Raw genomic sequence first — 57,538 nt, 5'->3', positions numbered from 1 at the left:
GGTCGGCGCCGTGACCGCGCTCGTGCAGTGCCTGGTCACCGCGATGTCCGACCGGCTCGACGCCGGCGAGACCCTGCCGACGATGCAGCCGTGGTTCATCCGTGAGAACAAGTGGCGCGCCGCCCGCTACGGCATGGAGGCTGAGATCATCACGAACGCCGCCGGCGACGAGCGGCTCGTGACCGACGAGGTGCACGACCTGGTGCAGCGGCTCGACCCGGTGGCCGAGCGGCTCGGCTGCCAGCAGGAACTGCACCACCTCGACACGATGATCGCGAACGGCGCGTCGTACCAGCGGCAGCTCCGGGTCGCGCAGGAGCACGGCGGTGACCTGCGCGAGGTCGTCCGCCACTTGGTCACGGAGTTCCGCGAGTCGCTGTGACCCCGGGCCGTTCCGCGTAGCTGGTCAAATCGGGCGTACCGGGTCGTTTTTTCCGACCGGGTACGCCCGATTCCGCTTTCCATCGCGGCTGCTCTGGGAAGGAGCGCCACGAGCCCGCCCCGCGCCTCCAGTCCGCGCCCACTCACCCGGTCGCTCCGGGCATGCCTGGTCGATCCGGGCGTACCGGGTCGTTTCTTCCGACCAGGTACGCCCGATTCCGCTTTCCATCGCGCCCGTTCTGGGAAGGAGCGCCGCGACGTGCGCGCAGACGGACGGGAGGCCCGGTGCCAGCTGGCACCGGGCCTCCCGTCCGTCAGGGGGTCGCGACTAGCGACCCAGGAACTTCTGCAGGCTCGCGAGCTCTTCCTCGGTCGGCGCCTTGCCGCCCTTGGCGGCACCGCCGAGGCCGAGGCCGGAGCCCTTCGGCGCCTGCTGCGGAGCGGCAGCCGTACCGGCGGCGATCGCCGCACGCTTGGCCGGGTTGCCGACCTTCGACTTCTTCTTGCCGCCCTGCTGCTGCTTCTTGCCGCCGTGCATGCCCGGGATCGGCCCCATGCCCGGCATCTGCGGCACGCCACCGCGGGCGACCGTCTTCATCATCTTCGCAGCCTGCTCGAACCGGTTGACGAGGGCGTTGACCTCGGTGACCGTGGAGCCGGCACCCTTGGCGATGCGGAGTCGGCGCGAGCCGTTGAGGAGCTTCGGGAGTTCGCGCTCCTTGGGCGTCATCGACTGGATGATCGCCTCGGTGCGCACGATCTCGCGCTCGTCGAAGTTGTCGAGTGCCTCGCGCATGCCCTTGGCGCCCGGGAGCATGCCGAGCATGCCCTTGATCGAGCCAGCCTTGCGGAGCTGCTGCATCTGCTGCAGGAAGTCGTTCAGCGTGAACGAGTCGGACGCGATCTTCTCGGCGACCGCGCGGGCTTCGTCCTCGTCGAAGGCCGACTGGGCCTGCTCGATGAGCGACATGATGTCGCCGAGGTCGAGGATGCGGCTCGCCATGCGGTCCGGGTGGAACGGCTCGAAGTCGTCGAGGCCCTCACCCGTGGAGGCGAACATGATCGGGCGGCCGGTGACGCTGGCCACCGAGAGTGCCGCACCACCACGGGCGTCGCCGTCGAGCTTCGACAGCACGACTCCGGTGAAGTCGACGCCCTCTTGGAAGGCACGGGCGGTGACGACGGCGTCCTGACCGATCATCGCGTCGATGACGAACAGGACCTCGTCGGGGTCGACTGCCTTGCGGATGTTCGCGGCCTGCTTCATCAGCTCGGCGTCCACACCGAGGCGACCGGCGGTGTCCACGATGACGGTGTCGTACTGCTGGTCGACCGCGGCCTTGATGGCGTTCTTGGCCACCTTGACCGGGTCACCGACGCCGTTGCCGGGCTCCGGAGCGAAGACGTGCACGCCGGCCTGCTCGCCGACGACCTGCAGCTGCTGCACGGCGTTCGGACGCTGGAGGTCCGCCGCGACGAGCATCGGGGTGTGGCCGTCCTTCTTGAGCCACTTGCCGAGCTTGCCGGCGAGGGTGGTCTTACCGGCACCCTGCAGACCCGCGAGCATGATGACCGTCGGCGGCTTCTTCGCGAACTCGAGGCGACGCTGCTGCCCGCCCAGGATGCCGACGAGTTCCTCGTTGACGATCTGGACGACCTGCTGCGCCGGGTTCAGCGCGCGGTTGACCTCGTCGGAGAGGGCACGCTCGCGCACTGCTGCGGTGAACGCCTTGACGACCTCGAGCGCGACGTCGGCGTCGAGGAGCGCCCGCCGGATCTCGCGGACGGTGCCGTCGACGTCGGACGGAGTCAGCCGACCCTTGCTCCGCAGATTGCGGAAGGTCTCGGTCAGCCGATCGGAGAGTGAACCGAATTGCGCCATGATCCGTCGATTCTACAAGGCTCGGAGCTCGGGTCCCGGTCGGTCAGCGGAGCAGCACGCCGGGCGTGAGCTCGACCGGGGTGTCCAGCCCGACGTCGAGGACCACCGGCGCGGTCGACGGCAGGCGGTCAGCGGTCGGGAACCAGCGCCGCTCCGGCGACACCAGGATGACGAGACCGTCGACGTCGCCGACCGCGGCGAAGCCCTCGCCTGCTGGGTTGGCGTAGGGCTCGAGTCCGGCGCGGCGCAGTGTCCCGACGGCCCCGAGGACGTCGGGCACGACGATGCCGACCTCGCTGACGGACAGGAGCGGAACAGCGGACGCGGGTGCGGCCGCGGCGAGGTCCCGCCGCTCGATCAGCTCGAGCAGCTGCTGGTCCGGACCGTCGAAGTACACCGATCGCGAGTTCCAGTTCGGCGGGCCCTCGAACTCGTCACGGCCGTCGGCGTCGACCAGCACCGTCGCGATGCCGGCGATCCACTCGGCAGCCGCGGCGAACGTGCCCGTCGGGATCGTGATCGCGAGGTGCAGCGCACCGGTCATCCCCGGCAGCTCCCGGAACAGGAGCCGCGTCGACCCCACCACGACCTCGACCACTCCGTCGACGCGGTCGACCGGGCAGCCGAGCCGTTCCCAGAACCGGGCGGTGTCGTCGAGCGAGCGGGTGGCGAGCTGTGCCTGGCGGATGTCCATGTCCGCCATCCGAAGCCCTCAACCACGGTTCAGGTCAAGGTCGTCCGCGTTGTTGTACTCCGTCCAGAAACCGTCGTAGGCTCGCCAGCATGCCGGAACTCGAGATCGTGCGGCCTGCCGGGCTGCTCGACTACGCCGAGGGACTCGCGCTGCAGCGGGACCTCCACGCCGACGTCGTCGCCGGCCGCTCCCCCGGGGTTCTCGTGCTGTGCGAGCACCCGTCCGTGTACACCGCTGGCCGCCGCACAGAGCCGTCCGACCTGCCGACGAACGGCGCGCCGGTGGTCGAGGTCGACCGCGGCGGACGCATCACCTGGCACGGCCCCGGGCAGCTCGTGGCCTACCCGATCGTCCGACTGGCCGTTCCGATCGACGTCGTGGCGTGGGTGCGTGACCTCGAGCAGGTCATCATCGACGCGGCGGCGACCGTCGGGGTGGAAGCGCGGCGCATCGACGGCCGGAGCGGCGCGTGGACGTCCGGGTCGGCGCCGACGACCACGGCCGTACCGACGCCCGGGTCCGCGCCGACGACCGGCACGCCGCCCGCCAAGGTCGGCGCCATCGGGCTGCACGTCGCCGAGGGCGTGACGACCCACGGCATCGCGATCAACTGTGCCAACGCACTCGACGCCTACGCCGCGATCGTGCCGTGTGGCATCGCCGACGCCGGGGTGACGACGCTGAGCGCCGCCGCCGGGCGTCCCGTCACGGTCGCCGACCTCGCCGACGTCGTGGTCGACCGCATCCGTGCCGCCGAGCACGGCATGCGGACCGGCCAGCGGATCGGCAGCGCCGCCCAGAGCACCACGACGGCCCGCATCACGACCGCCGACACCACGTCCCCCAGCACCGCGCCCGCACGACAGGAGACCCTCGTATGACCCTCGCCCCCGAAGGCCGCCGGATGCTCCGCGTCGAGGCCCGCAACGCCGAGACCCCGATCGAGACGAAGCCCGGGTGGATCAAGACCCGTGCCACCCAGGGCCCGGAGTTCCGCGAGCTGTCCGCCCTGGTCAAGGACAAGCAGCTGCACACCGTCTGCCAGGAGGCCGGCTGCCCGAACATCTTCGAGTGCTGGGAGGACCGCGAGGCCACGTTCCTGATCGGCGGCTCGCAGTGCACCCGCCGGTGCGACTTCTGCCAGATCGACACCGGCAAGCCCGAGCCGCTCGACCGCGACGAGCCCCGCCGGGTCGCCGACTCGGTCGTGTCCATGGGACTCAAGTACGCCACCGTGACCGGCGTCGCCCGCGACGACCTGCCCGACGGCGGCTCCTGGCTCTACGCCGAGACCATCCGCCAGATCCACGAGCACTCCCCCGGCACCGGCGTCGAGATCCTGGTGCCGGACTTCAACGGCCGCCCGGACCAGCTCGGCCAGGTGTTCGACGCCCGCCCCGAGGTCTTCGCCCACAACGTCGAGACCGTGCCGCGGATCTTCAAGCGGATCCGACCGGCGTTCACGTTCGAGCGCTCCCTCGACGTCATCACGCAGGGCCGCGACGCCGGGCTCGTCACGAAGTCGAACCTGATCCTCGGCATGGGCGAGGAGCGCATCGAGATCGAGGACGCCCTGCAACGCCTGTTCGACGCCGGCACGGACATCATCACGTTGACGCAGTACCTCCGCCCGTCGCCGCGGCACCTGCCGGTGGCGCGCTGGGTCAAGCCGGAGGAGTTCGTCGCGCTGCGTGAGGTCGCCGAGGAGATGGGCTTCGCCGGGGTCCTCGCCGGCCCGCTCGTCCGGTCGTCGTACCGCGCCGGACGCCTGTGGGCACGCGCCACGGTCGCGCGCGGCGGCTCGGTTCCCGAGCACCTCTCGCACCTGCTCGACGCGGCGCCGGGTCGCCAGGCGGTCTGAAGCCGTCCACCGGTCCGCGAAAGCGACAGATCTCCGCCGACAGTTCGCGGCAGTCTGTCGCTTTGGCGGCACTGGTCGCGACCACGGACAGACGGGAGGCGCGGTGCCAGCTGGCACCGTGCCTCCCGTTCGTCCATCCGCCCGTTCAGGGCGACGCGAGCGCTATGCGCGACCGCGGATGCTCCTGAGGAGCCAGCCGATGACGGCCAGGATGATGAGGACGATCCCGACCCACAGCAGGAACTTCAGCGCACCGACGAAGATGCCGCTGAAGAGCAGGACGAGGCCGACGATGATCGCGATGATCAGGAGTGCTGGCATTGAAAGGGCTCCTTCCGGTGTACCTGGACGATCCCTGTACTGCGGAGACAGTACCCGGAATCAGCCGACGAGGTTCTGCACGAACACGTGCGGGGTGAAACCGGTCAGGTCGTTGATGCCCTCGCCCTGCCCGATGAGCTTGATCGGGATGCCCGTCTTCTCCTGCACGCTGAGCACGAACCCGGCCTTCGCGGAGCCGTCGAGCTTGGTGATGACGAGGCCGGTGACCCCGGCGCCCTCGATGAACGCCTGCGCCTGGGCCAGGCCGTTCTGCCCGGTGGTGGCGTCGAGGACGAGCAGCACCTCGCTGATCTCGGTCTGCTTCTCGACGACGCGCTTGATCTTCGTCAGCTCGTCCATCAGGCCTGCCTTGGTGTGCAGGCGGCCGGCGGTGTCGATGACCACGATCTCGGTGTTGTCGCGGATCGCCTTCTCGACGGTCTGGTACGCCACCGAGGCCGGGTCTTGCCCGGGCTGCGAGGGGCGGACGACGTCGACGCCGGCGCGCTCGGCCCAGGTCGCGACCTGCTCGACCGCGGCAGCACGGAAGGTGTCGGCCGCACCGACGAGGACCGTGCGGTCGTAGGTCTTCAGGAACTTGGCGAACTTGCCGATCGTCGTGGTCTTGCCGACGCCGTTCACCCCGACGACGAGCACGACGGCGGGCCGCGCGCTGAGCTTGAGCGTGGTGTCGAGCTTCGACAGCCGTTCCTCGAGCACCTCGCGCAGCATGCGCTGCAGGTCGGCCGGGTCGGTCGTGCCGTAGCGGTCGACGCGCGCGTGCAGGTCCTCGATGATCGCCTCGGAGATGTCCGGACCGAAGTCGGCGCCGATCAGCGCGGTCTCGAGGTCCTCCCACGTGGTCTCGTCGATCGTCTTGCGCTGGAAGAGGCCGCGCAGCCGTGAGGACAGTGACCAGGAACTCGCCATGCTCCCAGCTTAGAGCGCGGCGCATGTCCGCTGTGCCCGGTATGCTCGGTCTCACGAAGGGGAGTATTCCCTCTCGGTGACCCCGTCAGTACGGCCCGGAACGATCCGGACCCGGGGCGCCGGTCGTGGTCGGTTGCAGCAGATCGCGGCGGAAGAGACCTTCAGGCCTCGGCGTACCCACGTGTCGTCACACGACATGCACTCGTACGTCGCCTACCTGAAGGAAACCGTGGACGTCCCACTCTTCGTCTGGCTCCTCACCATCGCAGGCATCCTCGCCCTGCTGGTGTTCGACTTCTACTCGCACGTGCGCACCCCGCACGTGCCACACATCCGCGAATCCGCGTTCTGGTCCGTGTTCTACATCGGACTCGCGATCCTGTTCGGCTTCGGCATCCTGGTCTTCGGCGGCGGACAAGCCGGCGGTGAGTACTTCGCCGGGTGGCTCACCGAGAAGGCGTTGTCGGTCGACAACCTGTTCGTCTTCCTCATCATCATGACGAGCTTCGCCGTGCCGAAGGAGTTCCAGCAGAAGGTCCTGCTGGTCGGCGTCGCGATCGCCCTCGTCGCCCGAGGCATCTTCATCGCGCTCGGCGTCACGATCATCGAGAACTTCTCGTGGGTGTTCTACCTGTTCGGTGCGCTGCTGTTCTGGCTCGCGTGGTCGCAGGCCCGCAGCGGCAACGACCACGGTGGCGACGAGGGCGACTCCCGCCTGATCCGCATCCTGAAGCGCATCATCCCGACCTCGGACCACTACGACGGCGACCGCCTGACCACCAAGGTCGACGGCAAGCGCCTGTTCACCCCGATGCTGCTCGTCATGGTCGCGATCGGTCTGACCGACGTGCTGTTCGCGCTCGACTCGATCCCCGCGATCTTCGGGCTGACCCAGGACGCCTTCATCGTGTTCACCGCGAACGCGTTCTCGCTGCTCGGCCTGCGGCAGCTGTACTTCCTGATCGCCGGACTGCTCGAGCGCCTGATCTACCTCGGCCAGGGCCTCGCGGTCATCCTCGGCTTCATCGGTGTGAAGCTCGTCTTCCACGCCATGCACGTCAACGAGCTGCCGTTCATCAACGGTGGCGAGCACATCGAGTGGGCGCCCGAGATCCCGATCTGGTTCTCGCTGGGCTTCATCCTGCTGACCATCGCGGTCGCGACGACCGCCTCGCTGGTCGTCTCGAAGAAGCGCCAGGAGCGCGGGCTCACCCCGACGGGCGAGCCGAAGGAGTCGGTCGCGGCCGACGCGGAGTAAGCGTCACGCCCTGGACGGGCGGCAACACAGACGGGAGGCACGGTGCCAGCTGGCACCGTGCCTCCCGTCTGTCCGTGGTCGCGACCAGAGCCGCGAAAGCGACAGATCTCGTCGCGGGCCCACGATCCTCTCCATGAAAGCGACAGATTGCCACGAACTGTTGGCGGAGATCTGTCGCTTTCGCGGCGCGCGACTGCGACCAGCGCGGCTACGCGACCGCGTCGGCGGGCTCGCGCTTCTGCACCCGCTGCCCGACGACGGCGGACACGCCGTCCTGGCGCATCGACACCCCGTACAGGGCGTCGGCGATCTCCATCGTGCGCTTCTGGTGCGTGATGACGATGAGCTGCGACGACTCGCGGAGCCGCTCGAACACCGTCAGCAGGCGACCGAGGTTGGCGTCGTCGAGGGCGGCCTCGACCTCGTCCATGATGTAGAACGGCGACGGCCTGGCGGTGAAGATCGCGACGAGCAGCGCCACTGCGGCCAGGGACCGCTCGCCACCGGACAGCAGCGTCAGGCGGTCGATCTTCTTGCCGGCGGGCTTCACCTGCACGTCGATCCCGGTGCCGAGCAGGTCGGTCGGGTCGGTGAGGTTGATCGAGCCGGAGCCGCCCGGGAACAGGATCGGGAAGATGACGTCGAAGGCGTCCTTCGTGTCGTTGAACGCGGACTCGAAGATCGTCTGCATCTTCGTGTCGAGCTCGTCGATGATCGTCATCAGGTCGGTGCGGGTCTTCTGCAGGTCCTCGAGCTGCTCGGCGAGGAACGCGTGCCGCTGCTCCAGCGCCTGGAACTCCTCGAGCGCGAGCGGGTTCACCTTGCCGAGCCGGCCGAGGTCGCGTTCGGCGGCCTGCAGGCGGCGTTCCTGCTCGGCGCGGACGTACGGCACGGTCTCGACGTCGGCGGGGTCGACCTCGTCGGTGACGTCGAACTCGGGCAGGGCGGGGCCGCCGGGCAGGGTCGATTCGGCGTCGACGAGCGCCACCGTGTCGTAGCCGGGGCTGGTGTCGAGGTCCGCCGTGCCGTCGTCGGGGGCGATGTCGGTGTCGGCATCGTCGACCGGCACCGTATCGCTGTCGACCGGCACCGTGTCGCCGTCCGCCGGCACCGTGTCGCCGTCCGCCGGCTCGTCGAGGCCCGCCGCGGCAGCCGCCGCGCGCTCGGCGTCGCGGTGCTTCCGCGCGAGCACCCGCGGGTCCACCAGCACGTCGACCGGCACCGGCACGGTCGGCCCGTACTCGGTGACGAGCACGGCTTCGGTCAACCCGAGGTCGCTCAGCGCCCGGTCGAGCACGCCCGACACGTGCAGTTTCTTCTCGTAGATCTCCATCTCGAGCGAGTGCACGCCGTCGGTGATGGTCTGCAGCCGGTCGCGGAGCTCGCGCTCCTCGTTCCGGATCGCCTGCAGTTCGGTGTTGCGCTTCGACCGTTCGGACTCCTCGGTCGCGAGCTGCACGCGTGCCTCGGCCAGCGACCGGTCGACGGCGCCCAGCACGGCCGGCAGGTCGGCGAGGACGGCTTCGGCGGTCTCGATCTGCCCGCGGCGGATCACCGCGCGACGCGCTGCTTCCTCTGCCGCCGCGCGCTCGGCCTCGAGCTGCCGTTCGAGCTGGTCGGCGCGGTGCCGTTCGGCGCGGACACGCTCGCGCACGGTCTGCACCTGGATGCGCTGCTCGACCTCGGCGGCGCGTGCGGCCTCGAGTGCGTCCTGCAGGCCCGGACGCTCGGAGGCATCGACGACGGGACGTTCCTGCTCGGTGAACGCGCGGTGCGCCGTCTCGGCCTCTGCCAGGGCGGCGTCGACGACCTCGACGGCGCCGTCGGTCTCGGCGAGGGCGGCACGCAAGCGCTCCACCTCGGCCGCTGCGTTCTCGGCCTTCGCCCGCGTCGAGGCGCTGGCCCGGTCGTACTCGGCCGTCGCCTTCGCGTGCGCGCGGGATGCAGCGTCGGCTTCGTCCGCACGGCGGCGTGCGTCCTCGACGGCGGTGCGTGCTGCCTGGAGGCCCGTGGCTGCGTCCTCGGCGTCCGCCCCGATGGCGTCGCGTCGCGTCACGGCGTCGTCGCGCTCCGCGACGAGCTCGATCCGCGAGGTCACGCGCTCTCCGCCGCCGGTGACGCGGACGGCGCGCACGAGGTCACCGGACCGGGTGACGACCGTCGCGTGCGGGGCGGCGGCGAGCACGGCCTCCAGGTCGAGCGTGTCCGCGTTCGCGCCTTGGCCGTCGGCAGTCTCCGCGATCAGGGTGTTCCGCAGGATCGCGGCGATCGCCGGCGGGCCCTGCACCAGGTCGAGGGCGCGGCGGACGCCGGCCGGCAACGTGTCCGGCAGGTCCGTGGGGACGACCTCGGCGTCCGCGACGACGACGTCGATGCGTCCGATGTCCGCGGAGCGGGCGTGGTCGACGGCGTCGAGCGCGACCGCGCGGTCGTCCGCGAGGACGGCATCCGCGAGCCCGTCGAGCGCGACGGCGACGGCACCCTCGAACCCGGGCGTCACCGTGAGCGCGTCGGCCAGACGCCCGACGATGCCCGCACGTCCGGCGTCGATGAGCGCCTGCGAACCGTCGCGGACGTCGATCGACATGCCGAGCGCCGCGACCCGCGCGTCGAGGGCGTCCCGCTCCCGCTCGAGGGCGTGCAGCCGGTCGCGCTGCTCGTCGCGGGCGGCCTGCGCGGTCTCCAGCTGCGCACGAGCCGCCTGGAGCGTGGCGGCGAGGGCCTCGTCGTCGACGCCCTCGGACGGGTCGGCACCGAGCTCGGCGAGGGCCGCGGTCGCACGCTCGGCGCGTTCGCCCGCCTCGGCGAGGGCGCGTTGCCGGCGTTCACGGTCCGCCACCGTGGACCCGCGCTTCGACCGGGCCACGTCGACGGCGTTCGCCAGCCGCTGCGCCTCGAGGTCGTGCTGCGAGACGCGGGCGGCCTGCGCGGCGATGCGTTCGTCGAGGGCGTCGAGGGCGTCACGGGCGGCCTGCACCGCACGGGCGGTCTCGGCGGAACCGCCCTGCATCTCGTCGGCGCGGGCGGCGAGCCGATCGGCCTCGGCACGGACGCCGGCCACCCGCTCCGGGGTGATCGAGGGGCCCTGCTGCGGGGCGTCGGCCTGCTGCGCCAGGAACATCAGCCGCTGGTTCGCCAGGCTGGACAGCCCGCGCAGGCGCTCCTGCACGCTCTCCAGGCGGTGCACCACGGTCCGGGCGCGGTCGACGTCATCGCCGACCATGCTCTGCTCGACGTGCTGCTGGCGGACCCGGGTCTGGTCGAGTCGCTCGGTCAGGACGATGCGCTCGGACTTGCGGCCCGCCTCGACCTCCTGGTGGTCGTGCAGTTCGCGGCGCAGCCGGACGACGTCGTCGGCGAGGATGCGGGCCTTGGCGTCCCGCGCGACGGCGGCGACGGACTGGGCCTTGCGCGCGACCTCGGCCTGGCGTCCGAGCGGCTTCAGCTGGCGCCGGATCTCGCCCGCGAGGTCGGACAGGCGGGTCAGGTTCGTCTGCATCGCGTCGAGCTTCCGGAGGGTCTTCTCCTTGCGGCGACGGTGCTTCAGGATGCCGGCGGCTTCCTCGATGAAGCCGCGGCGGTCCTCCGGGGTGGCGTGCAGGACCTTGTCGAGCTGCCCCTGCCCGACGATGACGTGCATCTCGCGGCCGAGGCCGGTGTCGCTCAGGAGCTCCTGCACGTCGAGCAGCCGGCAGTTCTCGCCGTTGATGGCGTACTCGCTGCCGCCGTTGCGGAACAACGTGCGTGCGATCGTCACCTCGGAGTAGTCGATCGGCAGCAGCCCGTCGGTGTTGTCGATCGTCAGCAGCACCTGGGCACGGCCGAGCGGCCCGCGGGTCGAGGTGCCCGCGAAGATGACGTCCTCCATCTTGCCGCCGCGCAGGGTCTTCGCCCCCTGCTCCCCCATCACCCAGGCGAGGGCGTCGACGACGTTGGACTTGCCCGAGCCGTTCGGGCCGACGATGCACGTGACGCCCGGCTCGAACGCGAACGTCGTCGGCTGCGCGAAGGACTTGAACCCCTTGATGGTCAGGCTCTTCAAGTACATGCGGTCTCCGGGTGTGCTCACGCGTGCTGCGGCGGGGCCGCTGCTGGGCTGTGCTGCTGGGCGTCAGGCTAACGCGTGCGGGCGCGGGGACGCGGTTGGCACACGGGACAGATGTGGCTCGACCGGTTCATGAAGGCCTCGCGCACGATCGTCGTGCCGCAGCGGGGACAGGGCTTCCCCTGCTGTCCGTACACGTTCAGCCGCTGCGAGAAGTACCCGGACTGCCCGTTGACGTTGACGTACTGGGCGTCGAAGCTCGTCCCGCCGTCCTCGAGCGCACGCCGGAGGACACTGCGCACCTCGTGCAGCAGGCGTGCGAGGTCGGCACGGGTCAGCCGCTCGGCCGGGCGGTCGTAGTGCAGCTTCGCGGCCCAGAGGGACTCGTCGGCGTAGATGTTCCCGATGCCGCTCACGACGCCCTGGTCGAGCAGGATCCGCTTGATGCCGCTCGAACGCTTCCGGGCGATGGCGGTGAAGCGGTCGTCGTCGAACGCGGGGTCGAGCGGGTCGCGGGCGATGTGCGACACCTGCTGCGGCACGCTCCGGCGCCACACGGCGTCGGGGTCCGATGCGTCGACGTGCCCGGCGAACCCCGCGGGGGCGCCGTCCACCGTCGGCACCATCGCGTCGATCGCCATCGAGCCGAAGGTGCGCTGGTCGACGAACTCGAGCTCGACCGCGGGTTCGGCGGTGCCGTCGCGGTCGGTGCCGGCGGGTTGCACGTCGATGAGGATGCGGCGGTGCTTCGCCGCCGGTCGACCGCGGCCGAGCAGGATCTGGCCGCTCATGCCGAGGTGGGCGACGAGCGCTTCGGGCCGGTCGCCCTCGTGCTCGGGCTGCAACGGCATCCAGAGGAACTTGCCCCGACGGACCGCTGCGGCGATCGTGCGACCGGTCAGGCGGTCGGCGAAGTCCTCGGCCGGGCCGTCGTGCCGGGTGAGCGCGCGCTCGTCCACGACGTCGACGTGCAGCACCCGAGCGCCGCTGACCGCGGGTTCGAGGCCGGCGCGGACGACCTCGACCTCGGGGAGTTCGGGCACGCGGTCAGGCCGCTCGGCCGGACAGCCGGGTCCAGGCGTCGAGCGCCGCGGACATCTCGGCGGCCTTCTTGCTCGAGCCGGTGCCGACGGCGATGTCCTCGCCCTGCAGGACGACGGTCGCGCTGAAGGTCTTGTCGTGGTCCGGGCCGGTCTCGGTGACGCGGTAGGCCGGGTTGCCGAGCGACAGGCTCGCCGCGAGCTCCTGCAGGCTCGTCTTCGGGTCCATCGCGGCGCCGAAGCGGTCGGGGTCGATCATCAGCGGCTCGACCAGGCGGAGCACCAGGTCGGTCGCCGGGTCGGGGCCCGCGGACAGGTAGGTGGCACCGATGACGGCTTCGACGGTGTCGGCGAGGATCGACGACTTGTCGCGGCCGCCGGTCTGTTCCTCGCCCTTGCCGAGGCGCAGGTACTGGCCGAGCCCGATCATCCGGGCGATCTCGGCCAGGGCGACCGTCGACACCAGGCTGGCGCGACGCTTCGCGAGGTCACCCTCGTCGAGGTCGGGGAAGGACCGGTAGAGCTTCACGGTCACGGCCTGGCCGAGGATCGAGTCGCCGAGGAACTCGAGGCGCTCGTTGTGCTTGATGCCCCCGTGCTCGTAGGCGTAGGAGCGGTGGGTCAGGGCGAGCTGGAGCAGCTCGAGGTCGATGTCGACCCCGAGCTGGCCCTGCAGACGAACGACGTCCGGCCCCACGGGGCGGGACCCCGTGGCGCCGGACGTCGTCGTCATGCGTTCGGTCCGATCAGACGTCGGCGACCTTGCGGCCCTTGTACTCCATGTACAGGGGGGTGCCGGCCGAGTCCTCGACGACCTTCGCGCGGTGCGGGAGGCTGTAGGTGACCTGACCGTTCTCGATCGTCTTGACGAGCTGGATCGGCGTGGCCTTCCACTGCGAACGACGGGCGTGCGTGTTCGCACGGGACTGCTTGCGCTTGGGAACGGCCATGGTGAATCTCTTTCGGTTGGTCGGTGGTCGGTACGGGGGCTGGCGGTGTCGGGGCCTACTCGGCCTCGGCCCGCTCCTCGCCCTCGGTGGTCTTCGTGTCGGTGGTGTCGCCGTGGGCGGCACGCTCGGCTGCTTCGAGCTGGATGCCGGTCAGGGCTGCCCAGCGCGGGTCCAGGGTCTCGTGAACGGGCTGCTCATCGAGGTCGGCCAGTCGCTCGCCCGTCACCGGGTCGAGGCCTGGGCAGTCCGGTCGGCAGACCGGCTGGAACGGCAGCGCCAGCACCACCGCATCTCGAACGACCTGTTCGCAGTCCACGTGGTCATCGCGAACGAAGAAGTCGAAATCCTCCGAGGCATCATACGCGAACAGCTCGGCGAAATCGACCTCGACGGGCTCGCTGATGTCGATGAGGCAGCGCGAGCACTCCCCCGTCGCGTCGGCCGAGGCGTGACCGGACACGAGGACACCCTCGTGCAGGCCCTCGAGCCGCAGGTCGATGCGCAGCGGAGCACCTTCGCGCACCGCGATCACACCGGCTCCCAGCGCGTCCGGCACCACGATGTCGAGCGAGTGCTCGCGCATCTCGCCCGGACGGTGCGCCAGGTCGCGCACGCGCAGGGCGTAGGGGCTGTTCACGTGGGAAGACACGATCGTCAACCCTAGCGTGAACGCAGCCGAGAGTCGAGGCAGGCGGGGGTGTGTCCGCGCGTCGTCCGGCCGGGCCTCCGGCTCGGCCTCCGGCTCGGCGTGCGGCTCAGCGCACGGCTCAGCGTGCGGCGAGGGCCGCCGCCACGGCCTTCGGCACGTAGGGGGTGACGTCACCGCCGAGCGTCGACACCTGGCGGATGAGCGAGCTCGACACGTGGGAGCGCGAGGCGTCGGGCAGCAGGAACACGGTCTCGACGTCGGCGAGGTGCCGGTTCATGATCGCCATCGGGGTCTCGTACGCGACGTCCTCGCCCGACCGCACGCCCTTGACGAGCACCTTCGCCCCGACCTGCCGGCAGTAGTCGACGAGGAGCCCGGAGGTCCACTCCCCGACCCGGACCGTTCCCGGCGTGCCGACCTCGGCCAGGGACTCCTCGATGAGCCGGACGCGGTCGACCGCCTCGAACATCGCGGGCTTCTTGTCCGGGTTGTGCACCACGAGCACGTGCACCTCGTCGAACAGCCCGGCAGCTCGACCGATGACGTCGAGGTGCCCGAGCGTGACGGGGTCGAAGGAACCGGGGACCACCGCGATCTGCGCCATGGCAGCGACGATACCGGTCCGTGCCGGGGCGTCCGGCTCCGGGTCAGTTCTTGCCGAGGAACGCCGCGTCGGACTCGTCGAGGCGGCGTGCCAGTGCCTCGCGCAGGGCCGGGGACCCGTCGAGCTCGGGATCGGGTTCGAGGACCCGCTCGGCTTCGCCACGGGCGTCCACGATGAGGTCGGCGTGCTCGACCACGCGCAGCAGGTTCAGCGACGACCGGCCGCCCGACTGCCGCTCGCCGAGCACGTCACCCTCGCGCCGGAGCTCGAGGTCGACCCGGGCGAGCTCGAAGCCGTCGTCCGAGGCGGACACCGCGTCGACGCGCTCCCGCGAGGTGGTCTCGAGCTCGGCGGTGGTGACGAGCAGGCAGACGCCCGCCCACTGCCCACGGCCGATGCGGCCGCGCAACTGGTGCAGCTGGGAGACGCCGAAGCGATCGGCGTCGAGCACGGCCATCATCGCGGCGTTCGGCACGTCGACACCGACCTCGATCACGGTCGTCGCGACGAGGACGTCCAGGTCGCCGGCGGCGAAGGACGTCATCACACGGTCCTTCTCGTCCGCCGTCATCCGGCCGTGCAGCACCGCGATCCGCCGGCCGTCGAGCACGGGCATCGTGCGCATCCGCTCGGCGGTGGTGAGCACGGTCGCCGGGGCGCGCTTGGGGGCGTCGTCCTCGGACTCGGCGGGCGCGGGCTCGCCGTCGTCCTCGGCGTGGGCGTCGTCGATCGCGGGGCAGACCACGAAGGCCTGACGCCCCTTGTCGAGTTCCTCCGCCATCCGGGACCAGATGCGGGACTCCCACCCGGGGTGCTCCGCCAGCGGGACCGTGAAGGTCTCGACACCCGCACGACCCGAGGGCAGCCCGGTGATCGTCGAGACGTCGAGGTCGCCGAACACCGTCATCGCGACGGTGCGCGGGATCGGGGTGGCGGTGAGCACCAGGACGTGCGGCGGGGTGGCGCCCTTGGTCCGGAGCGCTTCACGCTGCTCGACGCCGAAGCGGTGCTGCTCGTCGACCACCACGAGCCCGAGCTCGGCGAAGTCGACGCGGTCGCCGAGCAACGCGTGGGTGCCGACCACGAGGCGCGAACTGCCCGATGCGGCGGCGAGCAGTGCCCGCCGGCGTTCGTCGGTGGACTGCGACCCGGTCAGGATCACCGGGCGGAGCTCGGCCGCCAGGTCCGGTCCGAGGAACTTCACGATGGACCGCAGGTGCTGCGCGGCCAGCACCTCGGTCGGGGCGATGAGGGCGGACTGCCCACCGGACTCCGCCACCGTGAGCATGGCGCGGATGGCCACGAGGGTCTTGCCGGAGCCGACCTCGCCCTGCACCAGCCGGTGCATCGGCCAGGTGCGAGCGATGTCGGTGTCGATCTCGGCACCGACGGCACGCTGGTCGTCGGTCAGGGTGAACGGCAGGGTGGCGTCGAAGCGCTCGAGGATGCCGCCGGGAGCCGCCACCCGCGGGGTCGCCGCGGTGCGTCGGGCGCGGATCCGGCGCTGCACCAGGGCGGTCTGCAGCACGAACGCCTCGCGGTAGCGCAGGGCGTCCTGCGCGCGCTTGAAGTCCGCGACCTTCTCGGGGCGGTGGAGCAGCTCGAGCGCCCGGCGGAACGGGACGAGGTCGAGCCGGCTGCGCGCCGAGGCCGGCACCGGGTCGGGCAGGTCCGGCAGGGTGTCGAGCACGATCCCCATCGACTTCGCGATCTGCCACGAGGTGAGCGAGGCCGTCGCCGGGTAGATCGGGATCGGCTGCCGCGACCACCGGATCGCTTCGTCCGAACCCGGGTCGGCCGTTGCGCGGGGGTCGTCGGGGTCGAAGAGCTCGTAGTCCGGGTGGGCGAGCTGACGGGCACCGCGGTAGTCGCTGACCTTGCCGGAGAAGATGCCGCGGGCACCGGGCACCAGGTCCTTCGTGCGCCAGCCCTGGTTGAAGAACGTCAGGGTGAGCAGCCCCTTGCCGTCGCCGATCTTGGCTTCGAGGATCGATCCGCGGCGGGCACGCATCGTGCGCTCGCGGACGTCGACCACCTCGGCCACGATGGTGACCGGCTCGCCGATCGCCAGGGAGTCGAGTGCCGTCAGGGCGCCGCGCTCGGCGTAGCGCCGGGGTGCGTGCTCGAGGAACTCACCCACCGTGCGGTGGCCGAACGCCTTCTGGATCGCGGACGCGGTCCGACCACCGAGCACGTTCGCGAGCCGCGCGTCGAGGGGCGCCGGACCGAGGTCGGGCGCGGCCGGCGCAGCGGGGGTTCCGGTGGTGACCACGGACACCACGGTACCGGGCACGACCGACGTGCCACGTGCCTCCCGTCCGGCCTGTGGACGACGCCGCCGGCCGATACGGTGGCTGCATGACCCGCATCATCGCCGGCGCCGCCGGCAACACGACGCTCCGTGTGCCGAAGTCCGGCACGCGGCCGACGAGCGACCGGGTGCGCGAGGCGCTGTTCTCGTCGCTCGAGGCCCGTGGGCTCGTCGACGACACCTCCGTCGCGGACCTCTACGCCGGCACCGGTGCCCTCGGGCTCGAAGCGGCGTCGCGCGGTGCGGTCGAGGTCGTGCTGGTCGACCGCGCGTCGGCCGCAGCGCAGGCGTGCCGGGCGAACGCGAAGGCCGTGCAGCAGCGGATCCCCGGGGTGCGGATCGACGTGCAGCCGCAGCCGGTGCTCGGGTACCTGCGCGGGACGGTGCGCACGTTCGACCTGGTGTTCATCGACCCGCCCTACGACGTGACCGAGCACGAGATCGCCGAGGTGCTCGAGACGCTGGTGCCGCGGTTGACCGCCGGTGCCGTGGTCGTCGTCGAGCGGAGCAAGCGCTCCGCCGAACCGACGTGGCCCGCCGGGCTCGAGCCGTTCAGCAAGCGCAGCTACGGCGAGACCGTGGCGTGGGAGGCCGTGGCTGCCGCGTCCTGAGCCGCGTGGGCGTCGCTGGGTGGGCGCGTTTCGCGACGATCCACGAGTCGATCGACGCGTGCCGTGTCGCAAGATGCGCATGCATCGGATGCGTGCGCATCTTCCGACAGGACACCGGGTGATCGACGCGTGTTCCGTCGACAGATGCACGCGCACTGACCGGGAGGCCCGGCTCGGCTCCGCCACGTCGCCTCCGTCCGACGTCGGGCCGGGTGGGTCAGCCGGCGGCGCCGTCCCAGTCGGCGTAGGGGTCCCAGCCGGTCGTCGGCACCGGGGCTCCGGCGCGCAGCAGGTCCGCGTCGCCGCGGTCGCGCGCGACTCCGATGCGGCGGAAGCCACCCGGCAGCGCAGCCTCGGCGGGGAAGGTCGCGAGCAGACCGTGGTCCTCGCCACCGTGCAGCGCGACCTCGTCGAGCGGGGCGTCGGCATCGAGGTCGAGCGTCACCCGGCTCGCACGGGCCAGCCGCCCGGCGTCGATCGCCAGGCCGTCGGACAGGTCGAGCATCGCCGTCGCCCCGGCGACAGCAGCGAGGGGCCCGTCGCCGATCGGGGGCACGGGTCGGCGCTGGCGGTCGACGTCGGGATCGGCGTCCGCACCGCTCGCCACCGTCGCTGCACGGTCCGGCTCGCCCTGCGCGTCCACGCCGTCACGGAAGAGCCGTGCGAGCCCGCGGGCAGCGCGGCCGAGTTCGCCGGACACCGCCACGACGTCGCCCACACGAGCTCCTGACCGGAGCACCGGGGCGTGACCACCGAGGTCGCCGAACGCCGTCACCGCCACCGTGAAGGTCGCCGAGGTGGAGAGGTCGCCGCCGACCACACCGCAGCCGGGCGCGAGGGCGTCGACAGCGAAGCGGAAGCCGTCCGCGATGCCCTCGAGCACCGCCACGGGGGTGTCCTGCGGTGCAGCGAGGGCGATGACGAGGCCACTCGGCACCGCACCCATCGCCGCGACGTCCGACAGGTTCGTCGCGGCGGCCTTCCAGCCGACGTCCTCGGGCGAGGACCACGCCCACCGGAAGTCCGGGCCGTGCACCATCATGTCCGTCGTCACGACGAACCGGCCGTCGGGAGCGGCGACGACGGCGCAGTCGTCCCCGGGCCCCACGAGCGGCGAGCCCGTCGGCAGCCGGCTCGTGATCCGGTCGAGGACGACCAGCTCACCGAGCTCCCCCACGGTCGGTCCGGCCCAGGCGTCGTACGTCGCGTCCACACGAGAACGGTAGCCTGGACCGCGATGGACACCGCGCGCCGCACCCCTCGCACCCTCGCGATCGCGGGGGTCGTGATCGCCCTCGCGGCAGGGCTGACCGGGTGCACGAACTCCGTCGGCATGAGCGCGGCACCCTCTGCGAACGCAGCGGCGTGCGCGGCCGCACAGGTGCGGTTGCCCGCGACCGTCGACTCGACGTACGACCTGCGGAACACCAACGCACAGTCCACCGCGGCCTGGGGCGACCCCGAGGCCGCGCTGTACCACTGCGGCGTCGCCGTGCCGACCGTGTCCGACCTGCCGTGCTTCACGCTCGGGTCGGTCGACTGGATCCGCGACGACCGCGGCAAGCAGATCGTCTACACGACGTTCGGACGGTCCCCCGCGGTGCAGGTCGTCGTCGACACGTCGAAGACCGGCAGCGCGGTGCTGCAGGACATCGCGACGGCGGTGTCGACGCTGCCGGAGGACGGGCACAAGTGCCTGGACCCGTCCGACGTGCAGGGCTGACGCGGGCCGACCCCGTCGCCCCGCCCAGCGTCACCGGACGGCGGCGCGCCCCAGCTCGATGAGCTCGGTGACCAGCTCGCCGTAGGACACACCGGATGCCGCCCAGCAGCGCGGGTACATCGACAGCGGGGTGAACCCGGGCATCGTGTTGACCTCGTTCACGACGAAGCCGTCGTCGGTCAGGAAGCAGTCGACGCGGGCGAGCCCCGAGCCACCGATGGCCTCGAACGCACGGGCACCGATCGACCGGATCTCGTCGGTCTGCGCCTCGGTGAGCGGCGCCGGGCACAGCAGCGACTCATCGCCACCGAGGTACTTCGACGCGAAGTCGTAGAAGCCGTCCTCCGCCACGACGATCTCGCCGGGCAGGCTCGTGCGCGGCGCACCGTCACGGCCCTCGAGCACGGCGACCTCGACCTCGCGGCCGACGACCCGCGGTTCGACGATCACCTTGGAGTCGTGCTCGAACGCCAGGTCCATCGCGGCGCCGAGCTCGTCGGGCCCGTCGACGCGCGAGACGCCCATGCTCGACCCCGCGCGTGCCGGCTTCACGAACAGCGGCCAGCCGTGCGCCGCGATCGTCTCGGCGACGTCGACCGGGTCGGACGCCCACTCGCGGCGGAGCACGGTCGTCCAGGGAGCGACCCGCAGACCGGCGTGCTCGAGGACGGCCTTCGCGACGTGCTTGTCCATCGCCAGGGCGCTGGCGAGCACGCCGTCACCGACGTACGGCAGACCGGCGATCTCGAGCAGGCCCTGGATCGTGCCGTCCTCGCCGAACGGACCGTGCAGGATCGGGAACACCACGTCGACGGCGACGGTCGTGACCGAGCCGTCCGGGTGCGAGACGACGAGTTCGTTCGTCGCCGGCGAGGTCGGGAACGCCACACGCGTGCCGTTGTCGGGCACGGTCGGCAGGGAGCCGTCGCGGATCGCCCACTGCGAGGGGTCGTCGGACTGCAGCGTGAACGCGCCGTCCTTCGTGATGCCGATCGGGACGATCTGGTACTCGGTGCGGTCGACGACGTCCATGATGCCGCCGGCGGTCACGCAGCTGATCTCGTGCTCGCTCGAGCGCCCGCCGAACAGGACGGCGACGGTGGTCGTGGGAACGTCGGTTCCCTCGGGGATCGTGGGCACGGGAGTCCCTTCGTGACTCGGTGCGGGACCGGTCACTCGCCCTGGGGCTCGTCGGTCTCGGTGAGGTGCGGCGCGATGTTGCGCGGATCGAGCCTACCGGCGAGGACCTCGCCGACCTGGCTGACGATGGGCATGTCGACGCCGTTCGCGGCGGCGAGCTCGAGGATCGGTGCGACGGACGCCAGGCCCTCGGCGGTCTGGTTCATCTGCCGCACGACCTCGTCGAACCGGTACCCCTGACCGAGCAGGCGCCCGGCGGTGTTGTTCCGGGACAACGGCGACTGGCAGGTCGCGATGAGGTCGCCGAGGCCCGCGAGGCCCGACAGGGTGGACGGCTGCGCGCCGAGCGACACCGCGAACTCGGTCATCTCGGCGAGGCCGCGGGTGATGATCGACGCCTTGGTGTTCTCGCCGTAGCCGACGCCGTCGACGATGCCGATCGCCACGGCGATGAGGTTCTTCAGCACGCCGCCGAACTCGGTGCCGATGACGTCGGTGTTGATGAACGACCGGAAGTACGGGTTCGTCGCGACGGCGGCGACAGCGGTCGCGGTCTCCACGCTCGACGACGACACCACGGCGGCGGTCGGCTGCCGACGGGCGATCTCGAGCGCCAGGTTCGGTCCGCTCGCGACGGCGATGCGGTCCTGGTCGATGCCGAGTCCCTGGAGCAGGACCTCGCTCATCCGCAGGCCGGTGCTCTTCTCGACGCCCTTCATCAGGCTGACGACGGGGACACCGGCGGGCAGGAGCTCGCGGATCGCGTCGAGGTTCGACCGCAGGGTCTGCGACGGCACCGACACGTACACCTGGGTGGCGCCGTCGAGCACCTGCTCGAGCGACGTCGACGCCGTGAGGGTGCGGGGCAGGTTGATGCCGGGCAGGTAGTCGGAGTTCCGCTTCGTCTCGGTGATCTCGCGGGCGACCTCGGGACGCCGGGCCCACACGACCGTGGAGGCACCGCCCTCGGCGAGCACCTTCGCGAACGTGGTGCCCCAGCTGCCGGCACCGATGACCGCCACGCGGGGCTTGTCGGTCGACTGCATCACCACCCGGATCGCGGCGGTGTCGAAGGCACCCGGCGCTGCTGCGACGGGGTCGGGACGATCGTCGTGCGGGCGGAGGTCACTCAAACCGGCCGGTCTCCTTCTGGTTGTTCGCCGCCGGGTCCCAGCGGGTCTTCGGGGCCTGCTCGCCACGGAGCTGCTCGAGCAGCTCCGTGATGCGCTGCATGAGCAGCTCGGTGGCCTCGGTCAGCATCTGCTGGTCGATCGGCCGGCCACGGTAGGCGGACAGGTCGACGGGGTCGCCGACGATGACGTCCACGCGCGACCGCGGGAACAGGCGGAGCTTGTTCGAGTAGCGCGCCATGATGCCCTGCGTGCCCCAGTGGGCCATCGGGATCAGCGGCACGTCGTTCTCGAGCGCGATGCGGACGGCCCCGGTCTTGCCGCGCATCGGCCACAGGTCGGGGTCGCGGGTGAGCGTGCCCTCGGGGTAGACGATGATCGCCCCACCCTGCTCGATGAGCGACCGCCCGCCGCCGAGTGGGTCGCTCAACCGGGTGCGGCCGGAGCGCTCGACCGGGATCTGCCCCATGCCGGACATGAGCTTGCCGAAGACGGGCACCTTGAACAGCGAGGCCTTGGCCAGGAACCGCGGGGCCCGCCGACTGATGTAGACGGCGGTGCCGACGACCAGCGGGTCGATGTTCGTGAAGTGGTTCGGCGCGAGCACGAAGGCACCGTCCGCCGGCAGGCGGTTCGGGCCGTACCAGTGGTAGTTCGACGAGAACCGGAACGTCGGGATGACGACCGACGCCACGATGCGGAACGCGGGGTTGAGCTCCCCACGCTTCCAACGCCGTCCACGCACCGGCAGGCCGGTCGCGACCTGCACGGCGGACGCACCACGGGCCTCCCGGCCATCGCCCTGGCGCGACGGGCCGTCACCAGGACGCGACGGACCGTCACCCGGCTGCGGAACCGACACCGCGACTAACCCGCGAAGTCGAAGTCGGCGCCCAGCTTCCGCAGCTTCGGGATGAAGTGCTCGTAGCCGCGGCTGATGATGCCGACGTTGGTGATGTGGGACTCGCCGTCGGCGGTCAGGGCCGCGATGAGGTGGCTGAAGCCACCGCGGAGGTCGGGGACCCGGACGTTCGCCGCGTGCAGCGTCGTCGGACCGGTGATGACCGCGGCCTGCTCGAACGGGCGACGGGCGACACGGCGGTCGTGCCCGGGCAGCCCCTCCTTGTGGACGACGATGTCGGCGCCCATCTCGTTCAGTGCGTCGGTGAAGCCGAAGCGGTTCTCGTACACGGTCTCGTGCACGATGCTCTGCCCCTCGGCCTGGGTCAGCGCCACGACGAGCGGCTGCTGCCAGTCGGTCATGAAGCCGGGGTGCACGTCGGTCTCGATGACGACGGGCTTGAGGGTGTCGCGCTCACGGTAGAAGCGGATGCCGTCCTCTTGCACGTCGAAACCGCCGCCGACCTTGCGGAAGACGTTGAGGAACGTCATGAGCTCCTGCTGGTTCGCGCCCTCGACGAAGATGTCGCCGTCGGTGGCGAGCGCGGCGGAGGCCCAGCTGGCGGCCTCGTTGCGGTCGTTGATCGCACGGTGCGTGTAGCCGCGCAGCGACTCGACGCCCTCGATGAAGATCACGCGGTTCGGCTCGACGGACACGATCGCGCCCATCTTCTGCAGGATCGCGATGAGGTCCATGATCTCGGGCTCGATCGCCGCGTTCCGCAGCTCCGTGACGCCGGTCGCCAGGACGGACGACAACAGGACCTGCTCGGTCGCGCCGACGCTCGGGTACGGCAGCTCGATGGACGCGCCCTTCAGCCCGTCCGGGGCCGTCAGGTGGATGCCGTTGACCTGCTTGTCGACGACCGCACCCATGGCGCGGAGCGCGTCGAGGTGGAAGTCGATCGGGCGGTCGCCGATGCGGCAGCCGCCGAGGTCGGGGATGAACGCCTCGCCGAGCTTGTGCAGCAGCGGGCCGCAGAACAGGATCGGGATGCGGCTCGAGCCAGCGTGGGCGTCGATCTCGGCGAAGTGCGCCGACTCGACGTTGGCCGGGTCGAGGATGAGCTCGCCTCGTGCAGGATCGGTGATGCGCACGCCGTGCACCTCGAGCAGCCCACGGACGACCTTGACGTCGGAGATGTCCGGGACGTCCTTGAGGATCGACGGGGTGTCACCGAGCAGCGACGCCACCATGGCCTTGGTCGCGAGGTTCTTCGCCCCGCGGACCTCGATGCGCCCCACGAGCGGCTTGCCCCCGCGGATGACGATCTCGTCCGACTTGAGGCCCACGCGCGCCCCTGCGGCCGCTGCGTCCTGTACGAGAGAGTTCACTACTTCACCGGCAATGTCTTCGGCCGCCAACTGGAGCGGCGGGATTCGAACTCCGTGATCGAGGTCTCGTCACGGAGGGTGAGCCCGATGTCGTCGAGCCCTTCCATCAACCGCCAACGAGTGTAAGCGTCGATCTCGAAGGGGACGTCCACATCCCCGAGCGACACGCGCTGCGCCACCAGGTCCACGGTCGCCGACACCCCCGGGTTCCGCTCGATCTCGGCCCAGAGCCGCTCGACTTCCGATTCGGTCACGATCGCGGTGACGAGTCCCTGCTTGCCCGCGTTGCCCTTGAAGATGTCGGCGAACCGGGGCGAGATGACGACCGCGAAGCCGAAGTCACGCAGTGCCCAGACCGCGTGCTCGCGGGACGAGCCGGTGCCGAAGTCCGGACCGGCCACCAGGACCTTCGCGCCCTGGTACTCGGGCTGGTTCAGCACGAAGTCGGGGTCCTGGCGCCAGCCGGAGAACAGGGCGTCCTCGAAGCCGGTCTTCGTCACGCGCTTGAGGTAGACCGCGGGGATGATCTGGTCGGTGTCGACGTTCGACCGCTTGAGCGGGGCGGCGATGCCGGTGACGGTGGTGATCTTGTCCATCAGAAGGTCCCCTCGGTGGTGTTCGCTGTGTCGGTCACGTTCGCCAGTGCGTCGTCGGTCGCCAGGTCCCACGGGCTGGACAGCGTGCCGCGGATCGCGGTGGCGGCGGCGACGAGCGGCGACACCAGGTGGGTGCGCCCGCCCTTGCCCTGGCGCCCCTCGAAGTTGCGGTTCGACGTGCTCGCGCAGCGCTCCCCCGGTGCGAGCTGGTCGGGGTTCATGCCGAGGCACATCGAGCACCCGGCGAACCGCCACTCGGCGCCGAACTCCTTGATGACGACGTCGAGCCCCTCGGCCTCGGCCTCGAGCCGCACCCGGGCGGACCCCGGCACGACCATGACCCGGACGCCGTCGGCCTTCTTGCGGCCTTGGATGATCGACGCGAAGGCCCGCAGGTCCTCGATGCGCGAGTTCGTGCACGAGCCCATGAAGACCGCGTCGACGGCGATGTCCTTCATCGGGGTGCCGGCGGCGATGTCCATGTAGTCGAGTGCCCGCTGCGCAGCGGCCTGGTCGTTCGGGTCTTCGAAGTCGAGAGGCGAAGGCACGTTCTCCGACAGCGAGACGCCCTGGCCGGGGTTGGTGCCCCAGGTGACGAAGGGCTCGAGGTCGTCGGCGTCGATGAAGACCTCGGCGTCGAACACGGCGTCGTCGTCGGTCGCCAGGGTGTCCCAGTACGCGACGGCGTCGTCCCAGTCGGAACCGGTCGGGGCGTGGTCACGGCCCTGCACGTAGTCGTAGGTGATCTGATCGGGGGCGACCATGCCGGCGCGGGCACCGGCCTCGATCGACATGTTGCAGATCGTCATCCGGCCCTCCATCGAGAGCGCACGGATCGCGGAACCGCGGTACTCGAGCACGTAGCCCTGTCCGCCGCCGGTGCCGATCTTCGCGATGACCGCCAGGATGATGTCCTTCGCGGTCACGCCCGGACGCAGCGTGCCCTCGACCGTGATCGCCATCGTCTTGAAGGGCTTCAGCGGCAGGGTCTGCGTCGCCAGCACGTGCTCGACCTCGGAGGTGCCGATGCCGAACGCCATCGCGCCGAACGCCCCGTGGGTGCTGGTGTGCGAGTCGCCGCAGACGACGGTGATGCCGGGCATCGTCAGGCCGAGCTGCGGGCCGACCACGTGCACGATCCCCTGCTCCTTGTCGCCGAGCGAGTGCAGGCGGACCCCGAACTCCTCGCAGTTGCGGCGCAGGGTCTCGATCTGGATCCGGCTCGTCGGGTCCGCGATGGGGCGGTCGATGGCGAGCGTCGGGGTGTTGTGGTCCTCGGTCGCGATCGTCAGGTCGAGCCGGCGCACCGGGCGCCCGGCCTGGCGCAGACCGTCGAACGCCTGCGGGCTCGTGACCTCGTGCACGAGGTGGAGGTCGATGTAGAGGAGGTCCGGGTTCCCGTCCTCACCCTTGACCACGACGTGGTCGTCCCACACCTTCTCGGCGAGCGTCCTACCCATGAGCTCGACTCCCTCGTTCTCGTCGTTGCGCCGCGACCGCGGCACGATCAGGCGACTCTACCATTGGTATACCAACGCGTCGTCGCGTTCTCCACGCGGTGCGGCGGTCGACCGGGAGGCCCGTGGCGACTCGACGACACCCGTCGCGGTGGGAAGATGGTCGGGACATGACGACACCTGCGCACTCGACCCGGACGATCAACCTCGAGGGCGCGGCACGCGCAGCGATCGCGGGCGGTGCACCACTGGCGCTGCTCATCGCCCTCGGGATGCCGGGCTACGCCGCGTTCGCGATGTTCGCCGGCTTCACCGCGATCTTCGGGGCGACCGAGCCCTACCGGCAGCGCGCCGTCACCACCGGCATCGCGGGTGCGCTGCAGACCCTGTGCATGTTCGCGGGCATCGGTGTCGCCCTGCTCGGCTCCCCGCTCTGGCTGCAGGCGACCGGGCTCGTCGTCGTGCTCGTCGTCGCGGTCTGCACCCTGTCGACCCTGCGGACGATCCCCGCGCAGCCGATCTTCCCCGTGTTCGCGTTCGTGGTCTCCGCCCTCGTGCCGCTGCAGCCCGCGGACGTCCCGCTCGTCGCGACGATCATCGTCTGCTCGGTCGTCTGGGCGTGGCTCGTCGCGATGTCCGGGTTCGTCATCCGGCACGTGTGGCACCCGCGCGCCCCGCACCGGTTCCGGCCGCTGGCGCCGCTCAAGGAGCGCGGCTTCGGCATCCTCCGCACGGCCGCGCTGTGGGAGACCGTGGCGCTCAACGTCGTGGGGTCGCTCGTCGCCGGCGGGGTGGCGTCGACCATCCCCTGGCTCGGGCACCCGTACTGGGCCGTCATCGCGGTGGTTTCGACCCTGCCCGCGCTCCGCCAGCGGCACACCGTGATCCGGGCGTTCCAGCGCTTCATCGGCACGATCGGCGGCACCGTGATCGCCGTCGGGATCCTGCTGCTCGAGCCGTCGGCGTGGTGGATCGTCGTCATCGCCGTCGTGGGGCAGTTCTTCGCGGAGATCTTCGTCGCCCGGAACTACGCCGTCTGCCTGCTGTTCCTGACGCCGCTCGCCCTCGCAGTGTCGTGGCTGAGCCTGCCCGAGGCCCCGGAGCTCCTCGCGCTCGACCGGGTCGCGCAGACCACCCTCGGTGCGCTCGTCAGCGTCGGGCTGCTGTTCGTGGGGCGTGCGATCGAGCGGCGGCGCGGCCGTGCCCTCGGCGCCACGAGCGCGATCCGTACCGTCTGAGTACCTGGAGACCCGTGCCGTACCTGGTCGTTCCGGGCACACCTGGTCGTTTCTTCTGACCAGGTGTGCCCGATTCCACCGACCATCGCGCGCGTTCGGGGAAAGAACGGGCGCGTCAGTCGCGGGGCTGGATGTTCCAGGCGTCGATGACCGGGCGGCCGTGCTCGTAGCCGAGGACGCTGACCGATGCGGTACCGAGCTTCAGTACGGCACCGTCCTGCGGCGCGAGCCGGATCCACGCGGCGCCGAGGGCACGCAGCACGTGGCCGTGCGCGACGAACACAGCGTCCTGGCCCTCGGCGAGCACCGGACGAGCGCGGTTCAGGATGCGCTCGACACGGACCCGGACTTCGGCGGCGTTCTCACCGGGGGTGTCGCCGGCGGGCACTCCGTCGGTCCAGAGGTCCCACGGCCCGTGGCGCAGCACCTTGATCTGCGGGGTGGTGAGCCCTTCGTACGCGCCGTAGTCCCACTCGTACAGGTCCTCGTCGAGCTCCGGGTCGACGCCGATCAGGTGCGCGGTGTCGCGGGCACGCTGCAGCGGACTCGACAGGGCCAACGCGAACGAGCGGTCGGCCAGGTACCGGCCGGCGCGCTTCGCCTGCTCGACACCGTTGTCCGTCAGTGGGATGTCGGTGCGGCCGGTGTGCTGCCCGCTCTTCGACCACTCCGTCTCTCCGTGACGGACGAGGACGAGTTCGCCGGGGCGTTCCGAGGTCATGAGTTCCTTCCGATCCAGAGGCCGAGCGCAGCTGCGCCGACCGAGACGACGAGCATCCCGAGGCCGTGCAGGACGGCGAGCCGGGGCTTGCCGGATCGGAGGAGCTGGACGGTCTCGACGCTCGCCGTCGAGAACGTCGTGTACCCACCCATCATGCCCGTCCCGAGCACCGCGACCGCCGGGAGCGGGATCGTCCCGGCCTGCCCGAGGCCGGTGAGCAGCCCGAGGACGAGCGATCCGGACACGTTGATCAGCACGGTCCCGAGCGGGAACCCGGCAGTCCGCGAGCGGGACGTGCGCGCCTTGACGAGGCCGTCGAGCAGGAACCGGAGCGCGGCTCCGACTCCCCCGCCGACGGCGACGAGCAGCAGTTCGAGCGGGTTCACGACGCGCCTCCGTCCGGGCCGGTCGGACGCGGCCGGAGCCGCCCGGCGATCAACACCCCGAGCACGACGGCGCCGAGCCCGAGGACGACGGACAGCAGCGCGTACCCGCTGCCCGCACCCCACCGGCCGACGTCGAGCAACTGCGCGGTGTCGTCGGCGAGCGTGCTGTACGTCGTGAAGCCGCCGAGCACGCCGGTGCCGACGAGCAGCCGCAGCGTGCGGCGGCCTCCGACGTCGGGGCCACGCAGCGCGAGCGCCTCGAGCAGGAGCCCGAGACAGAAGGCTCCGACGACGTTGATCGCGAGGATCACCCAGCTGATGCCGTCGTGGCCGGGGAACGCCTCGGCGAGCAGTGCGCGCATCGCGGTCCCGATCGCGCCGCCGAGTGCGACGAGGGCCAGGAAGCGCCAGCGGAGGTGCGGCGGTCGCGCATCGGTCATCGGTACTCCTATCGCCGAGCACGCCGGATCGTCTCCGCGCGTGCGGTGTTCTCGGGATAGGGACCGTTGGCGCTTCGTGCGCGGTTGGGTCCGGCAGGCCCCACTGCCGGGTCTGACGACCCGTCCAGCGTACTGCTCAGTCGGCGACGGCGGCGATCGCCTCGACCTCGACGAGCTGGTCGTCGTAGCCGAGGACGGTCACGCCGAGCAGCGTGCTCGGCACGTCGTGGTCTCCCATCGCGGCGCGGACGACGTCCCAGGCGGAGACGAGGTCCTGCTGCTCGGTCGTCGCGACGAGCACCCGCGTCTGGACCAGGTCGTCGACCCCCGCGCCGGCGGCTGCGAGCGCCGTCCGCAGGTTCGCGATGCACTGCGCGGCTTGCCCGGCCACGTCACCGACGGCGACCGTCGCGCCGTGCTCGTCGAGCGGACACGCCCCCGCGAGGAACACGAGCCGTGTCCCGGCCGCCACGGTGGACGCGTAGGCGTACTCCGCGACGTCACTGAGCGCTGCGGACCGGATGAGCTGGACGGCACTGGACACGGAAGCAGCCTGGCACACGACGACGAAACCCCCGGCGAGCCGGAGCTCGTCGGGGGTTTCGTGGTGCTGGTGACCCCAGCGGGATTCGAACCCGCGTTACCGCCGTGAGAGGGCAGCGTACTAGGCCGCTATACGATGGGGCCGCGGCTGTTGTCGGACTCGGAGCATGTCACCTGTGGTGACCCCAGCGGGATTCGAACCCGCGTTACCGCCGTGAGAGGGCAGCGTACTAGGCCGCTATACGATGGGGCCGTTCCGACAACTCGACAAGTATTGCACAAGCCGCGCATCGCGCCAAAACGAGGCGTGTCGCCCGGGTGTGCCGCCATGCCGCGCCCGGCATACGGCGCTCGTTGCACGTGCAGATTCCGACAGAACACCGGTTGAACGACGCGCGCTCTGTCGCAACATGCACACGCATCCGTTGCGCGGCCGTGGACGCGACCGCCCATCGGACGGGAGGCCCGTGGCGGGCCCGCCACGGGCCTCCCGTCCGACCGCGCGCACGTCCGGAGCCGCACTTCGTGAGCAGGAATGGTCGCGTCGGTCGGTCCCACCCGACCATTTCTGCTCACGAAGCGACCACGGCGCGGTCCCGCGCGGTCAGATCGTGAGCGACTCCCCCGGCCGCAGGATCTCGAGCACGCCGCTCGGCGCGAGCGCCTCGCGGAGCCGACCGGTGTGCATGCCGTAGCCGATGTCGGAGAGCGTGGCCTCGTGGATCGGGTAGGCCCGGGCCGGGGCGAGCGCGGCGACGTAGTCCATCATCTCGGCGACCTTGAGCCACGGGGCACCGACGGGTGCGGCGAGGACCTCGACGGGCACGCCCGGGTCGGTGTACGAGTCGCCGGGGTGGAAGAGCGTGCGGTTCACGAGCACGCCGGTGTTGTCGACGATCGGCACCGAGGAGTGGATGAGCTGGTGCCGCGTGCCGTGGAAGTCGAGCTCGAACGGGCCGACGGTGCGGTGGTCGCCGTCGGTGACGACCTCGACCGCGATGCCGGAGTCGGCGAGCGCCGCGCGGACGCCCTCGGGGCCGAACACCACGGCGTCGGGGTTGGCGGCGAGGATCCGGTGCAGCTGCTCGAGCGTGACGTGGTCGGGGTGTTCGTGGGTGACGACGACCGCGACGACCCCGGTCGCGTCGACGGGGCGGGTGAAGTCGCCCGGGTCGAGCACCAGGCGTGCGTCGCCGTCCGACAGGATCTGGCAGGCGTGTTCGAGCTTCGTGACCTCCATGCGGGCGACGCTACCCGCGGCGGGCCGGGCGGGCTCGGGCGGGGGCCGACTCGGAACGACGTTCCTGTTGTCGTGCGACATCGGGATCGTCGTTCCGAGTCGAGTCCGCCACGCCGCCACGCCGCCACGCCCCACACACCCTCACCCCGGCGGCGGCCCCGTCGTCCCCCGCACCACCAGGTGCGCCGGCGCCGCGACGATCGTTCCGGCAGCGCCGCCGTCGACCTCGGCGAGCACTGCCCGCGCCGCTGCCCGCCCCTGCGCCTCCGGGTCCTGTGCCACGGTCGTCAAGCCCACGGTGGCGCCGTACTCGTGGCCGTCGATCCCGATGACGGAGACGTCCCCCGGCACCGACAGCCCGGCCTGCCCAGCGGCGAGGAGCACCCCGAGCGCCATCTCGTCCGATGCGCACAACACGGCAGTGGGGCGATCGGGCCCGGCGCCGGCACCGGCGCCGGCACCGGCGCCGGCACCGGCACCAGCGCGCCCGCCGAACAGCGCGTTCCCCGCCGCCAGCCCACCGGCGAACGAGAACCGCCCGTCGAGCAGCCACCGGTCCGGCACCGCGTGTCCGGCGGCCCGCATCGCGTCGACGAACCCGTCCCTCCGCAGGTGCGGCACCGCCACGTTCATGCCGGCCTCGTCCTGCCCGCCGACGTAGGCGACCCGTCGGTGCCCGAGTCCGCACAGGTGGTCGACCGCGATCCGGGTGACGGCTCGGTCGTCGACCCCGATGTTCCGCAGGCCCGGTGCGGGTCCGCCGATGACGATCATCGGGTGCCGGGTGAGTTCGAGCTCGGCACGCTCGGTCGCGTCGAGCACCAGGGACAGCAGGACCAGAGCGTCGACACGGTGCCGCAGCATCGAACGCCGGAACGCCCGGTCGCGGTCGCCGCCCGGCCCGCCCAGGTTGTAGAGCACGAGGTCGTACCCGGCCCGCCGGAGTTCCGCGTCGACGCCGCCGAGTGCCTTGACGTAGAACCACCGGTCGATCACCGGGACGACGACGCCCACGGCGCGCTGCCGCCCGGTGGCGAGGCCGGCCGCCGCCGAGCTCGGGACGTACCCGAGTTCGTCGGCGACCCGACGCACCTCGTCGATCGTGGTCTCCGCCACGTTCTCCATGCCGCGCAGCGCTCGCGACACCGTGGACTTGGACAGTCCCGTGACGGTCGCGATCTCCTGGATCCCCATCGATGCGACCCGGGAGGCCCGTCAGCCGTCCGTGCGGTGCGTCACGCCCGCCGAACGGTCGGCTGCAGTGCCGGGGGCGGCTTGCGCGACGGCCGCTGCGGTCCGGCGCGCCCGGTGCGGCGCTCGACGACCCGCTGGTGCGAGCTCGTCCCACCCGCTGTGCTGGTGCACCCGCCCGTCCGCCGAGGGCCGTGGCTGACGACGGGTGTCGTCGCCGCGAGCGGTGCGGACGGGGGCGACGGCAGGAGCGGCACCGATGCCGTCGGTGGCCCCGTCGACGACCGCGTGGCGGCGGAGTACCCGCACCCGCCACCGGTCGAGCGCCACGACCCCGAGCACGCAGACCAGCAGGGTGAGGGCCCAGCCGAGTGCCGGTCGACCGGTGACCTCGCAGAACACCGTGGCGCCGAGGAACAGGATGCCGAACATGCCGACGAAGCCGATCGCCTCTTCGATCCGGGCCGTGGGCCGGGTGGGTCCGCGCTGTGCCATGGTCGTCAGCCCTTCACGCCACCGGCGGTGAGGCCGGCCACGATGCGTCGCTGGAAGATGAGGACCAGGATCACGAGCGGGATCGTGACGATCGTGCCCGCGGCCATGACCGCCGTGTACGGCTCCTGGTGCGGCTGCGACCCGGCGAACGAGGCGATCGCCACGGTCACCGGCTGCGTCGCGTCGCTCGAGAGCTGCGAGGAGATCAGGTACTCGTTCCAGCTGGAGATGAACGCCAGGATCGCCGTCGTGAACACCGCGGGGGCGGCGAGCGGCAGGATGATCCGCCGGAACGCCTGCACGCGGGTGCAGCCGTCGATGCGCGCTGCTTCCTCGAGGTCCCACGGCATCTCGCGGAAGAACGACGCGAGCGTGTAGACCGTCAGCGGCAGCACGAACGAGATGCTCGGCAGGATGAGCGCCTGGTAGGTCCCCATCCACCCGATGTCCGTGAAGAGCTGGAACAGCGGGGAGATGAGCGCGACCCCCGGGAACATCGAGGCCGCCAGGATCGCGCCGGCGATGAGCGACTTGCCGCCGAACTCGAGGCGGGCGAGGGCGTACGCCGCCGTGGTGCCGACGAGCAGGGCGATGATCGTCACGACGCCGCCGATGAGCAGGCTGTTGGCGAGCGCCCGCCCGAGGTGGTTGCCGAGCGACGTGGAGAACGCCGTCGCGTAGTTGTCGAGCGTGACGTGCGTCGGCCACGGGGTGGCGTCGAACGTGAACCCGACGTCGCGGAAGCTCGTCACCACCATCCAGTAGAACGGCAGGAGGCACCACACGGCGATGACGATCGCCTGCACGGCCGTGCGGACGCGGGGGCCGGTGTCGCGGCGGACCCGGACTTCGGCGCGTGCGCTAGCACGTTCGCCGGGGACTGGCACTGACCGGGGGCGGTCTGCTGCGAGGGTCACTTGAGTTCACCCTTCTGCTGGGCGGCCTGCGTCTGCACGACGTTGGCGCCGAGGAACCGGACGAAGACGAACGCCACGATGAAGATCACCAGGAAGGTGATGGTCGACAGGGCCGACGCGGAGTTGAAGCCCTGCCGGATCTGTTCGACGACCAGGATCGACAGGGTCGTGGTGGCGTTGCCGGAACCACCGCCACCGCCGGTGAGGATCGCGGGCAGGTCGTACATGCGCAGCGCGTCGAGCACGCGGAACAGGATCGCGACCATCAGCGCGGGCTTGATGAGCGGCAGGGTGATGAGCACGAAGCGCTGGAACGTCGACGCGCCGTCCATCTTGCCGGCCTCGTAGACCTCCTCCGGGATCAGCTGCAGCCCGGCCAGGATGAGCAGCGCCATGAACGGTGTGGTCTTCCAGGTGTCGGCGATGATGACCGCCCACCGGGACGCCCACTCGCCGCTCGTCCACAGGATCTGCTGCCCGAGGACGTGGTTCAGGACGCCGTTCGCGTCGAAGATGAAGTACCAGAGCTTCGCGGTGACGGCCGTCGGGATCGCCCACGGCACCAGGATCGCGGCACGGACGAGCGCGCGGCCCTTGAAGTTGCGGTTCATGATGATCGCCATCCACACGCCGATGGCCGTCTCGAACGCCACGGTGACGACCGTGAAGAAGAACGTGTTGCCCATCGACACCCAGAACTGGGAGCCGAGACTGCCGGGCGGGCAGGTGACGTTGCCGCACTGCTGGCCGAGCCAGTGCGCGTAGTTCGTGATGCCGGCGAACCCGCCCTGCACGAACAGGCCGGTGGCCTTGTCGAGGCCCTGGTCGAGCTGGAACGACTGGATGATCGCGCTGATGACCGGGTAGCCGATGACGATCGCGAGGAGCAAGATCGTCGGGCCGATGAGGTACACGGCCCACCGGCCGTGCTCGGCGTTGAGTCCGCCCTTGCGCCGTTGGCGCTTCGGTTCCATGCCCGTCGGGTTGGGGATGGCTGCGGGGATCTCGGTTGCTGCTGACACGGGTCGGCCTCCTTGCCGGGGGTGTCGGAACGCAAGTAGGGGAGGACTGGAGGCACGTGCCGGGATGGCACCGTGCCTCCAGTCCGATGCGGCGTGAGCCGCGTGTCGCTAGCTGCTGGTCGCCGCCTTGAGGGCGTCCTGCATGTCCTTCATGGCTTCGTCGACCGACTTCGATCCCTTGAGCGCCGCGTAGGTGTTGTCCTGGATCGCCTTCGTCACCGCCGGGTAGAACGGCGTGACCGGGCGCGGCTCCGCCGACTCGATCGACTTGAGCAGCGTCGGCAGGTACGGCAGCTTCCCCGTCAGCTCGGAGTCGGTGTAGAGGTCACCGACGACCGGGGCGAGCGACCCCTGCGTCGCGAAGAACTTCTGCGTGTCGTTCGAGATGAGGAACTCGAGGAAGTCGTGCGCCGTCGCCTTGTGCTTCGAGTACACGCTGATCGCGGCGTTGTGGCCGCCGAGCGTCGAGGCACCGGTGCCGTCCGCACCCGGGATCGGCGCGATGCCGAACGTGTCCTTGACCTTGCTCGAACCGTCGGTCTTCGCCAGGTTGTAGACGTACGGCCAGTTGCGCAGGAACAGCAGCTTGCCGGCTTCGAACGCCGTGCGACCCTGCTCCTCCTGGTACGTGATCGCCTCGGCCGGGATGTTCCCGTCCTTGAACGCGTCGACCAGGTTCTGCAGGCCGGCCTTGGCGTCCGAGGTGTCGACGTCCGGGTCCCCGCTCTTGCTGAGCACCGAACCACCGGAGCCGTTGATCGCCTCGGAGGCGTTCACCGTCAGGCCCTCGTACTTCGCGAACTGCCCGGCGTAGCAGCCGATGCCCTTGTCCTTCGCGATCTGGCAGTCGGCCATCATCTCCTTCCACGTGGTCGGAGGCGTTTTGACGAGGTCCTTGCGGTAGTAGAGCAGCGCGCCGTCCGAGGTCTGCGGGGCGGCGTAGAGGGTGTCGTTGTACGTCGCGGTCTTCACCGTGGCCGGCAGCAGCTTCGAGGTGTCGATCTCCATGTCACCGGTCAGCGGCGTCAGCCAGCTCTTCGCGGCGAACTCGGCGGTCCAGACGACGTCCACGTCGACGACGTCGTAGTTGGCGTCCTTGGCCTGGAAGTGCTGCACGAGGTCGTCGTGCTGCTGGTCGGCCTGGTCGGACTGCTCCTTGAAGGTGACCTTCTCGTCGGGGTGGGCCTTGTTCCACTTCGCGATCAGCGGGCGGACGACGTTGGAGTTGTCCTTGCCCTGCACGTAGGTGATGGGCCCGCGGCTGTCCTGGCCGCTCTTGGCGTCGTCCGAACCGGCGCCGGAGCTCCCGCTCGAGCAGCCGGTGAGCACGAGGCCGATGACGGCGACCCCGGCAACGGATGCGAACCGCACCCTGGAGCGTGTTGTCTTCACAGCGTTGTCTCCTCATTGAGATCACCAGGGGGCATCGATCGGGTTCGACGACACTGCCCTGGAGCAGGCGCCGCTGCCTGCTGGTGGAGGAAGCTACGCCCGCCGCAGGGGTTCCGCAACCGGTTGCATCGGTTCCGTGACCTGAGCGTGACCTTGGAAGTCCCGGAGACTTCCTGGGTGAGCGCTCACCCTCGTTCGAGGGACCCCTGCGCGCCACTGCGGAACTCCGCATGAACACCGCCACCGGTGTCCCGCACCGTTGTCCGCACCCACGGCCCCACGTAGCGTCCACGACATGGCCACCCTCCACCCCGCCGACACCGTGCCCGCACCGCGCCGTGTCATCGGCGTCGACCTCGACGCCCCGCTCCCCCGTCTCGTCGCCGACGAGACCGGCGAGTCCGCCATGGTGATCGGCTACCGCGGCGGCCACCCCACCGGCACCCTCGACGTACTGCTCACCGACGACCCCGCAGACGCGGCCCGCGCCCTCGAGGCGCTGCAGGAGACCGTCCTGGCCGACGTCCCTGCGGTGTCCGACGACGACCTGCCGACCATCTCGGTCGTCGTGTCCACGATCGTCGACCGCGTCGAGGACCTCGGCAAGCTGCTCGACGTCCTCGAGCACCTCGACTACCCGCGGCACGAGGTCATCCTCGTCGACAACCGCGTCCGCGTCCCCGCCGGCGACGCACTGCCCGCGATGCTCGCCGGGCGGAACGTCCGCCTCGTCGAGGAACGCCGCCCCGGTCTGTCCGCCGGACGGAACGCCGGTGTCGCCGCCGCGACCGGCGACGTCATCGCCTTCACCGACGACGACGTGCGCGTCGACCCGCAGTGGCTCCGCGCCATCGGGTCCCGGTTCGTCAGCGAGCCCGGCCTGGACGCCGTCACCGGCGTCATCCTGCCGAGCGAGCTCACCACCCCCGCCCAGATCTGGTACGAGGCGTACTACGGCGGGTTCAGCGCCGAGCGCACCTTCTCGCCCGTGACGATCGTCCCGGACGACGTGCAGGGCACCATGCGGCACGCCCGCGTCTCGGCGGTCACCCCGTCCGGCGAGGTCCTCAAGCACTTCGCCGTCTACGGCATCGGCGCGTACGGCGCCGGCGCGAACATGGCCTACCGTCGCACCCTGATCGAGGCCGTCGGCGGCTTCGACCACACCCTCGGCGCCGGCTCCCCCGCCCGTGGTGGCGAGGACCTGGCGATGTTCATCGAGACGCTGTGGCGCGGTGGGAAGATCGGCTTCGAGCCCCGCGCGGTCGTGCACCACCGGCACCGCCAGACCATCGAGGACCTGCACAAGCAGCTGCACGGCAACGGCGTCGGCTTCACCGCGCTGATGTTCGCGCTCGCCGCGAAGGACAAGCGGCACGTCGCCGTCCTCGCACGCCTGATGCCGCTCGCCGCGAAGGTCAAGTCGAAGCAGATGCTCTCCCGCCTGGCCGGACGCCGGGACGCCGCGACCGAGGTCACCAACGACGCCTCGACCACGCGCATCCCGAAGACCCTGGCGTACCACGAGCTGCGCGGGTTCCCCGCCGGCCCGGCCGCCTGGTTCCGCAGCCGACGCCGCTGGCGCGACGTCGAGGCCGGCCGCTTCCGGCCGTAGTCGCGCAGCGTGACGGACGGGAGGCCCGTGGCAGTGTCGCCACGGGCCTCCCGTCTGTTCCGACGCGCACGCGGAACGCGACAGAGCACGCGTCGATCGACGCGTGCTCTGTCTCAAACCGGGTGCGGCGACCCCGCCCAGCCGCGCCCGGCGCCCGGCGCCTCAGCGCGCGGTCAGCCGCCCGGCCAGGTACCGCCACGGCCCACCCAGCGCGGCCGTCAGCTCGGCGCGCTTGAGCCCGCGCGTCGCCTCGGTGAACTCGGCGTCGACGGGCCAGCCGCCGCTCGCGTCGACGGGGCGCTCGTCGGCACCCTGCCCGAGCGCGCCGAGCCGGCGGAGCGCGCCGGCCGCACGCCGCAGCACCGCGAACGCCGTCGAGGGCCGCAGCACGAGCTTCGTCACCCAGGCGCCGAGCCCGGTGCCGTAGCCGATCGCCTGCGAGCGCAACGCGGCACGGTCCTTGCGGTGCTCGTGCCAGACGACGGCCGAGGGCTCCACGGCGAGCGCCCCACCGGCGAGCAGGACGCGGGTGAACAGGTCGGGGTCCTCACCGGCTCGGGCGCGGGTGCCGGGGCCGAGGGCGACGTCGAAGCCGCCGAGCTGGCGGACGGCGTCGCGGCGCACGGACATGTTCGCGCCCGTGCCGAACGCGCCGACGGTGAAGGGGAACAGGGGCTCGTCGACGGGCGGGGCGGACGTGCGGTACACCCGGCGCTCGAGGTTCCGCGCCCAGGTCACCCGCTCGTCGAAGAAGCGCTGCGTGGGGGTGCGGAGCTCGCCGCTTGGGACGAGTCCGGTGACGCACCAGACGTCGGCGTCGCGCTCGTAGGCGGCGGCGATGGCGGCAATCCAGTGGCGGTCGACGACGACGTCGTCGTCGATGAACGCGACGATGCCGCCGGTGGCGCGAACGAGTCCGGCGTTGCGGGCGCGGGAGACGCCGGCACGTGCCTCGAGGACGTAGTGCACGCGCGGGTCGTCGACGGCGGCCACGACGTCGCGGGTGCCGCTGGTGACGGGCGCGTTGTCGACGACGAACAGCTCGAAGTCGTCGTACGCGGACTCGAGGACGGAGCGCACGGCGCGGGCGAGCGCCACGGGCCGCTCGCGGGTGCCGATGACGACGGAGACGCGTGCGCCGTCCGCGGGGGCGTCGACCGGGAGGCCCGGGGCCGGCAACCGACGCAGGGCCGGTCCCAGCTCGGCCGGGTCCACCGCCCCGCGGTCGTCGACGCGCACGTCGACGAACCCGGCGACGTCGCGGCCGTCGCGCACCATGAGGCGGGCGCGGCGGAAGCCGCCGGCGCCGGCGAGGTGCACGGTGTCGGCGGCGAGCGCTGCGGACCGGTCGACGGCGCCGACCCAGGCAGCGCCGACCCAGGTGGGGGCGTCGGGCGAGGGCATCGCGGGGTCGAGCGTGAGGGCTCGTTCCGCGGTGGTGGTGTGGTCGGTCATGTTCGTCCCGTCGGGCCGGTCTGGTCGGGTGGACGTGGCAATGCTCCGCGCGCGTCGACAGGGGGTCAACCGCGATGCTCGGAGGATGCGGGGAGGCTGCGGTTTGCCGCCACTAGACTCGCGGGAGACGCCGGTCGACCCGCCGGTGCGACCCCGGTCCCCGCCGGACACGAGGAGGACGCATGCCGCTGGCCCGAACGATGGACCGGCTCGGCCTGACCAGGCGTCCACGCCCGACGTTGCACCTGGTTCCGGACCCCGAAGCGTCCGACCTCGTCGTGGTGCACCTCGATGCCGACGACGCCGCGTGCGGCACGTGCGGGCACGCCCAGGCGGCACACGAGCACTACCGTCCGGGCACGGACTGCGCGCTCTGCGACTGCCCGAAGTTCCGCCGCGCCCGCTGACGAGATCCCCCTCGCGCGATCCCCCTCGCGCCCCCCCCCCCCCCCCCGGATCGGGGGGCGCCTGCGGGAAACCGCCGTTCCCCCGCAGGTGGTCCCGACCTCCCTTGTCGGTGCTGCCGGGCCCGCTTAGCGTCGCGGACATGGCCATCACTCCCACGCCACTCGCGTGCATCGTCCTCGCCCACGAGGACCCGACGCACGTCCGTCGGCTCGTGGCGGCGCTCGACCCGTTCCCGGTGTTCCTGCACTGCGACGCGAGCACCGACGACGACGTCTTCGAGGCGATGACCGCCGGCCTGCCCGAACGGGTGCACGTGCTGCCGCGGATGCGCACCGGATGGGCGAAGTGGGAGAACGTCGCGGCCGAGGTCGCCGGCTACCGTGCTGCCCTGGCGCAGACGGACGCCACGCACGTGGCGCTGCTGACCGGCAGCGACTACCCGCTGGCCGACGCCGACGAGATCTCGGCGCTCCTGACCGCGAACCCCGGGCGGTCGTTCGTCGAGGCGAAGCCGCTCCCGCACCCCGCGTGGGGCCGCGACGGCGGTCGGTCGCGCGTGCGGTTCCGGCACTGGGCGTGGCGGAAGCACATGCTGCGTCTGCCGGTCCCCCGTCGGGTCCCGCGGGACGTCGTGTTCGGCGGCGGCTCGCAGCTCAAGGTCCTGGCCCGCCACCACGCGCAGGGGGTCGTCGACGTGTTCGACGGGCGCCCCGACCTGGTGGCGTTCTGGGAGCGGGTGTGGATCGGCGACGAGACCTTCGTGCCGTCGGTCCTGCTGACCCCGGCGTTCACCCCGGACTTCGCGGACGCCCACGCGGTGCAGCCGCTCTGGTGGATCGGGTGGGACGGCACGAAGCAGAAGAGCCCGCCGTGGCTCGGGATCGAGGACGCCGGCCGGGTGCTGGAGCGTCGTACCGCGGCTGACCAGTCGACCCCGTACGTGTTCGCCCGGAAGTTCTCGACGTCCCGGAGCACCGACCTGCTCGACGTGGTCGACGCGACCTTCGGGCTCCGCACGTCCGCCGACGACCAGCCGGTGGTGGTGGCGCAGTGACCGTCCCCCAGACCCGACGCGAGGCGCGTGCGGCCGAGGCGGCTGCGCTGGCGGCACAGCCCGACGACGACGAGCTCGAGGCGTCCGTGCAGCCCGCGGCCCCCGGCGCGCTGTCCACCGACACGGACTCGATCGCCGTCGCACGCGGCTCGTCCGTCCTGTTCGGCCGGGGCCTGCTGTACGTGGTCGTCTGGTCGATGCAGCTCGTCGTGAGCTCGCTGATCTCCCCCGTGCTCGCGCACCTGATGCCACCGGCCGAGTTCGGCGTGCTGGCCTCGGCGATCGCGCTGTACCAGGCCCTGGTGGTCGTGGCCGTCTGCGGCATCGACCAGGCGTCGGTGCTGCAGCGCGCCGAGGACGGCGACGACCGGCGTGCCCGCGGCCTGATGTTCGTCGGCATGGTCACCGCGGTCACCGTCACCGTGTTCGCCGTGGTGTCGATCCCGCTCTGGGGCGACGCCGCGGGCTTCGTCGACCAGCACCCCCTGCTGCTGGTCGCCGTGCTCTGGACCGGGCCCGCCGCGATCGTGCAGCTGTCCCTCGCGTTGCTCGTCGCCCAGGACCGCATCCGCGTGTTCGCCGTGACGAGTCTGCTGTCGTCCGTCGGCGGGTCGATCATCGGTCTCGGGCTCCTCGCCGCCGTGCACGCTGACGCGACCACGTACGCGTGGGGCGGGGTCGTGGCGCAGGGCGCTGCGATGGTCATCGGCATCATCGCCACGAAGCCGCGCGTCCGCGGTCTGTTCGACCACCGCACCACGGTCCGGGCGTTCAAGCTCGGTGTCCCGATCGCGCTCGGCAGCCTGTCGTACTTCGTCCTGAACGCCGGTGACCGGCTCGTCGTGCAGCGTCTGCTCGGTGCCGACGAGGTCGCCCGCTACCAGATCGCCTACGTCGTCGGCTCCGCGGTCATCCTGCTGCTGACCTTCACGAACCAGGCCTGGGCGCCGCACTTCGCCGCCCTCCGCGACGCCGTGGCCCGCCGCCGGCTCGCCATGCACGCCCGGGACGAGCTCTACATGCTCCTCGCCCCCGTGCTCGTCGCCGTCACCCTCGTGTCGCCGGTGGCGCTGCCGATCCTGGCCCCGGCGTCGTACCGGGTCGAGTCCCTCACCGTCGTCGTCTTCGTGGTCGCCCTGACCGCGTTCCCGGTGGTCGCGAGCGGTGCGACCGGCCGGCTCCTGCTGGTCGAGCGCCGCGGCGTGACGGTCGGCGTCATCGGCGCCGTCGCCGGTGTCGTGAACATCGCCGCGAACCTGGTGCTGGTGCCCCTGACCGGCATCGTCGGCGCGGGCATCGCCACGGTCATCGCCTACGCCATCCTCGCCGCGCTGCAGCAGGCCTCCCTGCCGGACCGCCGTGAGTGGCGCGGCCCTCGACGCCGGGTGCTGCTCGCCATCGCGATCGCGATCGTCGTCGCTGCGGCCTCGCTCCTCCCGCCGCAGGACCTGGCGTGGAACATCGTGCGCATCGTCGGCGTCGCCGCGTGCCTGCCCTGGTTCTTCCGCCGCCTGAAACTCGCTCGCGGAGGATCCGCATGACCCGTCCCACCCCCCGTCCGCTGCGTGTCGTCGTCGCCACCAACGGACTCGCCATCACCGGCGGTGTCGAACGCTGCGTCGTCGAGGACGTCGGCGAGCTCGTCGCAGCCGGCCACGACGTCGAGGTGTGGCACCGCGCCGGTCCGGACGGCGACCCGGACGAGGGCCGCGCGGTGTTCGACCGGCTCGGTGTCCGACTGCGCCACGCCCGCGACTACCGCTTCGGCATCCGGACCGCCCCGACGGACGTGTTCCGCTTCGTCCGTGAGGGCCTGCGCCTCCGCCGGTCACGCCCGGACGTGCTGTGGCTGAACCGTCCGGAGTTCCTGCCGTGGGGCCGCGTCGTGTCCTTCGTGTCCGGCGTCCCCCTGGCCGTGCACCTGCACCACGCCCCGAACTACCGTCGGCTCGGCCCGTTCGCCGGCGGCCGGACCCGGTACCTCGCGGTCTCGGCGGCGATGGCCCGTGCCTGGACCGCCGTCGGTGCGCCGCCGGACCGCGTCGACGTGGTCCCGAACGGCGTCGACACCGCGGCGTTCCCCGCCGCCACGCCGGCGAGCACACGCCGAGCACGCGCTGCGCTCGGCCTCGACCAGGACCGCCCCGTGGTGCTCTACTACGGACGGCTCACGCGGTCGAAGGGCGTCCTGGCCCTCCTGGAGGCGTGGGGTCGCGTCCACGCGTCGGCCCGCGTCCTCGTCGGGCCCGGCACACCGCCCGCCCCGGCTCCGGTGCTCGTCCTGGCGGGTGCGCTGTACCCGCAGGACGCCCCCGCCGTGCACCGCGCGATCGCCGCGTTGCCCGAGGGATCCGTGGTCGTGGTGCCCGAGCGCGACGACGTCGTCCCCCTGCTGCACGCCGCCGACGTCGTGGTGGCTCCCTCCATCGAGCCCGAGGGGTTCGGCCGCGTGGTCGTCGAGGCGATGTCCACCGGACGCCCCGTCGTCGCGGCGGCGTCGGGCGGCACCGCCGAGATCCTCAGCGGCGAGTGGACGCGCTTCACCGTCGACCCCACCGAGACCGCCGCGCTGGCCGACAAGGTCCTCGAGGCGCTGCACGCGGCCGAGACCGAACCGGGACTCGCGGACCGGTGCCGCGCCTGGGTGCGGGACCGGTACGGCCGGGAGCGGCACGTCGCGGCGCTGCTCCGGGCGCTCGAGGCGCACGCAAAGCGCTGACGGACGACGACCGAGCGGTGCCGACGACGACGTCGGCACCGCTCAGTCGTTCGGGTCCGTCGTCGCGGTGTCGTCCGGCAGCGACGCGCTCGGCGCGGCACCGTCCGCCGGCACGTCGATCGTCATCCAGTCGATGAGGAGCGACCCGGCGGCGTCCGCCGGTGGGTTCCCGTCGTTCGACCCGGCCTGCACCACGAGGTGCATCCGAGCGGTCGGGATGTTCTCCGTGGTCGTGCCGACGACCTCGTCGTCGACCAGGAACGACATCCGGTCGGCGGTCCACTCGATCGTGTACGTGTGCCAGTCCTGCAGCGACGCCTCGGTCTGCTGGTGGATGCACTTCTCGGCGGGGTCGGCCAGGCAGTGCACGTTCAGCCAGGCGGGCGCACCGAGCGCCCCCTCGGGGAAGTCGATCTCACCGTCCGACCACAGGTTCTCGTCGCTCCACAGCAGCACGGCGACGCCGTAGCCGTCGACCTCGTCGCTGCGCATCCGGATGCTGTACCGGCCGGCGGTCTGCCCGCCCCACTCGCCGTCGACGAGCGGCACGACACCGCCCGCCAGCGGCACCCCGGCGCGCGTGGTGCGCAGACGCACGTCGAGCACGCCGTCGTGCGCCGACAGGGTGGACGCCTGGTAGCGTCCCGTCCCCGCGGTGTCGGCGAACCCGTGGTACGCGACGAACCGGTCCGAGTACCGGGACTCGAAGGTCCGGTTCGTGGCGGCGTCGGCGAAGTCCTCGCCGAACACCCGGGTCCACCCCTCGGGCTCGGAGCTCGGCATCGAGACGCCGCTCGGGTCGTCGAGGGTCACGTCGTCACCGTTCGCCGTGGTGGTCGCGGTCGTGGTGCCGGCGACGATGCCGGCAGCCACGATCAGGGCGCCGGCCGCGAGCGCGGTCCGGCGGGTGCCGGGGCGCCGCGGCGGTCGGTGCCGGGACAGGCCGCGACCGTGTGCCGGTGGGGCGCCGTGGGCGGATGCCGCGTCGTCGGCGACGTGTTCCGACCACGTGGGGCGGGCCTCCTGGCCGTCACCCTGCTCGTCGGTCACCCGGTCGTCCACGCGCGGATCTCGGAGAGTCCGACGTTGCCCGTGCTGTTCGAGACGCCCGTCACCGTGAACCGCACCCAGGTGACGTCACGCGGGGTGAAGTCGACCGTCAGGGCGTCGCCGCCGTTCGGCAGGGTGCCGACCGCGACCTGGCTGCCGTCCGAGAACGTCAGGGTGCCGCTGGTGACCTGGTCCGAGCTGTTCGGGCGGTCGTTCAGGACGATCCGACCGAGGTGCTGCGAGGTGGCCCAGTCCAGCTGGATCCACACCCCGGTCCGGCCCCACGGGGCGACCCACTCGGCCGTCGGGTTGTCGGGGTAGCCCGACACGACGCCGTCGACGGCCTTCGCGACGGTCTGCCCGGTGGACTGGTCGTCCCACGCGGCGGTCGGGGTGGCCGACCCGGTGACGTCCGACAGCGTCGGCGTCGGGGTGGGCGTGGGTGTGGGCGTCGGGGTGGGCGTGGGCGTCGGTGTCGGGGTCGGGGTCGGCGTCGGCGTCGGCGTCGGGGTGGGCGTCGGCGTGGTGTCCGCCGGCCGGAACGCCCGGATCTCCGCGAGGCCGACGTTCCGGGTCGTGCTGCTCACGGAACCGACCGTGAACCGCACCCACGTGACCTGACGGGCGCTGAACGCGACACGCTGCACGGCTCCCCCGTTGTCGAGCGACGGGACGGCGACGCTGGTGCCGTCGGAGAACGTCAGCGTGCCGCCGGTCACCTGGTCGTCGCTGTTCGGCCGGTCGGCCAGGTCGATCTCCTGCAGGGTGGTTCCCGCGGACCAGTTCAGCTGGATCCACGTGCCCGCTCGGCCACCGGGCGCCGCCCACTCGGCCGTCGGGGCGTCCGGGTAGCCGCTCACGACGCCGTCGACGGCCTTCACGGCGGTCTGACCGTCGGCCGGGTTCTCGGCGCTCGCGGTGACGGTCGCGCCGGCAGTGACGTCGGTGCCCTGCGAGGTCGGCGGGTCCGTCGGGGGCTGGGCCGACGAGCCGACGGCGTACTGCCGGCTCAGCCAGGAGCCCTCCGGGCGCGACGCGCAGGCGGAGGTGGAACCACAGGTCTCACCGTCGTACGCGGCGTAGGCGAAGAAGGCGGCGGCCTTCGCGGCCGTCTGCGCGGAGCTCAGGTTCGACGGGCGGTCCGCGATCGGGTACCCGAGGTAGCCCGTGAACGTGTGCGCCGCCGTGTAGGCGGACTGCGCCTGGTCGGCGAGGTACGCGACGGTGTGGTGGTCGCTGTGGTCGCCGTCGCCGTACGTGCCGCCGTGGTCGAGCGTGTGGATCTCGGTCGGCGCGTACCCGGTGACGAGCCCGGAGAACGTCGCGCGCAGGTCGGTCAGCGAGAAGGACGTCGGTTGGGCTGCCCCGGCGACGGTGTGGATCGTGCTGATCTGGCCCTCGTAGAGCTTCTCCAGGCTCTCGCTGCCCGTGGCCGCGAAGCCGGAGCCGTCGATGTTGCCGTCCGGCAGCTCGAGGAACACCAGGCTGAGCCGCGGGGCCGTCGCCAGGGTCGCCGTGCGCAGCGTGTGGCCGGCGACCGAGAGCTGCCCGGCGGTCCAGTTCGACGAGACGCCGGCGATCGACGCGTACGACGCCATCAACCCGTTCTCGCGGGACTGCCAGTACCAGGCGGGCTTGCCGGCGTCACCGGCGGTGACGATGACCGAGCGGACGCACTTGCCGGCGTCGATGTCGGCGCGGAGCTCGGTGCCTGAGAACAGCAGGTCGTCGTCGGCGTGCGCCACCATCGTGAGGACCCGGCCGGCGCTGCAGTCGGCGTTCGCGGCGGCCGTGCCACCCGTCGGTGTGCTGCTGGGCGTCGGCGTGGGCGTGGGCGTCGGCGTACTGGTCGGCGTGCTCGGCGGCGGTGTCTTCCGACCTCGTGCGTCGGCGGACATCGCACCGCCGGGTCCGGCGATGACGGCGACGACGACCGCCAGGACCCCCAGGACCGCCGCGGCGGACGCGGCGCGCGTGCGCCACGTCCGCCGGGAGGCCCGGGCCGTGCGTTCCTCAGTTCGTCGCATGCGCCAGCCCAGCCGGGGTCAGTTCGTAGACGGCGGTGGTGCCGGAGCCGAAGACGCGCTTCCAGTAGGGCGAGTCGGCCATCGCGGCCGCGAGCTCCTGGTAGTCGGCGTCGGTCTGGTACCCGTACCGCTCGTCGTAGGCGCCGAAGGGCTCGGCGACCAGTGCGTAGTACTTCGTCGCCGGCCAGTCCAGGACGAGCTGGCGGGTCATCGTGGACACGTCGGCCTCGGCGTCGTAGCCCTCCGGCTCCGGGTACGCCCCGAGGACCTCGCGGGACAGCGCCCCGACGTCGAAGTAGCGTGCGCCGGTGTTGCTCGGGACGGCGTTCGCCGAACCGGTCAGCAGCATCATCGAGCCCTTCGGCGCGGTCGCGTCGTAGAACTGCGTCGCCGCCGACTGGCTGCGCGTCGGGACGCGGTTCCAGTCGAGGGCGGTCTGACCGAACGCGCCGATGCCGACCATCGCGGCGACCGCGGCCGCAGCGACGACGACCTTGACCGCCGTGGGCCGCACCGCACGGGTGACGAGTCGACCGACGGGAGCCAGCCGGCCGCTGGGCATCGGGAGCCCCGCCGCCAGGATCGCGATCCACGGTGTCGCGAACAGCACGACACGGAAGATGCCCTCCTGGCCGTAGTTCGTCGCGACGAGCAGCGAGATCGGGCTCGCCGCCGTGGCCAGCAGTCCCCAGTGCACGCGGTCGCGGCGCATCAGCACGGTGATCACGGCGACGAGACCGAGGACCACGAGGGCCGCCGCGGGGATGTCGAACGCGAGCCGTGTGACGAGCGGCTTCGGCAGGACCGTCATGTCGTGCGACGGCGGCTGCACGTTGTCGAGCACCTTGCCGACGGCTCCCAGGGACAGGAACTTGCCGAGGATGTCGTCGTTCAGCAGGGCGAAGCCGACGGCGGGGACGAGCACCACGACGGGCAGCCACCAGGGGCGGAGCAGTCGGAACACGATGAGCGTCACGAGTGCGGCGACCGTCAGGTACGGCGAGATCTGGTGGGTGACGACCAGCACGATGCCGATCAGCGTGATGGCGATGATCCGGGACAGGCCGACGCGGCGGGCCCGCAGGATCGTCGTGCGGACGCCGTCGGCGGCGGTCACCGCGGTGCGTCGCAGCGGGCCGACGGCCAGCACGAGGATCACCAGGGACATCAGGATGCCCACCGACTGCGGCGAGAAGTACGTCGTGTTGAGCGAGCCGGTCATCGCGGTCAGGAACGCGGCGATCCAGGGGCGACGGTTGCCCGGCAGCCAGTTGGCGGCCAGGACCCCGACGGCGATCGTCGTGCTGAAGGCCAGCAGGACGGGGACCCACGCGGCGATGGTCATCGCGTTGTCGATCCCGCCGACGTCCGCGACCCAGGCGCCGCCGGCGAACAGGCCGGACCACGTCTGGAAGATGTCGGCGGCCGGGTTCGTCGAACCCCAGCGGCGGATGTACTCGAGCACGCCGATGTGGCGAGCGGCCGCCATCACGGTGGGCATGCCGTAGGTGATGGCCTGTGCGAGCTGGATCGACCCGCCGAGCACGACGACCGGGATCGCGAGTCCGCGACCGCGCACCAGGGCGACGACGGCAGCAGCGACGACGAGCGCCAGTCCGATGACCAGGGCCGGGCCGAGCGACCCGAACAGCCCGTCCGGCACCGGGTCGCCGATGTGCGTGAGCGCGGCGACGACGATGACGAGCAGGCCGACGACCGAGCCGGCGGTGACGGTGTGAGTGGTGGTCCAGCGACGGGCCGTGGCGCCCACGGCGGCCGGCTCGAGGCGGGCGCGCTGCAGTTCGGCGACGTCACGCGGCACGGCGATCGCGAGGGCGACGGCGGTGAGCACGACGACCCCGACGAACGGCACCGTGGGGTTCCAGAGCTGGAACGTCGCCATCGTGTAGCCGATGCCGATCGTGCCGACGAGCGACGCCGTGACCGCGAAGACGCTGAAGCGTGCCAGCGGCATCGGGCGGACGAGCAGCAGGGGTGCGACGCCGAGCAGCGCGAACAGGTACACGCCGATCGCACTCCCCCGCAGTACCGGGAGTCCGGCGATCGCGGCGACCCCGGCGACGAGGAGCGTCAGGACGACGATCGCCGCTGCGGTGAGTCGTGCGATCGGGCTCATCGCGTCCACCGCGAGCGGGCGGGCGGGACCGGCCGAGGCCAGACCGTGCCGGAGCTCGTGGCGACCGCGGGCGTTCCGGTCGATCGTGCCACCACCACGCAGTCGTTCGACGAGCGCCAGGAACGGCGCCGTCAGGACCGAGCGCTGCTCGACCCCGCGCAGCCGCCGCTGGGTGGCGGCGAACTCGGCGTCGACCGCGTCGGGCACGCGGTCCGCGTCACCGGGCTGGTCGCCGGCGATGTCCGTCGCACGGTCGCCCTGCTCGAGGCCGAGTCGTGCGAAGGCGCTGAGCGCCTCGGGCGCTGCGTCCACCGATGCGGTGAGCGACTCGCGGTCGATGGCGTTCTTGGTCATCCAGGCTCCGAGTCCGTGGCCGTGCGCGGCTGCAGCGGCGCGGAGCGACGCGACGTCGTCCGCCGATCGCTGCCACGCGATGGCGGCCGGTTCGACGGCGATCGCGGATCCGGCGAACAGCAGTCGTGTGAAGAGGTCGAGGTCGTCGCCGGCACCGACGCGGGTGCCCGGTCCGAAGGCGGTGTCGAAGCCGCCGATCCGGAGCGCGGTCGCGCGGTGCACGGCGAGGTTGTCACCGGTGCCGTAGGCAGCGGCGGCGAAGGGGTGGTGCGGGGGCACGTCGTCGGTGTCGTCGAGGCGGAACACCCGACGGCGGACGGTGCGGCCAGCTGCGGTGCGGTCGTCGTGCCAGCGCTGCGCGGGGGTGCGCAGTTCGGCGCTGGGGACGAGCCCGGTGACGCAGGCGACGTCGGGGTCCGCGGCGAAGGCGGCGGCCAACGCGGCGACCCAGTCACCGTCCACGACGGCGCCTTCGGCGACGAACGCGACGACCTCGCCGCTCGCGGCGAGGAGTCCGGCGTTGCGGGCGGCGGCGAGGCCACCGGTCGGCGCGGCGATCGTGGTGACGCTTCGCCCGCCGATCTCGACCGTCGCGGTGCCGCTGTCGTCGGCGCCGTGCGAGACGACGACGACGTCGAAGTCGGGGTACTCGTTGGCGAGCACCGACCGCATGGTGGTGCCGGCGGCCCCGTCCGTGCAGAGCACCACGGTGACGGACGGCAGCACCAGACCTGCTGCCGGCCGACGCTCGGGCACCGGCATCGGCCGGATCGCGCGCTGGAGGGTGCGGACGTCGATGGTCCCGCCGATGCGGCGACGCTCGGTGATGTCCGCCTCGACGAAGCCGAGCGGCTCGCCGTGGTCGCGGACGAGCAGTCGAGCGCGCCGGTAGCCCGCGGCGCCCTCGAGTGCGACCACGTCACGGTGGCTGGACGCGTGCACGTCGGCGCGGTCGACCTCGCCGACCCACAGGGCGCCGTCCCACGTCGGGGATAGCGGCCCGGTCACGATCGGCGAGATGACCATCGCCAGGGTCGCGCGGGTCACCGCGTCCCCACCGGCTGGGGGACGGGGGCGGCCGCCGGGGTGCGGACGACGACGCCACCGAGGACACGCCCGACGGCGTAGCCCGTGACGGTCGACGCGACGGAGAGCACGATCGCGAAGGCACGCAGGGCACCGCCACGACCGATGTGGCGCAGTTCGCGCAACACCGCTCCGGGGATGACCTTCGTCAGGTACGTCGACTCGCTGGCGAGCGAGTCACCCGTGCCGACGCGACGGCTCAGGACGGCCTTCGAGATGCCCTCGTAGTAGCTGCGACGGCGCAGGTAGCGCATCGTCACGCGGTCCGGGGAGACCCGGTGCGAGACGTTCGAGCGCGGTTCGTGGCGGATGCGCGCACCCGGACGGGCCTGGGCGATGCGGATGCAGAGTTCGGTCTCCTCGCAGCCGAGCGGCTGGTTGCCGACGCGGCCGATGCCGGAGCGGAACCCGCCGGCGAGCATGATCGCGTCACGGCGGAACGCCATGCTCGAGCCGATGACGTTGCGCACGTCGCCGGGGGTCTCGGGCAGGCCGCGGTAGGAGCAGCCGACGATCCAGAGGAGTTCGTCGGCGTACGGGCCGGCACCGGTGGCGGTGGGCCAGGACGGTGTGGCCCGGCCGCCGACGCCGACGACGTCCGGGTCCTCGAGGGCGGTGAGCATGTGGCCGAGCCAGTCCGGGTCGGCCGTCGCGTCGTCGTCCAGGAACGCGACGACGTCGGCGTCGGTGAGGGCGACGCCCGTGTTGCGGGCACCGGACAGGCCGCGGTCCTCGGTGTTCGGGACGACGCGGAGCTCGGGCCAGCGTGCCGCGGCGCGGGCGAGGAGCTCGGGTTCGTGGTCGATCACGACGACGACCTCGGGGGCCTCGGGCTGGCGCTTGGCGGACTCGACGCTGTCCTGCAGGTCGCCCCAGCGCTGCTGGGTGTAGGCGCAGATGACGACCGCGACGGTCGTCACGCGACTTCCTCCTCGAGGCTGGCGACGGCCGCGACGGGGGCGCCGTGCGGGGCGTGCGCGCCGAGCGGGGCGTGCCCGGCCGCGTGGACCGGAGCGTGCGGTGCGGAAGCGTGCGGTGCGGAAGCGTGCGGCACGGCGGCCAGCTGCTCGGCCGGCGGCACGACGCTCATCGCGGCGCGACGGACCTCGGAGCGGCCGATCGCTGCGCGACGACGCTCGTGCATGATCGACTTCAGCACCCGGATGCCGTCGGTCACGGCGTTCAGGTTGCTCGAGCCGTGCACGCGGAGCTTCTCGTGGCTGGGGACCTCGGTGATCGCGAGCTCGGCGGCCGACCAGCGGCAGGTGAGCACGGTCTCGATCTCGAACCCGTCGCCCCAGAGCATCGAGCCGTCGGACGGCTTCGGCAGCTCGGAGGACAGCAGGCCGATCTCCGGCAGGACGTCCGCCCAGAAGGCGTTGTAGCCGTAGCAGAGGTCGCTGTAGCGGGTGCCGAGGATGATGTTGCAGAGCATGTTCAGGCCACGGTTGCCCAGGTTGCGGACGATCGTGATGTCGTCGCTGCCGCCGCCGAGCGAGTAGCGGGTGCCCTTCGCGACGTCGGCGCCCTCGACGAGCGCCTGCACGAAGCGCGGGATCTCGTCCGGGTCGGCGGAGCAGTCGGCGTCGAACATGACGACGACGTCGCCGGTGACGGCCTCGAACCCGCAGGCGAGGGCGTTGCCCTTGCCCTTGCGGGTCTGGTGCACGACGCGGATGTCGGGCATCACGCGCTGCGCGGTGGCGATGGTGTCGTCGACGGAGTTGCCGTCGACCAGGATCACCTCGTACACCGGCGGGAGCTTCGGCAGGATGATCTCGAGGTTTCGGGCCTCGTTCCGCGCCGGGATGACGACGGAGACCCTCGGGTCTGCAGGGCGAACGGTACGTGCGGGCATGGGCGCGGTCCTGTCGGGTCAGGGTTGCTGTCGGGTTGTGGCTCGTGTGACGAGCGGCGCGTCCTCGGATGACGCATCGACGACGGTGACCGTCGTCGGTCGAGCAGCGGGACGCGGGTACGACGCCGCCGGCTTCGCAGGTGAGTGGGTACTCTCCCCCGCGTGTCCAACCATCGTCGCGGGCTGGCAGGCGGTCAATGCGCGGTGCGGTCCATTGCGGACACTCGGCCGCGGATACGGAAACCCGCAACACCGCGCCGGCCGCGTGCCGTGGACGCAGGGGCAGACGTGACGGGAGGCCCGGTGCCAGCCCGCCCCGCGCCTCCCGTCCGTCACCCGGCTCAGTTCCGGGCCGCGCCCTCCGTCGCGAACGCCGCACGCAGCGCCGTCGCGAGGTCGGCCACGTGCGGTTCCCGCAGCAGCGAGCTGTGCTCGGCCGCGATCCGCACGGTCTCGGTCCGCCCGCGCAGCAGCGCGGACCAGCCGGTCGCGTCCGGGTTCGCATCGGCGAGCACGTACGTCGCCCGTCCGTGGAACGGCGTCGGGTGGTGCCGCCGGGTGACGAGCTCGGCCTGGTCGAAGAAGGCGTCGAAGTCCCTCTGCCCGCCGTGCCGCAGCACACCAGCGCTGTAGGCCCGCGCGCGCTTCGCGACGTGCTCGCCCCACGACATGCCGGACGGCATGACCCGCCGGACGGCCCCGGCGAGGCGCTGGCCGACGACACGGACGGCGGGGTTGCGGTGTTCGCGGGGCTCGAGCCGTCCGAAGTGCTTCCGGACCCCCTCGGCCCCGGTCCGCGGCAGGTAGGTGTCCAGCAGCGCGACGTGCTCGACCTGCTCGCCGCTCTCGGTGAGCAGCCGGGCGATCTCGAGCGCGATCAGTCCACCGAGCGAGTGGCCGACCAGCAGGTACGGTCCGCGCGGCTGCACGATGCGCATCAGGGCGACGTACCGGCGGGCGCTGGCCTGGATGCTCCAGTCCGGCATGCCCCGACGCTCGAGGCCGTGCTGCTGGAACGCGTACACGTCGTGCTCGGGCAGGTAGCGGGACAACGGCAGGAACGTCAGGGCGAGCGCTCCACCGCCGGCGAAGCAGAACACCGGCGGACGCCCGGACTCGCGCGCGCCGGACACCTTGACGACGTCGGGGTGGCTCGGCAGCGCCGTCGTGCCGCTCCGCACCCGTCGGGCGAACGCCCGGAGCGTGGGGTGCTGCAGGACGTCTGACGAGCGCAGGTCGATGCCGAGACGGCTCTGCACGAGCGCGAGCATCTCCTCCGCCGACAACGAGTCGCCGCCGAGGGCCGAGAAGTCCTCGTCGAGGTGGACGCCGCGCAGGCCCAGCACCTCGGCCCAGATCTGCCCGACCACGAGCTCCCACTGGTCGTACTCGCCCTCGACCATCTCGGTCTCGATGCTCGGTGCACCCGGCAGCTCGGCCCGGTCGACCTTGCCGCGTTCGTTCCGCGGCAGCTCGGTCATCGGCACGATCGACGCCGGCACCATGTACTCCGGCAGGCGGTCGCGCAGGGCCAGGCGCAGGGCCGCGGGCGCCGGTGTGCGCTGGCCCGGACGGCCGACGACGTACGCGACGAGGCGGGTGACGGCGGGCGGGTCGACCTGCGCGGTGACGACGGCGTCGTGCACCTCGGGGATCGCGCGGAGCGCCGCCTCGACCTCGCTCGGTTCCACGAGGTACCCGCGGACCTTGACGGCGTCGTCGGAGCGTCCGAGCAGCACGAGCCGGCCGTCCGGCTCGATCCGGGCCAGGTCGCCCTGGCGCCAGGTCGGCGTGCCGTCGTCGGTGCGTCCGGCGCGCTCGGCGGTCTTCTCCGGGGCACCCCAGTACCCGGCGGTCAGGCCCTGGGAGACGATGACGAGTTCGCCGGTCTCCCCCGGGTCGGCGGGGCTGCCGTCCTCGCGCAGCACGAGCACCTGCTTGCCGGGCAGCGGCCACCCAGCGGGCACGACGCCCACGGGCACCGGGGCACCGGGCTCCACGGGGCAGTAGGCCACGCAGCCGGTCTCGCTCGACCCGAAGGCGTTCAGCAGCAGGGTCGTCGGGTCGAGGTGCGGTCGGGCGGCGGCGATGTCGGCACCGGTCACCGCCTCGCCGGTGGTCATCAGGAAGCGGAGGCCGCCGAGCGCGGGACCCGCCCCGGACGCCTGCGCCCCGGGTGCCGTCTGCGAGCCGACGATCGAGCGCAGCAGGTGCGGGGTGCAGACGAGGACGTTCACGCCGTCGGCGGAGAACCGTGCGAGCAGGCGTTCGACCCCGAGCTCGCGGGGTTCGAGGAGCACGACGCTGCCGCCGCTCAGCAGGGTGTCGAACGAGAACAGCAGACCGGCGGCGAACGACAGCGGCAGGACCACGCCGAGGCGGTCGCCCGGTCCGGTGCCGAGGGCGACGGCGTCCTGCTCGGCGTTCGCGAGCTGCTGCCGGTGCGTCAGGACGACGCCCTTCGGCATGCCCGTCGAGCCGGAGGTGAACACGATCGCGAACGCGTCGTGGCCGCCCGGGCGGGTGCCGGGCGCGTCGGCCGCTGTGTCCGTCTGCGTCTCGCTGCCCGCTGTCTCGCCGCGTCGTTCGATCAGCTCGTCGAGTGCGTGCACCCGGCCGTCCCGGTCGGCGACGACGGTCGCCGCCAGGTCGGCGCGTGCGGCGTCCGCCACGATCTCGTCGACCCCGGCGAGCTGCGCGACGTGCCCGAGACGGACCGCTGGCAGGTGCTCGTCGAGCACCACCACGGTGCGCCCCGCCCGGACGAGCGCCAGGATCGCGACGACGGCCTCGGTGGTCTGGCCCGCCATGACGCCGACCGGCTTCGATGCCCCACCGGCCACGGCGCCGACGCCGGCACCACTGTGGTCGTCGGGTCGGAGCTCGGCCCCGAGCACCGACGCGAGGTCGCGCGCCGCCCGGTCCGCCTCACTGAACGTGTAGGGACGGCCGTCCCCGGCAAGAGCAGCGGCGTCGCCGTGGAGCGCGACCACACGGTCCCAGCGGTCCAGCACGGAGTGGTCGTCGGCCAGCGGGATCGCGGCGCGGTGGGTCCAGTGCTCGGTCGTCGTCAGCGGGTCGGCGGAGGTCACGATGACACCTCGGATGCTCGTCGGCGGGCCGCCGCGGGTCCCGCGCCGGTCCTGCGACGGTACGTCCGACGCGGTACGGCCCACGAGCCGTGTCGCGCGGGGTGCGGGGTCACGCAACCCGACCGGGAGGCCCGGTGCACCTCCGCCAGCGTGCTCGGCCCCCGTACGGGGACGGTCCAGAGCCGGGGGCGGCCCGGGTGGGCGCGGAGCATCGTGCGGTTCCGCGCAACCTCGGAATGCGCAGTCCGGAGCCTGTGGATCGCCGATGGAGGCGATGGCGGCGCACGAGTCCGGAGACGAGAACAGCCCCCGGGGATCCCGGGGGCTGTTCTTCGAGTGCTGGGGTACCTGGACTCGAACCAAGAACGACGGTACCAGAAACCGCTGTGTTGCCAATTACACCATACCCCAAAAGGCCTGCTGGCCTTCTGTCCCCGTTGTCCGGGGCACGATCAACTACTGTACAGCATCCCGGAGGTCCACGAGACCACCCACGAGGTCTCGGTGCACTGCCGCGGCCGTCGTGGCACCGTGCCCGGCGGCGACGATGAGCTGCTCCGGCCCGGGAGGGGTCACGTCCCCCACGGCGTACAGCCCTGGAACCGTGGTCCGGCCGACCCGGTCGACGACGAGGAGTCCGTGGGCATCGCGCTCCGGGGCTGTCGGCGCACCGGGCGTGTCGGAGCGCAGCCAGTCGAGGTCGGCGTGCCACGTCGGCCGGACGAACCCGCCGGTCCGCGGCTCCACGTGGCCGTCGACCAACCGGACCCCGGTCATGCCGGTCCGGTCGCCCTCGAGGTCCTCGATCACCCGCTCGTCGACCACGACGCCGGCACGCGCCAACCGGGCTCGCCCCGCGTCGTCGAGCGGAGCGACACCGTTCGTGTACACGATGAGGTCGTCGGCCCACGCCGCGATGAGCAGTGCCCGGTCCACGACGTCGTCGGTCTCGCAGATGAAGGCGAGGGGCTCCCCCGCCTTCTCGTACGCGTCGCACTCGACGCAGCTGTGCACCGCGGTGCCGTACAACGCACGGAGCATCGGCAGTGCCGGGAACTCCTCGCGCAGCCCCGTGGCGACGACGACGGTCCGCGCCCGCGCGTCCACCTCGGCACCACGCCAGGTCCCGTGCAGCCGCCACCCGTCGGCGTCGGGGGTCACCAGGTCGACGACGGCCTGCACGATCGTCGCCTCGGGGTACTCCTCGACCTCGGCGCGACCGAGCTTCCGGAGCTCGAGGGGGGAGATCCCGTCACGCGTCAGGAAGCCGTGCGACCGCAGGGTCGCGGCGTTGCGTGGCCGGTTGGCGTCGACGAGGAGCACCGTGCGCTTCGCCCGCACCAGGTTGAGCGCAGCGCTCAGACCGGCCGGTCCGGCGCCGATGACCGCGACGTCGTGGACGACCGGGGTACTCGGCACGCCCGTGGGTCCTGCAGCGCTTCCCGCGGTGCTCATCGTTCGCCGTTCAGCGGGCCGCGAGGGCGCGGAGCCGCGTCAGGGTGGACTCCTTGCCGAGGATCTCCATCGACTCGAAGAGCGGCGGGCTGATCCGGCGCCCGGAGACCCCCACGCGCAGCGGACCGAAGGCGACCCGGGGCTTCAACCCGAGGTCGTCGATGAGCGCCGTGCGGAGGGCACCCTCGATCGCCTCGGTCCGCCAGTCGTCGAGCTGCTCGAGCGCCGGGATGCCGGCCGTGAGCACGGCGCCGGTGTCGCCCTTGAGCGATGCCAGTGCGTCGTCCTCGACCACCAGGTCGGCGTCGGCGGTGAACAGGAACCCGAGCATCGCCGGGGCCTCACCGAGCAGCTGCATGCGCTCCTGGACGAGCGGCGCTGCCTTCGTCAGGACCTCGGTCTGCTCCGCGGTCGGCGGGTCGGCCACGAGGTCGGTCAGGTACGGCAGGAGCCGGGAGCGGAAGTCCGACGGCTCGAGCAACCGGATGTGGTCGCCGTTGATCGCCTCGGCCTTCTTGTGGTCGAACCGTGCCGGGTTCGGGTTGACGTCGGTGACGTCGAACGCCGCCACCATCTCGTCGATCGAGAAGACGTCGCGGTCGGCACCGATCGACCACCCCAGCAGGGCCAGGTAGTTGACGAGCCCCTCGGGGATCATGCCGGCGTCGCGGTGGTGGAACAGGTTCGCCTCGGGGTCGCGCTTCGAGAGCTTCTTGTTGCCCTCGCCCATGACGTACGGCAGGTGACCGAACACCGGGATCGCCGGTGCGAGCCCGATCTCGTACAGCGCCTCGTACAGGGCGATCTGCCGCGGGGTCGACGACAGCAGGTCCTCACCGCGGAGGACGTGCGTGATGCCCATCAGGGCGTCGTCCACCGGGTTCGTGAACGTGTACAGCGGCTTGCCGTTCGGGCGGACGACCACGAAGTCCGGGAACGTCCCCTGCTTGAAGGTGATCTCTCCACGGACGAGGTCGTCGAAGCTCAGGTCACGGTCCGGGACCCGGAGTCGCAGCGCCGGCTCACGGCCCTGGTCGCGGAACGCCTGACGCTCGTCGTCGGACAGGTCCCGCTCGTGGTTGTCGTAGCCCTGCTTCGGATCGCGCCCGGCAGCCTTGTTGCGGGCCTCCATCTCCTCGGGCGTGACGAAGGACTCGTAGACGTGCCCGGACGCCTTGAGCTTCGCGATGACGTCGTCGTAGATCGCGGTGCGCTGCGACTGCCGGTACGGTCCGTGCTCACCGCCGGCGTCGACGCCCTCGTCCCAGTCCAGCCGGAGCCAGCGCAGGCCGTCGAGGATCTGCGCGTAGGACTCTTCGCTGTCCCGCGCGGCGTCGGTGTCCTCGATGCGGAACACGAGCTTGCCGCCGGTGTGGCGTGCGTACGCCCAGTTGAAGAGCGCCGTGCGGATGAGCCCCACGTGCGGGGTCCCCGTCGGGCTCGGGCAGAAACGGACGCGGATCTCGGACCCGGAAGCAGTGGTGAATGGCGCAGTCATGACCCGCCAATGCTACCGTCACGCCCTGCTCGAGCGACCCGTGAACGCAGAAAACCCCTGACCAGTGCTGGTCAGGGGTTCCCTGGTGTTGCAACGTTAAGTCCGGCGGCGTCCTACTCTCCCACAAGGTCCCCCTTGCAGTACCATCGGCGCTGAGAGGCTTAGCTTCCGGGTTCGGAATGTGACCGGGCGTTTCCCTCTCGCTATGACCACCGGAACACTTTCGACCATGAATCTGGTCTCAAACATGTTCCGGCTGCTGCCCACGAATGGGCAGAGCGGTGTATTCAGTTTGATTCCCGATCGTCTGTCGGGAACCACAAAGTG

At 71.7% G+C, this 57,538-nt stretch carries 49 protein-coding genes, 3 tRNA genes and 1 rRNA gene (1 of these 53 cut by a window edge); 12 read left to right on the top strand and 41 right to left on the bottom strand.

What is annotated here, in order from left to right; translation table 11 throughout:
- A protein-coding gene (locus EDF47_RS11165) for a glutamate--cysteine ligase (protein WP_208326060.1) crosses the window boundary here: on the top strand, nt 1-382 show its final stretch. The gene continues 758 nt to the left of window position 1, outside the view; only the last 382 of its 1,140 coding nucleotides appear in the window; its start codon lies beyond the left edge, outside the window; the stop codon is at nt 380-382.
- Between the two features lie 327 nt (nt 383-709).
- Here the strand turns inward: EDF47_RS11165 and ffh are convergent, their stop codons facing one another.
- Nucleotides 710-2,263 (bottom strand): signal recognition particle protein, encoded by a 1,554-nt coding sequence (gene ffh, locus EDF47_RS11160; protein WP_123294804.1) that lies wholly within the window; start codon nt 2,261-2,263, stop codon nt 710-712.
- A 43-nt stretch (nt 2,264-2,306) separates the two neighbouring features.
- Nucleotides 2,307-2,957: a hypothetical protein gene (locus tag EDF47_RS11155; protein ID WP_133937154.1), complete on the bottom strand. Its 651-nt coding sequence runs from the start codon at nt 2,955-2,957 to the stop codon at nt 2,307-2,309.
- 89 nt (nt 2,958-3,046) lie between these two features.
- Here EDF47_RS11155 and lipB point away from each other — a divergent pair, with 89 nt between their 5' ends.
- Both lipB and lipA read left to right on the top strand, forming a co-directional pair.
- Complete coding sequence (gene lipB / locus EDF47_RS11150; protein WP_133937156.1) at nt 3,047-3,838, top strand: lipoyl(octanoyl) transferase LipB; 792 nt, start codon at nt 3,047-3,049, stop codon at nt 3,836-3,838.
- Nucleotides 3,835-4,818, top strand: coding sequence for a lipoyl synthase (lipA, locus tag EDF47_RS11145; RefSeq protein WP_111086058.1), 984 nt, complete (start codon nt 3,835-3,837; stop codon nt 4,816-4,818). Before lipB ends, lipA begins: the two co-directional genes overlap by 4 nt.
- A 162-nt stretch (nt 4,819-4,980) precedes the next feature.
- Here the strand turns inward: lipA and EDF47_RS19845 are convergent, their stop codons facing one another.
- Together EDF47_RS19845 and ftsY are read right to left on the bottom strand one after the other, a co-directional pair.
- On the bottom strand, nt 4,981-5,139 hold the full coding sequence (locus EDF47_RS19845) for a DUF4175 domain-containing protein (RefSeq protein ID WP_139199230.1): 159 nt from the start codon (nt 5,137-5,139) through the stop codon (nt 4,981-4,983).
- A gap of 60 nt (nt 5,140-5,199) precedes the next feature.
- The gene (gene ftsY / locus EDF47_RS11140; RefSeq protein ID WP_111086057.1) at nt 5,200-6,069 is read right to left on the bottom strand and encodes a signal recognition particle-docking protein FtsY; all 870 of its coding nucleotides are present in this window, start codon (nt 6,067-6,069) and stop codon (nt 5,200-5,202) included.
- Nucleotides 6,070-6,298: 229 nt separating this feature from the next.
- Here ftsY and EDF47_RS11135 point away from each other — a divergent pair, with 229 nt between their 5' ends.
- Nucleotides 6,299-7,327, top strand: coding sequence for a TerC family protein (locus EDF47_RS11135; protein WP_111086101.1), 1,029 nt, complete (start codon nt 6,299-6,301; stop codon nt 7,325-7,327).
- A 208-nt stretch (nt 7,328-7,535) separates the two neighbouring features.
- On the opposite strand, the gene EDF47_RS11130 is transcribed toward EDF47_RS11135, so the two are convergent.
- The 7 genes from EDF47_RS11130 to EDF47_RS11100 all read right to left on the bottom strand — a co-directional run bounded on the left by EDF47_RS11130 (nt 7,536) and on the right by EDF47_RS11100 (nt 16,887).
- Nucleotides 7,536-11,396: an AAA family ATPase gene (locus tag EDF47_RS11130; RefSeq protein ID WP_243834046.1), complete on the bottom strand. Its 3,861-nt coding sequence runs from the start codon at nt 11,394-11,396 to the stop codon at nt 7,536-7,538.
- A 47-nt stretch (nt 11,397-11,443) separates the two neighbouring features.
- Nucleotides 11,444-12,415 carry a bifunctional DNA-formamidopyrimidine glycosylase/DNA-(apurinic or apyrimidinic site) lyase gene (mutM, locus tag EDF47_RS11125; protein WP_133937158.1) on the bottom strand — a complete coding sequence of 324 codons (972 nt, stop codon included), beginning with the start codon at nt 12,413-12,415 and terminating at the stop codon, nt 11,444-11,446.
- A 4-nt stretch (nt 12,416-12,419) separates the two neighbouring features.
- Nucleotides 12,420-13,145 carry a ribonuclease III gene (gene rnc / locus EDF47_RS11120; RefSeq protein ID WP_228506018.1) on the bottom strand — a complete coding sequence of 242 codons (726 nt, stop codon included), beginning with the start codon at nt 13,143-13,145 and terminating at the stop codon, nt 12,420-12,422.
- Nucleotides 13,146-13,158: 13 nt separating this feature from the next.
- Entirely contained in the window at nt 13,159-13,362 is a 204-nt protein-coding gene (gene rpmF, locus EDF47_RS11115; protein ID WP_017888273.1) for a 50S ribosomal protein L32, read from the bottom strand.
- A 55-nt stretch (nt 13,363-13,417) separates the two neighbouring features.
- On the bottom strand, nt 13,418-14,011 hold the full coding sequence (locus EDF47_RS11110) for a DUF177 domain-containing protein (RefSeq protein ID WP_307860992.1): 594 nt from the start codon (nt 14,009-14,011) through the stop codon (nt 13,418-13,420).
- A gap of 118 nt (nt 14,012-14,129) precedes the next feature.
- On the bottom strand, nt 14,130-14,615 hold the full coding sequence (gene coaD / locus EDF47_RS11105; protein ID WP_111086053.1) for a pantetheine-phosphate adenylyltransferase: 486 nt from the start codon (nt 14,613-14,615) through the stop codon (nt 14,130-14,132).
- 43 nt (nt 14,616-14,658) lie between these two features.
- A complete protein-coding gene (locus EDF47_RS11100) occupies nt 14,659-16,887 on the bottom strand; it encodes an ATP-dependent DNA helicase RecG (RefSeq protein ID WP_133937160.1) in 2,229 nt (742 codons plus the stop codon).
- Between the two features lie 86 nt (nt 16,888-16,973).
- Between EDF47_RS11100 and EDF47_RS11095 the strand changes: the two genes are divergently transcribed.
- Nucleotides 16,974-17,537: an RsmD family RNA methyltransferase gene (locus EDF47_RS11095; protein WP_123937675.1), complete on the top strand. Its 564-nt coding sequence runs from the start codon at nt 16,974-16,976 to the stop codon at nt 17,535-17,537.
- Nucleotides 17,538-17,754: 217 nt separating this feature from the next.
- On the opposite strand, the gene thiL is transcribed toward EDF47_RS11095, so the two are convergent.
- Nucleotides 17,755-18,750 carry a thiamine-phosphate kinase gene (thiL, locus tag EDF47_RS11090; RefSeq protein WP_133937162.1) on the bottom strand — a complete coding sequence of 332 codons (996 nt, stop codon included), beginning with the start codon at nt 18,748-18,750 and terminating at the stop codon, nt 17,755-17,757.
- A 24-nt stretch (nt 18,751-18,774) separates the two neighbouring features.
- On the opposite strand from thiL, the gene EDF47_RS11085 reads away from it, so the two are divergent.
- The gene (locus EDF47_RS11085; protein WP_123937673.1) at nt 18,775-19,260 is read left to right on the top strand and encodes a DUF3515 family protein; all 486 of its coding nucleotides are present in this window, start codon (nt 18,775-18,777) and stop codon (nt 19,258-19,260) included.
- A 30-nt stretch (nt 19,261-19,290) separates the two neighbouring features.
- Here EDF47_RS11085 and EDF47_RS11080 read toward each other — a convergent pair whose 3' ends face one another.
- The 6 genes from EDF47_RS11080 to leuC all read right to left on the bottom strand — a co-directional run bounded on the left by EDF47_RS11080 (nt 19,291) and on the right by leuC (nt 25,821).
- Nucleotides 19,291-20,400 (bottom strand): D-alanine--D-alanine ligase family protein, encoded by a 1,110-nt coding sequence (locus EDF47_RS11080; RefSeq protein WP_279388055.1) that lies wholly within the window; start codon nt 20,398-20,400, stop codon nt 19,291-19,293.
- Between the two features lie 32 nt (nt 20,401-20,432).
- A complete protein-coding gene (locus EDF47_RS11075; protein ID WP_111086095.1) occupies nt 20,433-21,446 on the bottom strand; it encodes an NAD(P)H-dependent glycerol-3-phosphate dehydrogenase in 1,014 nt (337 codons plus the stop codon).
- Between the two features lie 79 nt (nt 21,447-21,525).
- On the bottom strand, nt 21,526-22,299 hold the full coding sequence (locus EDF47_RS11070) for a lysophospholipid acyltransferase family protein (protein ID WP_131919873.1): 774 nt from the start codon (nt 22,297-22,299) through the stop codon (nt 21,526-21,528).
- A 98-nt stretch (nt 22,300-22,397) separates the two neighbouring features.
- Nucleotides 22,398-23,765, bottom strand: coding sequence for a UDP-N-acetylglucosamine 1-carboxyvinyltransferase (gene murA, locus EDF47_RS11065; RefSeq protein ID WP_111086050.1), 1,368 nt, complete (start codon nt 23,763-23,765; stop codon nt 22,398-22,400).
- A complete protein-coding gene (leuD, locus tag EDF47_RS11060) occupies nt 23,765-24,361 on the bottom strand; it encodes a 3-isopropylmalate dehydratase small subunit (RefSeq protein ID WP_111086049.1) in 597 nt (198 codons plus the stop codon). The genes murA and leuD overlap by 1 nt, the downstream gene beginning before the upstream one ends.
- Nucleotides 24,361-25,821, bottom strand: coding sequence for a 3-isopropylmalate dehydratase large subunit (gene leuC, locus EDF47_RS11055; RefSeq protein WP_111086048.1), 1,461 nt, complete (start codon nt 25,819-25,821; stop codon nt 24,361-24,363). The genes leuD and leuC overlap by 1 nt, the downstream gene beginning before the upstream one ends.
- Nucleotides 25,822-25,988: 167 nt before the next feature.
- Here leuC and EDF47_RS11050 point away from each other — a divergent pair, with 167 nt between their 5' ends.
- Nucleotides 25,989-27,056 (top strand): FUSC family protein, encoded by a 1,068-nt coding sequence (locus EDF47_RS11050; protein WP_132100192.1) that lies wholly within the window; start codon nt 25,989-25,991, stop codon nt 27,054-27,056.
- A gap of 115 nt (nt 27,057-27,171) precedes the next feature.
- On the opposite strand, the gene EDF47_RS11045 is transcribed toward EDF47_RS11050, so the two are convergent.
- From EDF47_RS11045 to EDF47_RS10990, 12 genes are all read right to left on the bottom strand, one after another.
- On the bottom strand, nt 27,172-27,777 hold the full coding sequence (locus tag EDF47_RS11045) for a histidine phosphatase family protein (RefSeq protein ID WP_123937670.1): 606 nt from the start codon (nt 27,775-27,777) through the stop codon (nt 27,172-27,174).
- Nucleotides 27,774-28,163: a fluoride efflux transporter CrcB gene (crcB, locus tag EDF47_RS11040; protein ID WP_131879851.1), complete on the bottom strand. Its 390-nt coding sequence runs from the start codon at nt 28,161-28,163 to the stop codon at nt 27,774-27,776. The genes EDF47_RS11045 and crcB overlap by 4 nt, the downstream gene beginning before the upstream one ends.
- Nucleotides 28,160-28,603, bottom strand: a complete 444-nt coding sequence (locus EDF47_RS11035) for a CrcB family protein (protein ID WP_131879853.1) — start codon at nt 28,601-28,603, stop codon at nt 28,160-28,162. Before EDF47_RS11035 ends, crcB begins: the two co-directional genes overlap by 4 nt.
- A 136-nt stretch (nt 28,604-28,739) precedes the next feature.
- Complete coding sequence (locus tag EDF47_RS11030; protein ID WP_123937667.1) at nt 28,740-29,147, bottom strand: RidA family protein; 408 nt, start codon at nt 29,145-29,147, stop codon at nt 28,740-28,742.
- A 67-nt stretch (nt 29,148-29,214) separates the two neighbouring features.
- Nucleotides 29,215-29,290: transfer RNA gene (locus EDF47_RS11025), tRNA-Glu, on the bottom strand.
- Nucleotides 29,291-29,323: 33 nt separating this feature from the next.
- A tRNA-Glu gene (locus EDF47_RS11020) sits at nt 29,324-29,399 on the bottom strand.
- A 351-nt stretch (nt 29,400-29,750) separates the two neighbouring features.
- Nucleotides 29,751-30,386 (bottom strand): MBL fold metallo-hydrolase, encoded by a 636-nt coding sequence (locus EDF47_RS11015; RefSeq protein WP_132100191.1) that lies wholly within the window; start codon nt 30,384-30,386, stop codon nt 29,751-29,753.
- A 141-nt stretch (nt 30,387-30,527) separates the two neighbouring features.
- Nucleotides 30,528-31,580 (bottom strand): LacI family DNA-binding transcriptional regulator, encoded by a 1,053-nt coding sequence (locus EDF47_RS11010; protein WP_132100190.1) that lies wholly within the window; start codon nt 31,578-31,580, stop codon nt 30,528-30,530.
- A gap of 21 nt (nt 31,581-31,601) precedes the next feature.
- Nucleotides 31,602-32,072 (bottom strand): hypothetical protein, encoded by a 471-nt coding sequence (locus EDF47_RS20065; protein ID WP_208320952.1) that lies wholly within the window; start codon nt 32,070-32,072, stop codon nt 31,602-31,604.
- Between the two features lie 5 nt (nt 32,073-32,077).
- A complete protein-coding gene (locus EDF47_RS11000) occupies nt 32,078-32,989 on the bottom strand; it encodes a carbohydrate ABC transporter permease (RefSeq protein ID WP_194673456.1) in 912 nt (303 codons plus the stop codon).
- Nucleotides 32,986-33,963, bottom strand: coding sequence for a sugar ABC transporter permease (locus EDF47_RS10995; RefSeq protein ID WP_131879923.1), 978 nt, complete (start codon nt 33,961-33,963; stop codon nt 32,986-32,988). Before EDF47_RS10995 ends, EDF47_RS11000 begins: the two co-directional genes overlap by 4 nt.
- Nucleotides 33,964-34,119: 156 nt before the next feature.
- Nucleotides 34,120-35,403: an ABC transporter substrate-binding protein gene (locus EDF47_RS10990; protein ID WP_133937164.1), complete on the bottom strand. Its 1,284-nt coding sequence runs from the start codon at nt 35,401-35,403 to the stop codon at nt 34,120-34,122.
- Between the two features lie 295 nt (nt 35,404-35,698).
- On the opposite strand from EDF47_RS10990, the gene EDF47_RS10985 reads away from it, so the two are divergent.
- Complete coding sequence (locus tag EDF47_RS10985; protein WP_131846380.1) at nt 35,699-37,018, top strand: glycosyltransferase; 1,320 nt, start codon at nt 35,699-35,701, stop codon at nt 37,016-37,018.
- Nucleotides 37,019-37,180: 162 nt separating this feature from the next.
- Here EDF47_RS10985 and EDF47_RS10980 read toward each other — a convergent pair whose 3' ends face one another.
- Nucleotides 37,181-38,473, bottom strand: a complete 1,293-nt coding sequence (locus tag EDF47_RS10980) for a glycosyltransferase family 2 protein (protein ID WP_133937166.1) — start codon at nt 38,471-38,473, stop codon at nt 37,181-37,183.
- Nucleotides 38,474-38,655: 182 nt separating this feature from the next.
- On the opposite strand from EDF47_RS10980, the gene EDF47_RS10975 reads away from it, so the two are divergent.
- The 4 genes from EDF47_RS10975 (at nt 38,656) to EDF47_RS10960 (ending at nt 42,654) form a co-directional block, all read left to right on the top strand.
- On the top strand, nt 38,656-38,880 hold the full coding sequence (locus tag EDF47_RS10975; RefSeq protein ID WP_133937168.1) for a hypothetical protein: 225 nt from the start codon (nt 38,656-38,658) through the stop codon (nt 38,878-38,880).
- Nucleotides 38,881-39,020: 140 nt separating this feature from the next.
- Entirely contained in the window at nt 39,021-39,935 is a 915-nt protein-coding gene (locus EDF47_RS10970) for a beta-1,6-N-acetylglucosaminyltransferase (protein WP_111086034.1), read from the top strand.
- Complete coding sequence (locus EDF47_RS10965) at nt 39,932-41,476, top strand: oligosaccharide flippase family protein (RefSeq protein ID WP_133937170.1); 1,545 nt, start codon at nt 39,932-39,934, stop codon at nt 41,474-41,476. Before EDF47_RS10970 ends, EDF47_RS10965 begins: the two co-directional genes overlap by 4 nt.
- Nucleotides 41,473-42,654, top strand: a complete 1,182-nt coding sequence (locus EDF47_RS10960) for a glycosyltransferase family 4 protein (RefSeq protein ID WP_133937172.1) — start codon at nt 41,473-41,475, stop codon at nt 42,652-42,654. Before EDF47_RS10965 ends, EDF47_RS10960 begins: the two co-directional genes overlap by 4 nt.
- A 42-nt stretch (nt 42,655-42,696) precedes the next feature.
- Here the strand turns inward: EDF47_RS10960 and EDF47_RS10955 are convergent, their stop codons facing one another.
- The 10 genes from EDF47_RS10955 to rrf form a co-directional block, all read right to left on the bottom strand.
- A complete protein-coding gene (locus EDF47_RS10955) occupies nt 42,697-43,704 on the bottom strand; it encodes a glycoside hydrolase family 16 protein (RefSeq protein WP_133937174.1) in 1,008 nt (335 codons plus the stop codon).
- A complete protein-coding gene (locus EDF47_RS10950; RefSeq protein WP_133937176.1) occupies nt 43,701-45,731 on the bottom strand; it encodes a PIG-L family deacetylase in 2,031 nt (676 codons plus the stop codon). The genes EDF47_RS10955 and EDF47_RS10950 overlap by 4 nt, the downstream gene beginning before the upstream one ends.
- Nucleotides 45,718-49,269 carry a glycosyltransferase gene (locus tag EDF47_RS10945; protein WP_133937178.1) on the bottom strand — a complete coding sequence of 1,184 codons (3,552 nt, stop codon included), beginning with the start codon at nt 49,267-49,269 and terminating at the stop codon, nt 45,718-45,720. The genes EDF47_RS10950 and EDF47_RS10945 overlap by 14 nt, the downstream gene beginning before the upstream one ends.
- Complete coding sequence (locus tag EDF47_RS10940) at nt 49,266-50,228, bottom strand: glycosyltransferase family 2 protein (RefSeq protein ID WP_123294830.1); 963 nt, start codon at nt 50,226-50,228, stop codon at nt 49,266-49,268. Before EDF47_RS10940 ends, EDF47_RS10945 begins: the two co-directional genes overlap by 4 nt.
- A complete protein-coding gene (locus EDF47_RS10935; RefSeq protein WP_133937180.1) occupies nt 50,225-51,166 on the bottom strand; it encodes a glycosyltransferase family 2 protein in 942 nt (313 codons plus the stop codon). The genes EDF47_RS10940 and EDF47_RS10935 overlap by 4 nt, the downstream gene beginning before the upstream one ends.
- Nucleotides 51,167-51,507: 341 nt before the next feature.
- On the bottom strand, nt 51,508-54,258 hold the full coding sequence (locus EDF47_RS19840) for an alpha/beta fold hydrolase (RefSeq protein ID WP_166673225.1): 2,751 nt from the start codon (nt 54,256-54,258) through the stop codon (nt 51,508-51,510).
- A 339-nt stretch (nt 54,259-54,597) separates the two neighbouring features.
- Nucleotides 54,598-54,669: transfer RNA gene (locus EDF47_RS10915), tRNA-Gln, on the bottom strand.
- Nucleotides 54,670-54,714: 45 nt separating this feature from the next.
- Nucleotides 54,715-55,677 (bottom strand): NAD(P)/FAD-dependent oxidoreductase, encoded by a 963-nt coding sequence (locus EDF47_RS10910; RefSeq protein WP_243834045.1) that lies wholly within the window; start codon nt 55,675-55,677, stop codon nt 54,715-54,717.
- A gap of 46 nt (nt 55,678-55,723) precedes the next feature.
- Nucleotides 55,724-57,211, bottom strand: a complete 1,488-nt coding sequence (gltX, locus tag EDF47_RS10905; protein WP_133937186.1) for a glutamate--tRNA ligase — start codon at nt 57,209-57,211, stop codon at nt 55,724-55,726.
- A gap of 100 nt (nt 57,212-57,311) precedes the next feature.
- Nucleotides 57,312-57,428, bottom strand: a 5S ribosomal RNA gene (gene rrf / locus EDF47_RS10900).
- Nucleotides 57,429-57,538 lie beyond the last annotated feature (110 nt).

It is taken from the genome of Curtobacterium sp. PhB190, from assembly GCF_004365385.1.
Lineage (GTDB): Bacteria > Actinomycetota > Actinomycetes > Actinomycetales > Microbacteriaceae > Curtobacterium.
This window is presented reverse-complemented; position numbering and strand designations above follow the sequence as displayed.

What these genes read in the sequence shown, in the direction of transcription:
- EDF47_RS11050 (WP_132100192.1), top strand. Translation starts at nt 25,989, where the DNA reads ATGACGACACCTGCGCACTCGACCCGGACGATCAACCTCGAGGGCGCG.
- EDF47_RS11095 (WP_123937675.1), top strand. Translation starts at nt 16,974, where the DNA reads ATGACCCGCATCATCGCCGGCGCCGCCGGCAACACGACGCTCCGTGTG.
- gltX (WP_133937186.1), bottom strand. Translation starts at nt 57,211, where the DNA reads ATGACTGCGCCATTCACCACTGCTTCCGGGTCCGAGATCCGCGTCCGT.
- coaD (WP_111086053.1), bottom strand. Translation starts at nt 14,615, where the DNA reads ATGGCGCAGATCGCGGTGGTCCCCGGTTCCTTCGACCCCGTCACGCTC.
- rnc (WP_228506018.1), bottom strand. Translation starts at nt 13,145, where the DNA reads ATGACGACGACGTCCGGCGCCACGGGGTCCCGCCCCGTGGGGCCGGAC.
- ffh (WP_123294804.1), bottom strand. Translation starts at nt 2,263, where the DNA reads ATGGCGCAATTCGGTTCACTCTCCGATCGGCTGACCGAGACCTTCCGC.
- EDF47_RS11035 (WP_131879853.1), bottom strand. Translation starts at nt 28,603, where the DNA reads ATGACCGATGCGCGACCGCCGCACCTCCGCTGGCGCTTCCTGGCCCTC.
- EDF47_RS10980 (WP_133937166.1), bottom strand. Translation starts at nt 38,473, where the DNA reads ATGACCGACCACACCACCACCGCGGAACGAGCCCTCACGCTCGACCCC.
- EDF47_RS19845 (WP_139199230.1), bottom strand. Translation starts at nt 5,139, where the DNA reads ATGCCAGCACTCCTGATCATCGCGATCATCGTCGGCCTCGTCCTGCTC.
- rpmF (WP_017888273.1), bottom strand. Translation starts at nt 13,362, where the DNA reads ATGGCCGTTCCCAAGCGCAAGCAGTCCCGTGCGAACACGCACGCCCGT.
- EDF47_RS10985 (WP_131846380.1), top strand. Translation starts at nt 35,699, where the DNA reads ATGGCCACCCTCCACCCCGCCGACACCGTGCCCGCACCGCGCCGTGTC.
- EDF47_RS11155 (WP_133937154.1), bottom strand. Translation starts at nt 2,957, where the DNA reads ATGGACATCCGCCAGGCACAGCTCGCCACCCGCTCGCTCGACGACACC.
- EDF47_RS10950 (WP_133937176.1), bottom strand. Translation starts at nt 45,731, where the DNA reads ATGCGACGAACTGAGGAACGCACGGCCCGGGCCTCCCGGCGGACGTGG.
- EDF47_RS10960 (WP_133937172.1), top strand. Translation starts at nt 41,473, where the DNA reads ATGACCCGTCCCACCCCCCGTCCGCTGCGTGTCGTCGTCGCCACCAAC.
- leuD (WP_111086049.1), bottom strand. Translation starts at nt 24,361, where the DNA reads ATGGACAAGATCACCACCGTCACCGGCATCGCCGCCCCGCTCAAGCGG.
- lipB (WP_133937156.1), top strand. Translation starts at nt 3,047, where the DNA reads ATGCCGGAACTCGAGATCGTGCGGCCTGCCGGGCTGCTCGACTACGCC.
- EDF47_RS11015 (WP_132100191.1), bottom strand. Translation starts at nt 30,386, where the DNA reads ATGGAGGTCACGAAGCTCGAACACGCCTGCCAGATCCTGTCGGACGGC.
- EDF47_RS10995 (WP_131879923.1), bottom strand. Translation starts at nt 33,963, where the DNA reads ATGGAACCGAAGCGCCAACGGCGCAAGGGCGGACTCAACGCCGAGCAC.
- leuC (WP_111086048.1), bottom strand. Translation starts at nt 25,821, where the DNA reads ATGGGTAGGACGCTCGCCGAGAAGGTGTGGGACGACCACGTCGTGGTC.
- EDF47_RS10975 (WP_133937168.1), top strand. Translation starts at nt 38,656, where the DNA reads ATGCCGCTGGCCCGAACGATGGACCGGCTCGGCCTGACCAGGCGTCCA.
- EDF47_RS20065 (WP_208320952.1), bottom strand. Translation starts at nt 32,072, where the DNA reads ATGGCACAGCGCGGACCCACCCGGCCCACGGCCCGGATCGAAGAGGCG.
- EDF47_RS11075 (WP_111086095.1), bottom strand. Translation starts at nt 21,446, where the DNA reads ATGCAGTCGACCGACAAGCCCCGCGTGGCGGTCATCGGTGCCGGCAGC.
- EDF47_RS10935 (WP_133937180.1), bottom strand. Translation starts at nt 51,166, where the DNA reads ATGCCCGCACGTACCGTTCGCCCTGCAGACCCGAGGGTCTCCGTCGTC.
- EDF47_RS11085 (WP_123937673.1), top strand. Translation starts at nt 18,775, where the DNA reads ATGGACACCGCGCGCCGCACCCCTCGCACCCTCGCGATCGCGGGGGTC.
- EDF47_RS11045 (WP_123937670.1), bottom strand. Translation starts at nt 27,777, where the DNA reads ATGACCTCGGAACGCCCCGGCGAACTCGTCCTCGTCCGTCACGGAGAG.
- ftsY (WP_111086057.1), bottom strand. Translation starts at nt 6,069, where the DNA reads ATGGCGAGTTCCTGGTCACTGTCCTCACGGCTGCGCGGCCTCTTCCAG.
- EDF47_RS11010 (WP_132100190.1), bottom strand. Translation starts at nt 31,580, where the DNA reads ATGGGGATCCAGGAGATCGCGACCGTCACGGGACTGTCCAAGTCCACG.
- EDF47_RS10970 (WP_111086034.1), top strand. Translation starts at nt 39,021, where the DNA reads ATGGCCATCACTCCCACGCCACTCGCGTGCATCGTCCTCGCCCACGAG.
- lipA (WP_111086058.1), top strand. Translation starts at nt 3,835, where the DNA reads ATGACCCTCGCCCCCGAAGGCCGCCGGATGCTCCGCGTCGAGGCCCGC.